Raw genomic sequence first — 57,671 nt, forward strand, 5'->3', positions numbered from 1 at the left:
AAATCAGTTGCTTCCGTATGTATTAAAGCGGGACTTGTTGCAGCAGCAGGACTCGGTCTTGTTTACGTTTCACTCGCATATTTAGGGGCAACAAGCACAGAATCTATCGGTCTGCTTGGTGCGGGAAGCAAAATTTTATCAGCATCATCGCAGCACCTGTTCGGGTCTTTGGGAAATATCATTTTAGGTGTCGCTATCCTATTCGCGTGCTTGACAACAAGCATCGGCCTTGTCTCTTCATGCGGAAATTATTTCTCAAAGCTGATTCCTTCTTTATCTTATAAAACCGTTGTAACGATTGTCACTGTGTTCAGCTTTATTATTTCTAACTTTGGGCTGTCAAATATCATTTTATTCTCAGTTCCTATTTTATCAGCTATTTATCCATTAGCAATTGTTATCATTTTGCTTTCGTTTCTTGAAAAATTATTTAAAGGCAGACGTGAAGTATATATTCTTTGTTTAATCGCCACTGGTATTTTCAGTATTATCGACGGCCTGAATGCCGCAAGCATTCCGCTCGGTTCTTTAAATAAAGTTCTCAGCAATACGCTGCCGCTTTACAGCTTAGGATTCGGCTGGGTCATCCCTGCTATCATTGGAGGCATTGCCGGTTATCTGATTTCTCTTATCAGTTCGAATAAAAAACCAGCTGATATCAACTAGTAAAAACGAAAAGCCTTTTTGGATCTAAATCCAAAAAGGCTTTTTTATATTCTGAATACATATAAAAGGCCAAGCACTTATGCTTCGGCCTTTTGTATACACTTTATTGATATTGATGCTCTTTAGTCTTTTGTGATTCTATTTTTTGAACAGCACCCGGAGCCGCTTTTTCAACTGCGGATGCTGCAATTTCATACGCTTCACTGTAATCAAATTCATAAAAACGTCTTTCCGCTTCTTTCAGCTGTTCAGATAAAATATGATTCTGGCTCCTGAACCGGTTTCCAAACTGAATGATTTTTTCAATGAGGATGACCTGCTCGACAAGTTCCTCTGATTCCCGGCTTGCCCTGTTGACGATCTCTTCTGCTTGCTTCAAATGGGCTCCGGCTTCTTCCATATTTAATGGAAGATCGTTTAGTTGGTTGACTGTTTCTTGAATGTGATGATGCGCGTTTTCCAGCATTTCTTGAATATGACTCGGAATGCCTGGAATATTGCTTGTCTTCAGCAGTCTTGCTGTCTCAGAAATTGTTTTTTTCAAATTGCTGAGCGTCTCTCTCGCTTGAAGCTCTTCTTTTCTCAGCGCTTGCAGCTTTTCACGGTATTCAGCATGCTCTTTTTTCACTTCTTCAATCTGCTTCTCTATTGAAACAACTTCTTCTACTAAGAGTGAGTAGGCGACATGCTCTGCATCGAGCTTATCTTTAACCGAGGAGAGCAGCTTGCCAATTTCATCAAGGCGCTTTTCAAAAGCCTGCTGTTTGCCAAGCTCGCCGGCTGTCAGTCTGTAGCTTTCCTTCACCAGCTCAGTTTCCGCCTTTGTATGCTCTTCATCCTCTTTCAGCTTGTCATAAGCAATGATCAATTCAGGCATTTTGCTTAGCACAGATTGGCCGGCTTCGACTTCACCTTCCAGCTGCTGGTACACAGATTGAATATTTTCGTCTATGAGCTGCAGGATCGCGGACGCTTCATCGATATCCAGCTCAGTCATCAAGACATGCTCCGCCCGTTTCAACTGATTTGACAGATTTTCTAATTCCTTATCAAGCTGGATATGCTCAAGCTTATATCCTTTCTCTTTCATTTCGCGATAGCCGTCCTTGAGCTTTGCAATCTGGCCGGGCACCGTCTGCTTGCAGTCAGCCAGCAGCTTCGGCACATCATCTATATATGACTGAAGCCGTTCAAGATTGCGGTCCTGCTCAAGCAGCACTTTTCGTGCGGTAATATAGTTTCCGCCTTCTGTTTCTTCTTCATATTGTTTGATTCCGCTCCAAATTTCGTCAAGATCCTTTTCAAGACTGTCATAAAGCTCCCCGTAAAGGTGGCTGTAAGCCAGCAGGTTTTTTCGCGATTTTGAATAGCGCTCTCTCACCTGTTCAATCTCTTCGCGGCTCTTTTCCTCACTTGTGACAAGGTCGCTGATTTCCCGCAGAATCTTTTCAATGTTTGATTCCGCCGCGGTCAGCAGGTCGTCGATATGAACGAGCACTTGATTGGCCTTTTTAAATCGGTATTTGTCTGCATTTTCCTCAGCATCATAAAGGAGCTCTTCAACTTTCGGCATGTGAGCTGTGACAATCTCATCCCATTCTTCACGCCACTTTTCAAAGAACTCTTCTGTCTGACCCGTCATTTTTAAATGTTTAATTTTGGACATTTCTTCCACAATCGACCGGTTCAGAATTTCAATCTTCCACGATTCCAGCCGGTCAATATCAGCGTAGATTTTTTTCCTGAAAAAGTAGCCTGCCGCAAACAGGGCAAGCAGTACAATTAATAATCCAATGACAAACTCCATAATGAGCCCCCTTGCTGTTAACCTTAATCTGTCAGGGTGTTTTATTTATTCAGAAAGATTTCAGGATATGTATTGAGAAAAACTGTCGTTTTCATTGTTATTATGATACCATGTAACCAACATTTTTTGACCAGAATTCAAAAACTTTTTGTGCAAAATCGGCAGGATTTGACTATTTTTTTCACGGGGTGACGCCAATGCAAAAGCGAGACGGGCATATTCACACACCATTTTGCCCTCACGGCTCAAATGACACACTCAGACAATATGCAGAAGAAGCCTTAAAAAAAGGCTTTGAATCGATTACTTTTACCGAACACGCCCCATTGCCGCCCTCTTTTACTGATCCGACGCCGCAGAAAGACAGCGCGATGGCGCAAGCCTCTTTGGAACGCTACATCGATGACATTTCCGGATTAAAAAAAGAATATCGCGGGCAGCTTGCCATACATACAGGGCTTGAGGTCGATTATATTGCTGAATTTGAAGATGAAATTAAATTATTACTGGACACATACGGGTCATATTTAGATGATAGCATCATATCCGTTCATTTTTTGCGCGCAGATTCTTCCTATCTGTGCCTTGATTATGATGAGCATACCTTTAAAAAGCTGATTTCAGCCTGCGGAAGCATCGAAGCTGTATACGAGCGGTATTACCGCAGCATCTATTCTTCCATTGTATCATCTCTTGGCAGCTATAAGCCAAAAAGAGTCGGTCACATCACACTCGTCCAAAAATTCATCAAACTGTTTCCGTACAGCATGTCTGAACATATTCGCGGAATCGTTTTTCAGTGTCTGGATGCCATTGCAGAAAACGGAATGGAGCTCGACTTCAATACTTCCGGCTTAAGAAAAACGTACGCAGGAGGCATTTATCTCGAGGATTGGATGATGAATGAAGCGAAGCAAAAGAAGATCCCGCTTGTGTTCGGGTCTGATGCCCATCAAGCGGGAGATGTCGGATACGCATATGAAGCGTTTGCGGAGCAGGCTAATTGATAAGCGCCACGTCCCCTGTCCGGAAGACGCTTCTGATCCAAATCTTGATTTCTTCAAAATACATTTTATAAAAGTACGGCTCGTGCGGCTGCATGTAGAGCACTTCTGAAATATATTGAGGCTGGAGATAGGGCATCATCAAGAGAGATTTTAATTGGAGAATAAAATGGGGCAGCGGCAGCGTCAAATGTTCACGCTGTTTTTCTCCTTCCTCAATGATCAGCTGGAAGATATACTTTTCCTTCATTAGATATGTCGACATTATTTCTCTGATTAACGTGGAGTCAATCGTGACTTCCCGGTAGACAAAACGAGTTAATTGACGATGATTATGCTGATAGGATAAAATATCGAAAACCAATTGAAGAAGCTGTTCTTGCGTGCTTTGAGAAGAGATATTGCCTGCCGCTGTTTCAAGCGTTTTACTGTAGCCTTCGTAAAACTCTGAAACTAAGTGTTCCATCAAACCTCCCTTGCCTTTAAAATAGTAGGAGATGTGCGCAACATTTACATCAGCTGACTTTGCGATTTCACGGACAGACGTGCCAGAAAATCCTTTTTGGTTAAAGAGCATGACAGCAGATTCAATAATTTTGTCTTTGGTGCTTACTTTCATTCGGCTCACTCCTTCCTCTTGATACAATTCAAGCAGAAGGCCGCTGTTCCTGTAAGAACTTATCGACAAATGCCGGCAGAAAAGCCGGAACTTTGTTTTATATTATAGAAAAAGTGAGGGTTTTCCATGTTCCATGTCGAAAAACAATCTGGAGATAAAGAAAAAGACTATCAGCTTCTGCTAAAACAGCTCGAAGCCATGACCGAAGACGAAACAGATCAAATCGCAAACTATGCGAATGCCTCAGCGCTTCTGTATCATTCGCTGCCTGAAGTCAACTGGGCGGGTTTCTATTTTGCCAAAGAAGAAGATGGACAGCTTGTGTTAGGACCGTTCCAAGGTCTGCCGGCATGTGTTCGGATTCCTTTCGGCAGAGGCGTTTGCGGCACAGCCTATGCAAACGGAAAAGTGGAGCGTATAGAGGATGTAAACGCGTTTCCGGGACATATCGCCTGCGATGCAGCGTCTCAATCAGAAATTGTGCTTCCGATTCATGTAAGCGGAAAAGTTGTCGGCGTCTTGGACATCGACAGCCCAGTGAAAAACCGTTTCGACGAAATCGACGAAAAGTATTTATCACAGTTTGCCGAAAAGCTTGAAAAAGCGTTAGCACAGTAATATAAAGGCCCAAAACGAATAGTGTTTTGGGCTTTTGTTATTTTATTGATTCATGTATCATCAAACGGTTTTTTCCGTTTCGTTTCGCGCTGTAGAGCGCTTCATCAGCCTCATGCACAAGCTCTTTCAGTGACTTTCTTGTTTTTGCCGTCCAGCAGGAGATACCGCATGAAATGGTCACCTCGGGTTTCGTGTTTTTTCTGACCGCATAAACCAGTCTCTCAGTAATCCGTTTTCCCGCCGCTACCGTCACATTCGGCAAATAAATCGCCAGCTCCTCGCCTCCCCAGCGGGCGCCGACATCATGCTTTCGGATGTTGTTTTTAATAACCGAAGCGACTTGAATTAAAATCTCGTCCCCAGTCTGATGACCGTACGTATCATTTACATTCTTGAAATTATCAATATCAACAAGTATAAAAACACCCTTTTGGTGGATCTTCATACTGTATTGAATTTTTTCATCTAAATACACCCTCGAATACAGCTCAGTCAGCTGATCTGTTTTGACGAGATGCTCAAGGCGGTCGCGGAGCATTGAGTTGGTTACAGCCAGAGTTGCGTGACGAATCAGCGCCTGAAACAGCTTGTACATTTCAAATGTAAAAGCGTACAGTTCCTCTTTCAATAAAACCGCGAAACCTAAAAGCCTGTCATTCTCAATCATCGGAACAGCCATCAGCGAGCCATAGCCGGCCTTTCCGAAAACAGACTGGCCATTTCCGATGAAAACTCCTATTTCCCCTTCATACAGCTTTTCTTTCATTTCATTAAAAAATTCAGACGGCTTCGCTTCCTTAAAAAACGCTGTGCTGCCAGGGAGCAATGTCAGGTTTTCAAAATGGTCTATATGAAAGAAACCCACTTCTTCCGCCTGAAACGATTCTGCCATTCTCACAGCCAGGTCATTCATCGTATCGGCCAGTGTCAGCCGCTGATTCAGGCGGCGTGACGTTTCATTAATCAATTCCAAATTTGCGATGCTTGCTTTGGATTGCTCATAGAGCTGAGCGTTTTCAAACGCTTTTCCCGCCGCGTTTGCTATCAGCGACATTTCATCAAGATAGGCGTCATTAAGAAAACTGCCGCCCGTTCCTTCAGCCTTCAACACCCCGTACGTTCCCTGCTGTCCTTTGATCGGAATATAAGCGGCAGATTCATTTTTCCGCAAAATATCCCCGGATAAATACACTTTGAGAGCAAAGGAATCGGATTTTTCCCCTTCCATATACAGCTCTTTTGCAGGAACACCTAAACATTGATCTTGATCGTGCGATATATATAGAGAAAACTCAAACATAGAAAACGTGCCGGTTAAGCTTTCTAAAAGCTGCTTCAGCACTTCTGTCTGATCAAGCAGTGAATGGAACAGCTCTGTCATTTTGTATATCTTTTTTTGATAGATCGTTTTGATATAGAGTTTTTCCTGTTTCATTGACTGGTTTAAAAATGTTGAAACCAAGTCGGGAAGCCCTTCAGGTATCTCTACATCCTGCCTGCATGTCAGATGATAGCGCCTGCCGCCGGTGTCCTCAATCAGGTAAGATGAGGCGTTTATTTTCGAAGCGGAAAATCGAACTTCATCATCCGCCTGTTTTGAAGCAGAACCGACGGATGGTGTCGGTGTAAGCGAAACACATAGGGATGAAAAATAAGTTTGAATAGCCGAAGTCAGCCATATGAAAGAGTCGGTGAACGTGACTTTTTCAGATTTGGTTAATAAAAAATCGAGCATATGATAATGAAAGGCGGATAATTGTTCTTTTGTTTGTTCTACCATGTTTTTATCACCTGAAAGTTTACCACTAATTTTTGTTTATTATATCATAAACGGCGAAGCAATAATGAAGGAATGGTTGACTTCAAATCAAATAAATTATATAATGACCTTTGTGTGAAATATTGCAGCCTTTTTGTTCAGCTTCTATGTTTTCATTTTGTTCCTTATTCATAAGGTGTATCGTGTAACTCTCTGCTGCTGGAGCGAGGATACATGAAAACAAAATGTACATGGTTGAATAGAGCAGACGGTTTTTATTTTCCACAAAAATAAAACCAAAGGAGGAGTCACATTATGGCTCGCTATACAGGTCCATCTTGGAAACTGTCCCGCCGTCTAGGAATCTCTCTTAGCGGTACAGGAAAAGAATTAGAAAAACGCCCTTACGCTCCAGGTCCACACGGTCCAGGACAACGTAAAAAATTATCAGAATACGGTTTGCAATTGCAAGAAAAGCAAAAGCTTCGTCACATGTACGGTGTAAACGAACGCCAATTCCGCACTTTATTTGACAAAGCTGCTAAACTAACTGGTAAACACGGCGAAAACTTCATGATTCTTTTAGATTCTCGTCTTGATAACGTTGTGTACAAGCTAGGTTTAGCACGTACTCGCCGTCAAGCTCGCCAATTGGTTAACCATGGTCATATTCTTGTTGACGGAAGCCGCGTTGATATCCCGTCTTACCAAGTAAAACCTGGTCAAACAATCGGTGTTCGCGAAAAATCAAGTAACCTTTCTATCATCAAAGAATCTGTAGAAGTGAACAACTTCGTTCCTGAATACCTTACTTTCGACGCTGAAAAGCTTGAAGGTACATTCACTCGTCTTCCTGAGCGTTCTGAACTTGCTCCGGAAATTAACGAAGCGCTTATCGTTGAGTTCTACTCTCGTTAATCGTTTTAAAAACCCCTGCCGCTATGCGGTCGGGGTTTTTTTATCGTCTGTTTCGTCTGGTGCCTCTTGCTGGCCAACACTATCTCGCGTCTGATGCTCCCAATAATCCCGCTGGAGCCTTTCTTTTGCAATCGTACACATGAGATTCATGGTCAGCGCTCCTTTCTTAAAAGGTGGTGCTTGGGAGGTGATTGGTCGTGTTTGCCCTATCTAATATACTCTTTTCCTTTCATTCCTATGCGATAAACCAAAAAAAGATCCTTTGCCCATATCGGCAAAGGATCTTTTTTTATTTATACGTCACAAGAAAGTATTTTTTCTTCCCACGGCGCAGGACAGTAAATTGACCTTCGATACGGTCTTCAGCAGATAAGAGATAATTGATTTCCGTCTGGCGTTCGCCGTTAATGTAAACAGCTCCGTTTTGAATGTCTTCACGGGCTTGGCGTTTTGAAGGAGATAATGTAGATTGCACCAATACATCTACAAGTGAAAGCTCTTGGCTGCTGTCAGCTTCCATGGACGGGACATCCTTAAAGCCCACTTTTACGTCCTGAGCAGAAAGCTCTTTAATATTGCCGCTGAACAACGCTTGGGATATGTTGATGGCTTGCTCCAACGCCTCACGTCCATGAACGAGCGCTGTCACTTCTTCTGCGAGGCGTTTTTGCGCTTCACGCTTTTCTGGCGCTGTTTCTGTTTTCTCAGCGTATGCTTCAATTTCTTCTTTTGATAGAAATGTAAAGTATTTTAAGTATTTGACAACGTCACGGTCATCTGTGTTGATCCAGAATTGATAAAATTCATACGGCGATGTCTTTTCCTTATCAAGCCAGATCGCGCCGCCTTCCGTTTTTCCGAACTTCGTGCCGTCTGCTTTTGTGACAAGCGGAATGGTAAGGCCGAACGCTTTTGCCCCTTCTTCTTCTGATTTTCTGATCAGTTCAAGGCCCGCTGTAATGTTGCCCCACTGATCGCTTCCGCCAATTTGCAGCTTACAGTTTTTCTCTCTGTACAGATTTAAGAAATCATAAGATTGAAGAATCATGTAGCTGAATTCCGTGTATGAGATGCCGGATTCAATTCTAGAGCTGACCGTGTCTTTTGCCAGCATGTAATTGATACCGAAGTTTTTACCGACATCACGAAGGAAGTCGATCACATTCATTTTGCCGATCCAGTCAAAGTTGTTCGCGATGACAGCAGGGTTTTCTGCTGCATCAAAATCCAGAAATCTGGACAGCTGGTTTTTGATTCTTTGGGACCATTCAGATACGATGTCAGCAGTGTTTAATGTACGCTCCGCTTTTTTTCCGCTCGGATCGCCGATGAGGCCCGTCGCCCCACCCACAAGCGCAATCGGATGATGGCCCTCAAGCTGAAAACGGCGAAGTGTTAAAATAGGCAGCAAGTGTCCGATATGCAAGCTGTCCGCTGTCGGATCAAAGCCTGAGTACAGGCGGATTTTTTCTTCATTCAGCTGTTTATTTAATCCTTCTTCATCCGTCATTTGCTGAATCAATCCGCGGAAGGATAAGTCTTCAAGTAAGTTTGTCATAAGATAAAGCTCCTTTTTGATTAAAATAAAAAACGCCCCTTCGTTTACACGAAGGGACGATTGATTATCGCGGTACCACCCTACTAATAAGAGAACGCAAAACATTCATCTTATCACTTTGCCTGATAACGGATCAGGTCCGTTCTTTCACTACTGAAAGCCTGGCCGGCTTTGTTTGCAAAAGCGGTTCATGAGTGTATTCGATATATCCGTCTGTGCTGATTTTCACCGGCCATCAGCTCTCTGGAACGTAAGGATAGTCTACTTGTCTCAATCTTTACCTTTTCATATGAAGCTATATCATTTGTAACATAAATAAAATCCCGTGTCAACGTCGCCTTTTAATCCTCCATCGTTGACAGATCTCCTGCCGGCAGGTTAAGCTCCCATGCCTTCAGCACCCGTCTCATGATTTTTCCGCTTCGGGTTTTCGGAAGCTTATCTTTAAATTCAATTTCACGCGGAGCCGCATGGGCTGCAAGACCCTGCTTTACAAATAGGCGAATCTCTTCTTTCAGTTTATCGGACGGCTCATATCCTTCTCTGAGTGCGATAAAGGCTTTAATGATTTCTCCCCGCACCGGATCAGGCTTACCGATCACGCCTGCTTCTGCAATGGCCTGATGTTCGACAAGCTTGCTTTCCACTTCAAATGGGCCTACGCGCTCACCAGAGGTCATAATGACGTCATCGACTCTTCCTTGGAACCAGAAATATCCCTCATCATCCATGTAAGCAGAATCCCCGGACACATACCAGCCGCCCGGCATGAAATACGATTCGTACTTTTCAGGGTTATTCCAAATGGTATGCATCATGGAAGGCCAGCCCTTTTTAATGGCGAGATTGCCCATTCGGTACGGCGGAAGCTCATTGCCCTGATTGTCAACGATCGCCGCCTCCACACCGGGAATCGGCTTACCCATTGAACCCGGTTTGATATCCATGCAAGGATAGTTGCAGATGAGCTGGCTGCCCGTTTCTGTCATCCACCATGTATCATGGATTCGTTTGTTAAAAACCTTATGCCCCCATCTGATGACTTCCGGGTTTAACGGCTCACCGACACTGAGCACGTGCCGGAGTGAGGTTAGATCATATTTCGCAGCCATCTCATCTCCAGCTCCCATCAGCATTCGAAAAGCGGTCGGCGCGCTGTACCAGACGTTGACGCCAAGCTGTTCAATTGTTCCATACCAGCTTTCAGGGCTGAAACGCCCGCCGACGATGACATTTGTCGCTCCGTTCAGCCATGGTGCAAAAATGCCGTATACCGTACCTGTCACCCAGCCCGGATCTGCTGTGCACCAGTAAATGTCTTCCTCCTTTAAATCAAGGACCCACTTTCCTGTCTGATATTGCTGAATCATCGCTTCATGGACATGCAGCACACCCTTTGGCGTTCCAGTAGAACCCGATGTATAGTGAAGCAGATAGCCGTCTTTTTTGTCCATCCATTCGATATCCAGTCTTGTGCCCTCCTGTTTTGCTGCTTCATCGTAATTGATGATGTTTGCGCCGCTTTCAGCCTTTCCGCCGACTACGAATATATGCTGCAAGTGAGGCAGTGTATCAGCCGGTATTCTCTCCAGCAGCTCAGGCGTCGTGACAACTACCTTCGCCTCGCTGTTTTCAAGCCGGTCTTTCACCGCTCCCTCCATAAATGCTTCGAACAGCGGCCCGGCGATGGCGCCAATTTTGATAGCGCCAAGCATTATAAAATATAGCTCGGGTGATCTCGGCATAAAAATAAAAACGCGGTCCCCTTTTTCCACATTTCCATACCGTTTCAGCACATTCCCTGCCCTGTTTGTTTCTTCCTTCATTTCTTTAAATGTGTATTTTTCATCCCGGTTTGCGTCTTTATAATAAAGCGCTACTTTGTTTTTTCGAAACGATTCGGCATGGCGGTCAATCGCTTCATACGCCGCATTCAGTTTCCCTGTCTCATGCCAGGAGAAATGTTTCTCTGCCTCGGCCCAATCAAAATGCCGGTACGTTTCTTCATAATTTTTTAAATGATAATCCCCTTCCACTGCTGGTAACGCTTTCAAATTCATGCCCAAACATCCCCCTTTGCTGAAGTTGTCACAATTATTATATTATATATTCATATTCTTCTCAATTTTTAAAATATAAACCATATTGAAAACGCTTTAAAATTTGTTATTCTTAAAGAAGCATGTATTTTTATAAGAATTGATGGGACGGTGGATCAGTGGAACATCATAAAACATACCATTCAGCAAACATCAAAACAGCAACCGGCTCCTTACTGATAGAAGGGCCTGTCTCTCCAGAGGATCTGGCAGGTTACGAGTTTCATACAGATTTAACCGCATTTCGCCCGCCCCGCGAGCAGCATGAAGCGCTAGTCGACATTGCCGGCCTTCCCGAAGGGCGTATTATCATTGCCAGAGACGGCAGAACCATTATCGGCTATGTGACGTATTTATATCCTGACCCGCTCGAAAGATGGTCTGAAGGAAATATGGTGGATTTGCTTGAGCTCGGGGCCATCGAGGTGGCGCCGGCCTATCGGGGATGTTCTGTCGGAAAGACGCTTTTGACCGTCAGCATGATGGATGAACAAATGGAAAACTACATCGTGATGACGACGGAATATTACTGGCATTGGGATTTAAAAGGGATGAAAAAAGATGTGTGGGAATACAGAAAGCTCATGGAGAAGATGATGAATGCAGGCGGATTGGCCTGGTTTGCGACGGATGAGCCAGAGATCAGCTCCCACCCTGCAAATTGTCTGATGGCACGCATCGGAAAAAACGTCAGCCAAGAATCAATTGAACAATTTGACAGACTCCGTTTTTATCATCGCTTTATGTATTAACTGACACTGACAAAGGGGAAAAAATAATGATTGTTGAGCAGATCATGAAAAGGGATGTCATTACATTAACGAAGACGGATACGCTTGAAACAGCAATATGCAAACTGAAGGAATTCCATATCAGGCATCTGCCTGTTGTAAATGAAGACCGCCATGTGATCGGCATGATTACAGACAGAGACATGAAACAGGCCAGCCCGAGTATTTTTGAAGAAAGCAAACGAAGCCGATTTCTCACACGGAGCGTAGATTCAATTATGAAAAAAGATGTCGTGTGCGCCCACCCGCTTGATTTTGTTGAAGAAATTTCTGCGGTGTTCTACGAGCATGGCATCGGCTGTCTGCCCGTGGTGCAGCACCAAAAATTAATAGGCATTTTGACAAAAACCGATTTGTTGCGGACATTTGTCAAATTGACAGGCGCTGACCAGCCGGGGTCACAAATTGAAATAAAAGTAAACGACATCACCAAAAGTCTTGCGGAAATCAGCAGCCTTTGCCAAGACCTCCAAGTGAAAATATTGAGTGTGCTCGTCTATCCGCATGAAGATTCCGGTGTGAAAGTGCTTGTCTTCCGTGTAAAAATGATGAATCCGCTGCCGTTTTTGCAGGCATTACAAAGAAATGGGCACCACGTCGTTTGGCCGTCAGAGCAAAGGGATTTACTATGAGAGACAGTGTATTTATCTATTCTCCATCCTATCAAACCTATATGTTTCATCAGGAACATCCATTTAATCAGCAGCGGGTTCTGTTAACATATGATTTACTCAAGACGATCAATGCCTTTGATGATGGAGACATTATCAGCCCGAGACTCGCAACAGAAGAGGAGCTTGCCCTTGTCCACACGGACGATTACATTCAGGCGGTAAAGCTTGCGGGTGCCGGTAAACTTCCCGCTGAAGAAGGAGAAAGCTATGGGCTCGGCACTGAAGATACACCTGTCTTTGCCGGCATGCACGAAGCGGCATCACTCTTAGTCGGCGGCACCTTAACGGCCGCAGACTGTGTGATGTCAGGACAAGCCCTGCATGCCGCCAACCTTGGAGGAGGCCTTCATCACGGATTTCGGGGAAGAGCTTCAGGATTTTGCATTTACAACGACAGTGCTGTGGCGATTCAATATATCCAGAAAAAATACAGAGCCAGAGTGCTTTATATTGATACGGACGCCCACCACGGGGACGGTGTGCAATTTACGTTTTACGATACCCCCGGCGTATGCACACTGTCTATCCATGAAACAGGAAGGTATTTATTCCCCGGAACCGGCCAGATTCAGGAAAAAGGAAGCGGAAAGGGATATGGCTATTCCTTTAATATCCCGCTTGACGCTTTCACAGAGGATGATTCTTTTCTCGAAGCTTATCGGACAGCAGCTTCCGAAGTCGCCGCTTATTTTCAGCCGGATGTGATTATCAGCCAAAACGGTGCCGATGCCCATTACTATGACCCGCTAACGCATTTATCTGCAACGATCAACATCTACGAAGAAATTCCGCGGCTTGCACACACGTTAGCGCATCAATATTGCGCAGGGAAATGGATTGCCGTCGGAGGCGGAGGATATGATATATGGCGTGTAGTGCCCCGCGCCTGGGCCAGAATATGGCTCGAAATGAAGGGCATTGATCCGGGACACGATATTCCACCTGAATGGATCGCTAAATGGCAAAAATACTGCCCTGTCACCCTTCCGTCCAGTTGGAGCGATCCGGCCGATTTATATCCTCCGATTCCCCGCAAGCCTGAAATCACAGAAAAAAATGCCCAAACCGTCAGCAAAGCATTATATGCAATACGATCCGAGCAACAGCAAAGAACGAAGTAAAAAAACGACCTTCACGAAGAGGTCGTTTTTGATTTTTTGATAACAATTTCCACACGCCGGTTTTCCTTCATGTGTTCGTTTGTCTTGTTATCCTTTACAGGTTTTGTATCCGCATAACCAACAGCGATAAAGCGCGTGGAGGAAAGTTTCTCTTTTGATGTGAAGTATTGAATGACTCCGCTTGCGCGTGCTGCTGACAGCTCCCAGTTAGACGGATATCGGTATGTCGCAATATTTCGGCTGTCTGTATGGCCCTCCACCTGAATGTCATTTGGAATGGTTTTCAGAAGAACGGCAATTTGGTGAAGAAGTGTTTCAGCATTTTTCAGCACCTTGGCCTCCCCTGAATCAAACAGCACAGACTCCTGCAGAACGAGCACGACACCGCGTTCATCCCGTTTGGCTGTCATTTGGGCCTTCAGGTGATGGTCTTTTATATATGTATTTACTTTCTTGAGAAGCTGATCCTGCTGATCCTTTTGCTTCTTTGCATTGGCTGGCGATGTGTTCTTTTTTTCTATGGACGTTTGGTCAGGCTGGATCCCGCCGCCTTCCTTTTGGATCGATTCGACTGCCGCTTTAAATTTTTGCAGATCGATTTGGGACATCGAAAAAAGTAAAATAAAGAACACAAGGACCAAAGTGATCAGATCTGAAAAGGTGACCAACCAGCTGGATGAAGATTGTCTTTTTTTCCCGCTTCCTTTCCTTCTTTCAAACCGTTCTCTTCTAAGCTTCATGTATAGATCCCTTTTTTGTTTTTACTTGATTTGGCTGCTTCCGCCATTCTTCCCGGGAGCTGAAAACGACGAGCTGGCTTTCGAGATTACGGGGGTTTTTACCGGATTGGATTCCGATAATGCCTTCCACCATTACTTGCTTGATGAAGATTTCACTTTCTGTTTTTTCTTCGAGTTTGGCGGCAATCGGGTTGAACACCATGTTTGCCAGCAATGAACCGTATAAGGTTGTTAAAAGCGCAACGGCCATATTCGGTCCAAGCATGTGCGGATCATTTAAGTTTTTAAGCATCAGCACGAGCCCGACGAGTGTTCCGATCATTCCCCATGCCGGAGCGAATTCCCCCGCTTTTTCAAAAACACGCCGTCCTTTGCGGTGCCGTTCCTCCATTGCCGCGATCTCTGAATCCATGACGAGCCGAATCGTTTCTTCATCCCAGCCATCAATTGCTAAAAGCAGCCCTTTTTTCAAGAATGGATCTTTGATTTCCCGGGCCTGATCATCCAATGATAAAAGCCCGTGTTTTCGCGCGTGATCCGAAAGAGAGACAAAGGTTTTCACGAGATCTTTCACATTGTCTTCCTGGCGGATAAATGCCTGCTTTAGCACAGAGGGCGCTTTTCGCAGCTCTCTCGGCGGAAAACTGATAAAAACAGCGGCGCATAGCCCTCCTGTAACGATGAAGAAAGAGGTCAGATCTAGAAAAGAGCGGAAACCGCTTATTCCTGATCCCGAAATTATTCCGATCACAATCATAATCGTTCCTAACACAAAACCAACAGGTGTAAGATAATCAAAACGTTTCATCATTTCTCCCCATGAAAAAAGCAAGAATTCACCTTAGAGGTGAAGCTTGCTTTCTAGTTTTTCTTATGACTTGGTTGACTGCCTTAGCTCTATACGGTGCGGCAGTTCGACAATATGCTCTTCAACCGGCTCTTTATTCATGAGCTTCGTCAGCAGTCTCATCGCAACGGCGCCAATATCGTATGTCGGCTGAACCACTGTTGAAAGCTGCGGACGAACCATAAGGCTTAATCTCGTATTATCAAAGCCGATAATGTCGATATCCTCAGGAATGGATAAGCCTTGATCCTGAGCCGCATGGATAATGCCGAGTGCCATTTCATCAGTTGCAGAAAGAATGGCTGTCGGTTTTTTGTCCAGGCTCATCAAATGCTGCAGCGCTTCAAGTCCGGAATCGTATGTGTAATCCCCTTCAGCAACAAATTGTTCATTAAACGGAAGGTTCGCTTCTTGAAGCGCGCGTTTATAGCCTTGAAGTTTTTTCGAGCGGTTGATCGGTTCTGTCATTGGTCCGGAAACGAATGCGATGTCTGTATGTCCTTTATCAACCAAAAGCTTCACTGCATCATAAATCGCCTCTTCGTAATCGATCGCGACTGACGGTGTTTCCTCCTGCTCTTCTACAGAAGCGGCAAGTACGATCGGCACTGGAGAACGCTTAAATTCCGCAACGTGCTCGTCCGTAATGTTTCCGCCCATAAACACGATGCCGTCCACTTGTTTGCCGAGCATTGTGTTTAACAGGTGCAGCTCTTTCTCCATGTTTTGGTCCGAGTTGCTCAAAATGATGTTGTACTTATACATTGTCGCGATATCTTCAATCCCGCGCGCAAGCTCTGAATAGAAAATGCTTGAGATATCGGGAATGATGACTCCTACTGTTGTTGTTTTTTTGCTTGCCAGTCCTCTTGCCACCGCGTTTGGACGGTAACCGAGACGGTCAATGGCTTCCAAAACTTTTTTCCGCGTTGTCGGTTTTACATTCGGGTTGCCGTTCACGACACGGGAAACAGTTGCCATGCTTACATTAGCTTCTCTCGCTACGTCGTAGATCGTAATATTGCTCATCCTAAAACCACTCCTTTTACTGGATACACTTATCCTTATCTATAGCATAAACACTTTATGTAGAGAAATGTCATAATGTCCAAATTTATGTCGTTTATGATTTGTAAGCGTAAGTCAGTAGTTTACATTATTTTTCATTATTCATCAAATTTAAATACTTCTCATGAAATTATACACGTTTTTATAGATGATGAAAACGTATACTTGGATTTTATAACTAAATAAACGAGAAAACACAAAAAAAGGCCGCAGACGCGGCCTTTTTATTGTTTACTAAGCGTTGACTTTCACCATTGGTTTCAGTTCATTCAGCCATTTTTCGAATTCAGGAATCGCCATTTGCTGAGCAGAGTCAGAAAGTGCGACTGACGGATCAGGGTGAACCTCAGCCATTACGCCGTCTGCGCCGATCGCTAAAGCAGCTTTAGCTGTCGGAAGCAAGAGGTCACGGCGGCCAGTTGAATGCGTCACATCAACAAAGACAGGCAAATGCGTTTCTTGTTTCAAAATCGGTACAGCAGAAATATCCAGCGTGTTTCTCGTTGCTGTTTCATATGTTCTGATACCGCGTTCACAAAGAATGATTTGATCGTTTCCTTGTGACATGATGTATTCAGCGGCATTGATGAATTCAGAGATCGTTGCAGCAAGTCCGCGCTTCAGAAGCACTGGCTTTTTCACTGCTCCGGCCGCTTTCAGCAATTCAAAGTTTTGCATGTTGCGCGCTCCGATTTGAATCACATCAATGTAGTCCAGCGCTTCTTCGATATGAGCCGGAGTTACGATTTCACTGATCACTGCCAGATCAAATTCGTCCGCTACACGTTTTAAAATTTGAAGGCCTTCAACACCAAGGCCTTGGAAATCGTATGGGCTCGTACGAGGCTTAAAGGCTCCTCCGCGCAAAATTTTAATTCCTTGTTTTTTCGCAGCTGCAGCCACTTCAGCCACCTGCTCGTAGCTCTCTACCGCACATGGCCCGACAATAAATCTTTGCTGGCCGTCTCCGATTTTTTCACCTTTGATATTTACAATTGTATCTTCAGGTTTTTTCTTGCGCGAGACAAGCAGCGCTTTGCTGTGATCTTCTTCCTGGAGCTCTAAACCGGCTTTGAATATCTCTTTAAAAATGTGCTGGATGGTGGAGTTTTCGAAAGGACCATCATTGTTTTCAATGATATTGTTTAACATTGTGCGTTCTCTGACAGGGTCAAATCGATTGACACCCTGTGCTTCCTTCGCTTTACCGATCTCTTTTACAACATTTCCGCGTTCGTTGATTAATTTTAAAATTTGTAGATTTAATTCGTCTGCTTTCTGCCTTAAAAGCTCTAACTCTGTGTTGCTCATTTTTTTCATCCTTTCCCTGCACATTCATTTTTTATTTTGTAGTTATCATGCATCTTACTATAAGTAATTCCAAATGGAAATACTGAAATAAAAAAAATTTTATAAAAATTCCTCTTTATTACCCAAACGCTTTTAAGTGATAAAGTGATCTATGAAGCTATCCTACATCATGTGAGAACAATGTTCAAGGGTTTTTTCAAAAAAAAAAGCGCCAGATTGAATCTGGACGCTTTTTTCTATGACAAATGCTGCTTGATGCCCGCTTCTGTAATTTGTGAATGTGAGGTATGCCATTTCACTTCACCGTTTTGGATGACGAAAACCTGAGGGCTTTCATGCTTTACGCCGTATGTTTCTGCGATGAAATTTGACAGCGGCCGGGCTTCTTGTACTTGCAGATAGTAAGCCGGCACATCCTCATGCTGATTTGCAAAGGCAACAAACTCATGAAATGCTGCCTGGCTGATCGGGCATGTGGTACTGTGTTTAAAGAAGACGAAAGTGCCTTCCTGTTCTGCAATCCGTTTAAATTCTTCCTCAGATTGAATAAGCTGTTTTGCCATGGCTCAAGATCTTCCTTCCCGGCTCAGCGATTGATATGCTCAGCCTGTTTTTGCGCATCTTTCAGTTCGTCTTTTACATCTTCTTTCGTTTGAAGGACCTGATCTTTTGTTTCGCCGGCCGCCTGCATCGCTTCTTCTCTCATCTCTTGCAGATCAGTTGATGAATCCGTGTTTGCAGTTTTAGACCGGTCTCTTAAATCCTTCACCTTGTTCATGATCTGCCCTGACTGATCCGCTACAAGCTGTGTGATGTTCGAAGTTTTGTCTTTTGCGATGCTGACATATTGCGTGCCTTTTTCCTTCGCATCTGCCGTCATTTTGTCAGTTTTGTCCCGCAAAGCAACAGCTTGGCTGCCAAGATCGTCACGAAGTTCTTTGCCTGATTTCGGCGCTAGAAAAAGAGCGGTAGTGGCACCGATGATTCCCCCGATTAAAGTCCCGATTAAAAAATCTTTACTATTAATTCCATCTTTGCTCATCATTATTCCTCCTCATAGTGTTTTTTCTCTTACAGAGCTGACTTTTTCTTTTGCTTCCATTTCTCCCAAATTTCCATCGCTGCTTGGCTCCATGTGACAACTTGATTGATCTTGTCTTGATTTTCTCTTACTGATGCCGATACAGACCCCGCCGCCTGTTTCATGGATGTATTGAACTGCTGTACAGAAGTTCCCACCCCTTGAACAGCATGGACGACCGTGTTCAACTTTTCTGATTTTTCCTGAATATCTTCAGCCAGGCGGTTGGTCTTATGTAAAAGCTCGGCTGTTTCAGTTGTGATGCCCTTCATTTGTCCCTCCAGCCCTTCGAGAGTGGATGCGACATGTTTTAGGGTCAGCTGCAGTGACTTCAATGTCTTAGACAAGTAGATCACTAATACGAGAAATGCGACTGCGATGAGTGCAACGCTTAAATAAAGAATAATAATCATCTTAAACCTCCTTGCTGCAGGATATACTGCTGTTTACCCGTTTTCATAAATCATAAACATGTATACTGGGCTGTATACATAGTATTCTCCGTTATGTAAGAAAATCCTTTAACAAGCTTTCCATCAGATAAATAAAAAGCAGTGAGAACACTGCTTTTTTATTATGCCATGACGTTTTCGTAGGCTCTCATATATTTTTGGATATCTCCTGCTCCCATAAAGATGAGAACGGCTTTTTCATGAGCTTTTAAAACAGATGTATCATGTTCTTCAATGAGCTTTGCATTATGAATTTTTCCCTGCAGGTCGCCGATCGTCAGTTTTCCTGCATTCTCCCGGGCTGAGCCAAAAATATCGCATAAATACACACAATCAGCCCCGCTCAGGCTTTCTGCGAATTGGTCAAGGAATTGGTGCGTCCGCGTAAATGTGTGAGGCTGGAATACCGCGACGATTTCACGATCAGGATATTTCTGTCTTGCCGCCTCAATTGTCACTTTTATTTCTGTCGGGTGATGAGCGTAATCATCAATCAGCACTTGATCCCCGAGCTGCTTCTCATTGAATCTGCGTTTGACGCCGCCGAATGATTTGAGGGCATGCTTAATGATGTTGGAATCAATTTCTTCATAATGGCATAACGCAATGACCGCCAATGAGTTTAATACATTGTGGTGGCCGTACGCAGGAATATAAAACGTATCATAGAATGTATTGCGGACAAATACATCGAAAGTTGTCCCTTCCGTGCTTTTTACGATGTTTCTGGCTTGAAAATCATTTTCTTCCCCAGTGCCGTAATACACAACCGGGACGTTCGCATGAATTTTCGGCAGATGCTCATCATCTCCGCAGGCAATAATGCCTTTGTTGACTTGAAGAGCCATCTCTTGGAAAGCGTCAAACACATCGTCAATGTTTGAGAAGTAATCAGGGTGATCAAAATCAATATTCGTCATGATCGCGTAGTCAGGCTGATAGCTTAAGAAATGGCGGCGGTATTCGCACGCTTCAAATACAAAGTATTCGCTGTTTTCATTTCCCTGGCCCGTTCCGTCCCCGATTAAGAAAGAGGTCGGTTTTGCGTTTTGGATCACGTGAGCCAGCAGGCCCGTAGTCGACGTTTTTCCGTGTGCGCCCGTAACGGCAACACTGGTGAATTTTTTCATATAGTCGCCTAAAAACTTATGATAACGTATCACCGGAATTCCTTCAGACATGGCTTTTTCAATCTCTGGATGCGTGTCTGGGAATGCGTTTCCGGCAATGACTGTCATGTCGGGTTTGATATTATCCGCGCTAAAAGGAAGAACCGTAATATTTCTTTTTTCAAGCGCTGTTTGCGTAAAAATAAATTTTTCGATATCCGATCCTTGGACAGTATATCCATTATCATGAAGTATTTGGGCAAGCGGACTCATACCCGTCCCTTTTATTCCAACAAAATGATAAACAGTCATAATTGTACCTCCAACAAACGTCTATCTGTTCCCCAGTATATGACGCTCATTTCAATTTGCGACCGCGGCGGCTGAAAAGCCGCCATTAGCGGCGTATTTTTATATGTTTTGTTATGTTCAGTATCCGGTTATTTCTTTCCGATTAAACCTAGATATCAAGATTTGTCTATGCGCATCTGCTGTAAAGCGGCATAGCTGTTAAATGCTCTAAACACTATCATACCATGTTTGGTGTGAAAATGAACCCATATTATTCGTTTATTAAATCACTTGCTGTGATCAGCACCTCACGAGGTTTGCTTCCTTTTGCCTCAGAGATCATGCCTTCCGCTTCCATCATATCAATCAGCCTTGCCGCGCGATTGTATCCGATTCTGAATCTTCTTTGCAGGCTTGAAGTGCTCGCGCTGTTTTGCTCAACCACATACTCACACGCTTCGTCAAACAGCTCATCCTCTTCTTTCAGGGCTGAGCCTTGTCTTACCAGCTCTTCTTGTTCAAATAAATAGGTTGGCGGCATTTGAGTTCTGACGTGGGAAACGACGCGGTCGATTTCGCGGTCCGATACAAAGTTACCTTGCAGGCGGACCGGTTTTCCCGAGCCGTTTTCCAAAAAGAGCATATCGCCTTTTCCGAGAAGCTTTTCCGCACCGGCTATGTCAATAATTGTTCGGGAATCAACCTGGCTTGAGACAGAAAATGCGATTCTCGTCGGGATATTCGCCTTAATCAGACCGGTAATGACATCGACTGACGGCCGCTGAGTTGCGACGAGCAGATGGATTCCGCACGCTCTGGCTTTTTGGGCAATCCGCGCAATGCTCTCTTCGACATCATTTGGAGCCACCATCATCAAATCAGCAAGCTCATCAATAACCACAACTAAATAAGGCAGCTTTTCACCCGTGTGGTGATCTGCAGTTAATTGATTAAACCGATCAATGTCGCGGACACCCGAATGGGCAAACAGCTCATAGCGCCGCTCCATTTCCTCAACGACCCATTTTAAAGCAGCCGTAGCCGCTTTGGCGTCAGTGATGACCGGGCTGACGAGATGAGGAATTTTATTGTAGGGAGCCAGCTCTACCATTTTCGGATCAATCAGCAGCACCTTTACTTCACTCGGATCAGCTTTATACAGCAGGCTGACTAATATTGTATTGATGCATACGCTTTTCCCCGAGCCCGTAGCACCGGCAATCAAGCCATGCGGCATTTTCTTCAAGTCGATGACGACAGGGTTTCCTGAGATATCCAATCCCAGTGCTGCTGTAAGCGGTGACTTGCTTGTCCTGAAAGCTGAGCTGCGAATCATCTGGCGTAAATCAACCACCTTGCTCGTGCGGTTCGGCACTTCAATTCCGATCGTGTTTTTCCCCGGAATCGGCGCTTCAATCCGAATATCTTTTGCGGACAGGCTGAGTTTAATATCATCAGACAAGTTGGTGATTTTATTCACTTTTACGCCTGGCTCAGGATGCACTTCGAATCTTGTGACAGACGGCCCCTGGGTCACATGGACGACATTGGCGCGGACATTGAAATTTTTCAAGGTCAAATCAAGAAGCTGACGCTGTTCTTCGATCCACGCAGTATCATCTTGAACTTGCGCTGGCGGGACATCAAGCAGTGCAACATTCGGAAACACATAGCTTCCGCGGCGCTCCTCTGCTTTTTGCTGTTTGTGCGTATCTCTTTTTAGCATCATGACATTAAAAGGAACGGACGGCCCTTTTTGAGGAGATGCGCTTTGTTCAGTATGTTTCTCCTGCATGACAGGCCTTTTTTGCGATTCATCTGCAGCTGCATGTGTCTCTTCTTCACGGATCTCCCGCCGGTTTTCATGGGCTTCAGAAAACGGTCTGGAACCCAGTTCCATGTTGTCATCGTGCTCCGATTCTATATGATTGTCTGGCTGAACATCTATCTTCGTGTCCTCAGTTTCTATTATGCTGCCTGATGGCTCTTCTGATTCTCTGGCCTCTGTTTCTGCTTGAGTCAGAGCCTCAGATGCTGAACGCCCATAGCCAGCTTGCAAGAAAGGCTCTTCCTGTTGAATTTCTATTTGCTCTTCTCGAACAGCAGGGGTCTCAGCAGTTTCTGGCGCGCTTGCGCGTTCATTATTTACTGCGCTGTCTGACGATTCTTCCGATAATTCATCCTCAGATACTGCCTCTGTCAGAGACTCAGGTGCTTTTTGTTCCTCATCATATTCAGCTTGGAAGACAAGTTCTTCTAATTTCTCAGGCTGTTTTACTGCTAGTTCTTCTTGATTCTCAGCCGTTTCAGTGTCTTCAAGGTTTACACTGCTGTCTGACGATTCTTCTTGTCTCTCGGTCACGGTATTTGTCAGTGTCTCAGGCTTTTCATCAGGTTCAGCCTCTTTTTCTGGCTGCTGAATGCCGGATGCAGCTGGCCCTTTGTTATCTGACGGCTCGGCTGAGTTCTTCGCCAGCGCTTCATCACGCTCTGCAGACTTTCCGTTTAAGACACCAGAAGGCTGTTCTTCAAATTGGGTATCCCGGAGGAAAGACCCTTCTTTTACGTGCTGTTCCGCTCTGTCAGCAGCTGGATCTGAATAGAAGCGTTCACGTTCAATTTCTTCTGACAGCAGTGTTACCTTCTCTTTTTCAACAGATTTGTCCGGTGCCTTCAATGCGTCAGAAGGCTGTTTTGGCACATCCTTATTGACGGATGGTTTTTGATTGAATCCATATATAGGCGAAGGGATATTTGTCGGTTTAAACGGTTTCTTCGCCGGCTCTGATGTTTGATATGTATGCTGCTCTTTTTCATTTTTCGGGCGTTCCTTGTGCGGCGCGGCGCTTGGTCGGGGCGCGGATTGCGGCTTGTCCGATGGTGCGCGGCGCCTTCTCAGCTCATGATTGTTGTATCCATCAGGCACGACTGGAAAACGGAACTTGCCGTTTGGATATTCATAATATATTTTAGGATCTTCCAATCTTTTTAATTGTCCTTCGGAATGATGTACTTCTTGTTGCTGCGGAATTTGAGCGGGTTTTGTTTCCCGTTCAGCATCCTCTTTGCTCTCGCCTAAAAACAAATCAAAAAATTTATGAAGCCAACTCATAATTTATCTCTAACTCCCTTATCGTTTTATGGGACGTTTTTTAGTATACCATTGCTGGTCTGCCCAGAAAAGATTAAGCTTTCAGCAAAACAAAGCCGCTAAACAAGGGCTTAGCGGCTTTTCACATGATTCGTTTTTTTGGGCGGATTTATGGGAGTCTAAAACTGAAATGCGTCTCCCGCCTCATGGTCTCCTTCTAACACAAGGATTCCTTTTTCAGCCGGAGCATCCGGCAAAGCGAGCTCTTTTGCTGAACAGATCATTCCGCTTGACGGAACGCCGCGAAGCTCAGCATCCTTAATGACAAGTCCGCTCGGCATCACAGCTCCGACTTTGGCAACGACCACTTTTTGTCCTTGGTCAACATTAGGCGCGCCGCAGACGATCTGAAGCGTTTCTTCTCCTACATTGACTTTACATACGCTTAATTTATCCGCGTTAGGATGTTTTTCTTTTGATTCCACATACCCAACAACAAACTTCGGAGATAAATCAACGACTACTGTTTCTTCAACGCCGTTTCGGTTTAGAATCTCATTCACATCTTGCACGAACGTTTCTGAGAGCGCAACAGGGCCGTTTTCATCAATGGTCAAGTAAGAAGACGCGTTGAAAATGTTGAAGCCCGTTGTTTCCTTTGTTTCGTTATTAAAAATTTTAACGACATCGCCGTGTTTTTCATAGCCTATTTGTTCGCGTGTCACATCTTGAAGAGAGATCAGAAGCGTGTCTCCCACACCTTCATTATTATAAAATGCGTTCATAAGTAAAAATCCTTTCTAATCCTTTTTCGGACGGCTTTTCGCCAGGATAAACACCGGTTCCAGCTTTCCTTCATTGTACAAAAATGAAAGGGCTGTAATCGGAACGGTGCCGCCTGCAAAGAAGCTCATCGACATTTGCCCTAGAATATCATACCCCGATTCATTCCGGATGTCAGCAAGAATCAGAACGTCCTGATGCGGAACAGAGATCGCCAGCTCACCTTCTGCACGTTCCTTGTACTCATTTAAAATCGCTTCGTTCAGAATCCGGCTGGCGTCGTAACCGTCGTTTGCTCTAAAGAAATAAAAGTGATTGTCCGCAACTGTATCCTCTTTGACAACCGCCGGCAGGGAACGGAGATTAAATGCAGCCGTCTCTCTGATCCGCTCTTTTGTCCAGTTTTCTTTCTCAAGCATGCGCTGATCGATTAAACGGTAGGTTTTCCCGAGGTCAAGCGCGTAATAAATTCTTGTCTCCGCGGTATGATCATCATAAATGAGCGGAATATCTTCGCTGGACTTGTCCGGGAAAGAAGTCGAGCGGATCACCGGGTAAATACGGCTTTCTTTTCCGGACATTTCCTGAGCCTTCCCTTCCATTGCCGTCATTGCTTCTGAGACGTAATACACAATTTCATCAATGGCTTCGTCTTTTTTCAGCTCCCATTTTGCAATAATCGGCGGCAGGTCGAGCGTAATTCCTTTTTTGGTCGTTTGATCCTCAACACGGAGGGTGTCTTTTTCTCTGTCAAACAGAAAGGAGCGATTCACGTGCTGAAGGCGCTGTTTCAGGATATCTGACAGCTTCCTTGAGGTCATTTTCAAACCGATGTCCTCCTTTACGCTTTAGCGAGAGAGTCTGTTAAAAATTGTTCAATTTCTTCTTTTGTTTTGCGGTCTTTGCTCACAAAACGATTCACTTCTTTTCCTTCATTAAATACAACAAAGCTTGGGATTCCGTAAATTTCCCACTCTGCACATGTATCAATGAATTTGTCGCGGTCTACGTAGTAGTAAGTGAATTCAGGGAAGTTCGCTTCCAGTTCAGGCAGAAAAGGCTCTACAAAACGGCAATCAGGGCACCAATCAGCTGAAAACATAAATACCGCCCAATCATCCTTTACCGCTTTTTCCAGCTCTTGAGTTGATTCAATTTTTTTCATTTCTTATCCCTCCAGTTGTTATTCTTACATGTTGGTTTATCGATACTCGTCCATTTGGATCATACCAAACTGCTTGCGGCAAAACCACCTATATGCAACAAATGAATATGTAAGATTGGCTTTCTCATTATCATTATCATATTTTATTTGCATTATCAAGCTCGTTTCGTTTAACATCGTGTTCATGAGGGTCAAATTTACAGATGGACATACATAAGGAGGGATTCAGTATGAAGTTTATCGTCTATTTAGCTGGAGAAATCCACAGCAATTGGCGGGAAGAAATCAAAGAGAAAACAAAATCACTGAAGCTGCCGATTACGTTTGTCGGCCCGATGGAGAATCATGACCGCTCAGACAACATCGGAGAAGAAATTGTGGGCGTTCAGCCAAATGCCATTTTGAAGGATGACAAAGCCTCTGACATGAACAACTTCAGAACCGCTGTCCTGATGAATAAAGCAGACTTTGTGATCGCTCTGTTTGGCGAAAAATACAAACAGTGGAACACGGCAATGGATGCCTCATATGCGATTGCAAAAGGAAAACCCCTGATTATCATCCGGCCGGAATCGCTCCATCACCCTTTAAAAGAGCTTTCCAACAAAGCAAATATAACGGTTGAAACCGTGAATCAAGCCATTAAAGCCCTCTCCTATCTATTTGAAACAGAATAAGAAAAAAGCTTGTCGAGCCGGGCTTACTGCCCCGTTCAACAAGCTTTCATAAAATCTTACATATTTTCTTTAATCGCATCCACCGTCTGCTTATCGCAGGCTGTCACAAGTTTGATGAGCATTTCTTTAGCAGCAGCATAATCATCAATATGAATGATCGAAGCGTTCGTATGGATGTAGCGTGAACAAATTCCGATAACCGCTGACGGAACGCCGCTGTTCGAAATATGAACTCTGCCCGCATCCGTTCCCCCGCCGGATACAAAATATTGATACGGAATGTCATGCGTTTCCGCCATATCAAGAACAAATTCTCTCATTCCGCGGTGCATGACTGTCGTTCTGTCAAGAATGCGGAGCAAAAAGCCTTTTCCAAGCTGGCCAAATTCATTTTTGTCTCCGCTCATATCGTTTGCCGGGCTGGCATCGAGGGCGAAAAACAAATCCGGTTTAATCATATGAGAAGCCGTCTGCGCGCCCCTGAGCCCTACTTCTTCCTGAACCGTTGCCCCCGCATAGAGCGTATTCGGAAGTTCTTTTCCGTGCAATTCCTTCAGAAGTTCAATGCTCAAGCCGCAGCCATACCGGTTATCCCATGCTTTTGATAAAATTTTCTTTTCATTCGCCATCGTCGTAAAAGGGCAGACAGGCACAATCTGCTGTCCCGGTTTTATGCCGATTTTAATAGCGTCTTCCTTATCATCCGCTCCAATATCGATCATCATGTTTTTGACATCCATCGGGCGGTTTCGCTGAGCATCTGTCAGCAGGTGAGGCGGTATGCTTGAAATCACACCCGGAACCGGCCCGTTATCTGTTTGAATTTCAACTCGCTGTGCCAGCAGCACCTGGCTCCACCAGCCCCCAAGCGTCTGAAATCTGAGCAGCCCGTTGTCTGTAATGGATGTTACCATGAAGCCGACTTCGTCCATATGCCCGGCTACCATGATTCTCGGTGCGCCCTCTTCACCCTTTCTGACTCCGAAAACACTTCCCAGTCTGTCCTGAACGATGTCATCGGCATATTTGGCTAGCTCCTGCTTCATAAAAGCACGAACCTGATGCTCATTGCCCGGCGCGCCGGGAAGCTGCGTCAGTGTTTGGAAAAGCGCTTTCGTTTCTTGATTCATGTTTTCCCCTCATTTCTATGTAGTCCTTTTATTTTATTCGAAAAAATCTAGTTTTCCAAGCACCCTGACCGAATCTGCTCCATCAGCCGCGTATTGCTTAACAGGATTTGGCGGTTTCTGTATAATGAAAAGTACGATCAACCAGGAGGTGCTTTATCTTGAAATTGCGTCATCTTCTTTTAGGAGCAGGACTTGGAATTTGTACAGCTGTCGTTGTAAAACAATATGTGATGAAGCCTTATATTTCTTCAGAAAAAGCGCTTCGAATTGTAAAATCCGCTTTTAAGCAGCGGGGGCCGATTGACGGATCATGGATTTACACCCAGCCGGAGCCTTACAATGTAAACGGAGAAACGGTACAGGTGTACAAAACCGGCATTACACGATCCGCTTTCGGAGAATTAGAGCAGTATGAAGTCATGGTGGATGCGAAAACAGGGGAAATTGTAGATGTCATTGATACAATTGCCTCCTAACGCCGGACAAGCATAAAATAGAAGCCGCTGCTCATGCAGCGGCCCTTTTTATGAAATCGCGCGTATCGGTTTGTATACCGGATACCACATGGCGTCCTGCACAGCCTGTATGATGTCTTCAGGCTCTTCCGTCGCAACGCCTTCCTTAATCGCGGTTTTAGCCACTTCCACCGCAACGGTTGCCGATACAGTCCGCAAATCCTCTATCTTCGGCAGCATCGGCGCGCCCGGCACTCCGACATTGACCATACTTGCGATCGCCCGGGCACATGCTTCAAACATGCCATCAGTCATTAATTTTGATTTGGTGACAATCGTTCCAAGCCCAAGGCCCGGGAAGACAAGCGCGTTGTTTGCCTGGCCGATATGGTACGTCACGCCGTTATATTCCACTGGCGGGAAAGGGCTTCCTGTCGTGACAAGCGCGCGGCCTTCTGTCCATTCGATCAAATCCTGAGGTTTCGCTTCAGAAAGAGTTGTCGGATTCGACATTGGCAAAATGGCCGGCCGTTTAACATGTGAAGCCATTTCTTTTACAATTTCTTCAGTAAACGCGCCTGAAACAGTTGATGTCCCGATCAGGATCGTCGGTTTCGCCTGCCGGACCACTTCAAGGAGATCAATACCTCCGCCTTCTCCCTTTCGCTGATAATCCTTGACCTCATCAGCCGAACGTGCGTATGGCTTTTGGAAATCAAAAAGCTGTTCCATATCATTTGTTAACAATCCGTTTCGGTCTATGCACCAGAAGCGTTTGAAAGATTCTTCCTCACTCAATCCTTCTCGCACCAAAGCCTCGCGCAGCTGTTCAGCAATCCCGATACCTGCCGTGCCCGCTCCGAATATGACGACTCTGTGATCTCTCAGCGGCACTTTAGACGCTTTTGCACAGGATAAAACGGCCGCCAGTGAAACAGCGCCTGTACCTTGGATATCATCATTAAACGTACAAACCTTATCTTTATACCGTTTCAAAATGCTGCGCGCGTTTTCCGCCCCGAAATCTTCCCAGTGCAGCAATGCATTCGGGAATGTTTCTCTCGCCAGCGCAACATAATCGTCAATAAATTGGTCATAGCGTTCCCCGCGCACTCTGGAATGCTGGTTGCCGACATAAAGCGGGTCGTTCAAGAGGCTCTCCTGGTTTGTCCCCGCATCTAAAACAACAGCCAGCACTCTGCTCGGATCTATGCCGGCAGCAGCCGTATAAACCGCTAGCTTGCCGATAGATATCGCAATCCCGCCGACACCCCAGTCTCCGATTCCTAAAATACCTTCCGCATCAGTTGCTACAATTAAATCGATCGTATCGCGTTGATCTTTATACTGTTTAAATGCTTCTCTCATACCGTCTGGGTCATCGATTGACAAATAAAGCCCTCTTGGCTTTCTGTATTCATGGCTGTATCTCTGGATCGCCGTTCCCACTGTCGGAGTATAGACAATGGGGAGCATTTCCCCTAAATGGTCATTTAAGAGTCGGTAAAACAGCGTTTCGTTCCGATCGTGCAGCGCCGTTAAATAGACATTTTTGCTCAAATCATCAGGCTGTACGGAATATTGTTCGTACGCTCTTTTCGCTTGATCTTCAATCGTTAATACCTTTGGCGGCAGAAAGCCTTTTAAACCTAGTTCTTTTCTTTCTTCCTCATTAAAAGCAACACCTTTGTTCAAAAAAGGAACAGAGAGTACTTCAAGGCCTCTTAACGTTGTTTGAATGTCTCCTTCGTTTGTTACTTTGAATTGTTTCACCCTGCCTCTTCCTTTCTGAGCATAATTAGTACTAGGTTTGCATTATTAGCCGGAAAACATGCAGGGCAAACATTAAAATATGCTATGGCTTCTTGCGCTTGACTGCATCTTTGATGCTTCCATCCTCATCCCATTTCAGAGCGTGATACTGGGCGTCATGGTAAAAAATAAACCAAGCGTCTTTTTCCGCCGCAAATGCCTGCCATTTCTGCTTTTGCGGTATAGAGGTCATTGGATAATCATCATAAGCCAGCACCCATAGCGGATTGCGGTGGGCGTGTGTCGGCATTAAATCTGCCATATGTACGGCGGTTTCACCCGCATCCTCGCATATTAGCACACTGTGTCCGTCACTATGGCCACCGGTATGATGCATCGTAATCCCCTCTGTGATCGTTAAGGTGTCTTCAAAGGTTTTCACTTGGCTGGCAATAGCCTCCCAGTTTTCTTTCCAATACGTATTTTTCGATCTGATATTCGGATGGCGCATTTCATTCCATTCAACAGCCGATGCATAAATCACTGCATTCGGAAAGACAGAGATGAGCTGTTCTCCTTCATATTCTGTTAAACCGCATGCGTGGTCGAAATGAAGATGTGTCATAGCGACTACGTCTATATCAGCAACAGTTAATCCAAGTGCCGTTAATGATGCTTTCACGCTCGACTCTTGTGTCACGCCATAGTTTCGTTTTTGTTTTTCAGACATCTTTCCGGACCCGATTCCTGCGTCGACGATGATATTGAGCCCGTCCTTTTGAATGAAAATAGGGTCTGTCCTTAGTTCAATCTGGTTATTTTCATTGACTGGATATTTTTTAGACCATAACGGCTTTGGAACGACGCCGAACATGGCGCCTCCGTCCATATGCGTCACGCCTCCGTCAAGCCAGGTCAACGTGATATTTCCGATTTTCATTGTTTTCATTTTCATCCCCCCTGTCATCATGGTAGCAAACGGCCCATAAAAAAAACAGACTCCTGTATCAGAGTCTGTTCATCGTGTTGGCAAACCCTTGCATTCGTTGTCAGGACTGCGCTCCGATGCTCACGAATTTCAACATTCGCTGCGCTCCGGTGCTCGTCCTTCCTAGACTTCAAGGGTTTTCAATTACGCTGAAAAGATGACAAAATCCTAAAACAATAAACTGTTTTAGGATTTTGTCAATAAATTGAACAGACTCCTGTATCAGAGTCTGTTTTACGTTCTCCATTCAACCTCAGCCCGATAGATCGGCTGGCCAAGCGCTGAAAATTTTTCTTCATATTCTGTCATAATATTGCCTTCCAGATTGCTGTTATGCAAATCGAGACTGACATATGTCAGCAGCAGGCCGTATTCAGAGAAGCTCTTCAAAGAGTACTCAAACAAGCCGCGGTTGTCCGTTTTAAAATGAATCGCTCCGCCTTTTCCCATCACTTCTTCATATTTTTTGAGGAAGTGGGAATACGTCAGACGGCGTTTTTCATGACGGTTTTTCGGCCAAGGATCAGAAAAGTTCAAGTAAACCCGATTGACTTCACCCGGCTCAAATACATCCGTCAGCGTGTCCGCATCTATATTCAGAAGCTTTACATTCGTTGCTTCGCTATCTTTTACTTTTTGGACGGCTGTCACGATGACGCTTTTAAATAACTCAATCCCAATATAATTGATGTCTGGATTTTGTTTGCCCATTCCAGAAATAAATTGCCCTTTTCCTGTCCCAACCTCGATATGAATCGGATTGTCGTTGCCAAACACTGTGTTCCATTTCCCTTTATAATCAGCAGGGTTGCTGATGGCAATATGTGCGTTTTCAGCCAAAAAGTCATCAGCCCAAGGCTTGTGGCGCATTCTCATATGATTGACACCTCTATCTATTATTTCGACTAACAACATACCATGAATTAAAAAGACCCGCAAGCTCGTTTTTTAAAGCGTGCCCGCTAAAGCTGAGTATATAAAAAAAAGAGGTTTCCGTCTGCCGGAACACTCCTTTCACATGTATAAAAACGCTCTGTTTTGAACAATTTAACCCGTATGATACTGAAGGGATGTGTACCGCTATGGGTTTACATTATGAGCATCAAGTTCATTTATTAAAGGATATATTGACTGACCATCAATTGGACTGCTGCGGAACCGTCGCAGAGTACGAACAGCTTGAGCGTGTGATTAAATCGCTGATGGCAAACACCGAGCTTGATTCAAACTTCAAAAACGTGCTGGAAGATGTTTACCGCTATAGCCAATCAGGAATATCGTCGAAATCCATCGACTCACACATACAAGAGCATCAGAACAGCCTGTCTCAATGGGTAGAGCAAATGAATTCGTATTCCTGATTATTCAACGATGCGTTTCATGAGAATATGCAGTTCTTCCATTGCATCATGAAATTCTTTGTCATTGCCTTTTGCTTTATGCCAGGCAATGAAAGTGATTGTTTCAGATAACACATACCAAGCCATTCGTAAGCGCAGGCTCTCTGTTAACTCAATGCCGTACATGCTCAGCCAGCTCTCCCAAGCTGGCTTTTCGACGTAGTGGTACAGCAAAGGTCCTAGATCCATCGCCGGATCAGCGATCATGGCGCCGTCCCAGTCAATTAAATACAGCTGGTTGTCTTCAGACAATAGCCAGTTATTATGATTGACATCACAATGGCAAACGACTTTCTCACCGAAATGCACTTCATGCAGATGTTCTTCTAAATACTTGATCCCTTCTTGAATCAGCGGTGAAGATTGCTGCACAGCAAATACAGCCTGCTTGAGCTGAGACAGAAGAGCCCCCGGGTTCAGCGGTTCTTTTCCAAGTCTCTTCAGCATGTCCAGCAAGGCTTTTGATGTGTGTATTTTACGAAGCAATTCAGCAACGGGCCGTCCGCTCATATCTTTAGGCTTCAGCTCTCTGCCGGTCATCCAGTGCTGGGCCGTAATCACGTCCCCATTTTCCATCCGTTTTGTCCAAACCAGCTTCGGAACAATGCCTTCGGCGGATAAAACAGCTAAAAAAGGTGAGCTATTACGTTTTAAAAAAAGCTGCTGCCCGTTATGTTTCGCATAATATGCATCTCCTGTAGCTCCTCCGGCGGGGAAGATCTCCCAATCGCTACCTAGTAATTGTCCCAACCAGTTCATATCAATGTTCAACCCATCATTTCTTAAAATATTTTAGAATAAAGGCTAATCGTCTAGTCTATCCCAGCGAGTGCCTTTTTCGTACGAATCGTATGAAAATAAAAAAGACAGCTATTGAGAGTCTCATATGCTAATCAATAGCCGTCCTTTAAATTTTAGCGCTATAGCACAAACTTCGTCAAGCAAAACTCTTAAGATCTGATGCTAAATATAAGATAACCGTTCCGATGCCGTTTACCGCAACCGCTTTCTTGATTTCTTTCGGATCATGCCGAAAACCTGATGTATCACTTAAAAGCAGGTACGTTTTGTCGTTTGGCAGCTTCCATTCAACAGTTTCCGGACTCGCGTGGTGGATAACGATGATGTCTTCCCATTCATCAACCTCGCCGAGATCAGAAAGCCTGAATGCAATGAGGTGTTCTTTTAGCGTCAAACATTCAAGATGGCGCTGGATATCTGCAGCCGACCTGAGACGGAACGCCGGATGCGTTTTTCTCAGCGATATCAGCCTGCTGATATAGTCAACATCTTTTTTGAATGTATCACGGCGATCCCAATCCAGCTGGTTAATGCTGTCACTGGATTGATAACTGTTTTCCACTCCCTGCTTCGTTCGAAAAAATTCCTGCCCGCTGTGGATGAACGGCACTCCTTGGGCAAGCAAGATAACCCCGGCTGCCAGCCTTTGCCTGCTTCTCTTTCGGCTGTCAGTTTCCTGAGGATGCGCAAGGGCCATTTTATCCCAAAAAGTGTGATTGTCGTGTGACTCAACATAATTGATGGACTGGCTGGGTTCAGGAACAATTGGTGCAAATGCCTTCCATCCCGAAGACCCGGCAATTCCGTGCATAACGGTTTCCGCTGCTTCACCGCCGCCGAGCGCAAAGCCCGCTGCCGTAAGGTGAAAGGTGTTCCCTTTCACAGCATCACGAAACGTATCATTGAAAAAGCCGATGCCCGGCATTTTTGAAGCGTTCGCCAAGGTCGCTTTCTGTTCATGCGGCAGCGGTGTCGCCAAATCCCATCCTTCCCCAAAAAGCAGGATTCCGGGCTTTACCGCAGTTGCTTGTTCTTTGATGTAAAGCACGGTGTCAATATCTAAAATACCGAGCAGATCAAAGCGGAAGCCGTCGGCATCGTATTCCTCAATCCAGTAGATGACGCAATCCGCGATGAATTTTCTAGCCATCTGCCTTTCTGAGGCGATGTCATTTCCAACACCGGTGCCGTTTGACGGCATCCCAAATTCGTCATGCCGAAAAAAATAACCGGGCACTGTCTTTTCAAACGATGACTTCTCCCGTTCATACACGTGGTTAAAGACGACATCCAGAATGACTCGCAGGCCGTGCTGGTGAAGGGTGTTGACCATATGTTTTAGTTCTGTTTTTCTTGTTTGAGGATCATGAGGGTTTGAGGCATAGCTTCCCTCCGGGGCAAAGAAATGGAGCGGGTTATACCCCCAATTGTAAGCATCAAGCGGCTTCTCTTCATCAACTCCGGCAAAATCATTCACCGGCAGAAGCTCTACATGTGTAACGCCGAGCTCTTTTACATACGCCAGTCCGGAAGAACAGCCATTTGCGGTTTGCGTATCTGTTTCTGTCAGCGCTAAGTATCTCCCTTTGTTTTTCATGCCGCTGTTTACATGGATGGAAAAGTCGCGGATGTGCATCTCATAGATCACGGCATCCACAGGGTTTGAGAATGGTGCGGCCGAATCAACCCATTTTATCTCATCCGGGCGCAGGACGACGCCCTTCTCTCCATTTACCGTCACGGCCTTTGCATACGGGTCAACGGTTTCCGTCCATTCTGAATTGTTGCAGATGCAGAACACATACTCATATCCGTGGAGATCGCCGGTGACCGTAACGGTATAAACGCCTTTTTCCATCCGAATCATTTGAAAGGTGCGCCCGTTTTTTTCAGGATGAGAAAGCTTGACAGCAGCTGAGGCTGCGGCAGGCGCCCATACTTTAAATTCAGTATAATCCGCAGTATAAACAGCCCCCAGCTCTCCGTCATAATAAAATGCATCATCAAACGCGTCCGTCCGGATGACCGCGCCTATTTGGAGATCCGTTTTGTCGCCGCTGGACGCTCTCACAGCATGTGTTGTTCCGAGAGTCACTGGACGGTCGGATACGCAGACGTACTTGTATTTTCCTTCAAGCGGATATTCCTCTCTGACAGCCAGAGGAATATCTGTTGTTTCTGTCTCAAGCCGAAAAGGCGGTTTCATGATGCCTTTTTGTTCAGCAGGAATTAGAACGGTAATGATATTCATGTCATCGACATACGCTTCGAAGCTGCGGCGGATGCTGACCATCGGAAGCTCTCTCCTCCAAACACGTTTTAAGTTTTAATCCTTAGCGGTGAAGGACTCGATGCCAAACGAAACGGGGTGGTGCCCATGATTTCTCCGTCAGCATGAAACGGAATTTTGTCCTTCGTGTAAAACGTAATGTCCTTTGCTTTAAACATCGTAACGCCGTCCATTTTGATATGCTTACCAAATGCCATCAGACATAATAGCCAATATTTTTTCAAAAACGGCTGATTTTCAACGATCACGATATCAAACGCCTTTTCGCGCGGATTTGCAAGAGGTGCCGCCTTCATGCCGCCCCTGTAGAATGGGTGGTTGGATACGACCGCAAACCAGACATCATGAAATTCTTGTGTTTCTCCTTCAACTGTACAGGCTAACGAAAACGGCTTAAAGGTGGCGGAGGCGCGCAAATGAGAAAGCGGATAAACAAGAAATCGAAGGCGCAAAAAAAGAAAAACCCGTCTTAACGGAAATTCCAGCGCCTTTTTATTGACATATGCGTCAAACCCGATCCCGATATGATTCATAAAATAAAGAACCTGCGATTTATCCTGAAAGAAATTGACGCTCCCTAAATGAAAGGATCGGGTTAACGGACGCTTCTGCTTCCTGATTTCGTGCATCAGATCCATTTTTTTGATAGAGAATCCCCGCGAAAAATCATTATACGCGCCCGCCGGCACAAAGCTCAGTTCAATATCGTCAACATCTTTCAGCCCGTTGACAACTTCATGCATAGTTCCGTCTCCGCCAATGACAATCAGCCGCTTCAGTTTATATTCCTGTATCGTTGAAATCTGCCTGGCGAGCACCTCGGCGTGCCCCGGATGTTCAGTTAAAAATGAACGATGCTCAACCTTGCGTTTGATCAGTTCCTTTTGAATGGACTTCCAAACACGCAGGCCGTTTCGGCGGCCTGCTGTCGGATTAATAATAAAAAACCAATGGCTCATCTTTCTCACCTGCTTATGTTATGAGAAAACCGCTCATATCGTTCTCTTTCACTCCAGCCACTCTTGTCTGCGATAGGAGTCAGACATGCAGTAAGACAGCAGAGCCTTTGCAGCCTTTACCTGATGATGTTTAATCGGGGCAGTGTTTTTCTTCTGCCGCTCAATCCATTCTTCCGCTCCCCGCTTATCCGCTATTTCTAAGCCGTATGGCGGCTCCGGATAATCGATGTACGACGTTCTGCTCAGAAGCAATTTTCGAACCGGAATATCAGCCTGTTTTTCCTTTATGATCTTTGAGACAACGGATTCCGTACGAAACAGGCTCAGCCCCGGATTTAACACTGATGCAGTCTGAGAAGCTGTTTTCTTCTCCCAAAAACGATTTTTAGACCCTATGTACACACTGTCTTCCTCCGCCTCTAAGAAAGAAACGCAATAAATCTCAAGGGGAGAAATAATCACAATGCTTAATTCAACCGCCGCCTGCTGAATTTTCAGCACAGGCTTATACATAACGAAATAAGAATCAGGCAGCTGCTGGGTCAGATAACGCAAAATGCGGTCCTGCTTCACCTGGTTTGAGAGATGGGATATTTCTGCAAGAGTAGAGCTAGCCCATTTGAGCTGAAATTCATATAAATGTCTTTTATAAAAGGAAGCAAGCGCCATCCTGCTCTTCGGCAGCCTTACATGTAAATTGTCTTCTTCCTCAAACCATTGGTGTCTCTCTTCTTGTATATCGGCTTTTATCTCTTCTTTTCTTCTTTTCAAAGAAAATTTTTTTCGTTTCTGCACCGGTTCCGGCTCTTCGGCACTGGCTTGTTTTTCTTCATGCTGGCGCTCCGCTGCCTCTAATAGTGAAAGCCAGCGCTCTTTTTTCAGCCGTACAAACTGGTTTATATAATGGTACGGATCAAGCTCATATCTTGATATATAATCATGAATTTTGATGATTTGTGCCATGTTTGTTTCTCCACTCCGCAATGAATTAAGTTAAATGAAATTTGAATAGTTCCTCATACTTTGGTGATTGATTCAAATGTATTTGAAAGAGCGAGAATCGTTCAGCCATCATCGAAACCTCGCCGCTTTCAAACGGGACATGTGCCGGAAATCCTTCTTCGCCTGTCCATTTTCTGGCCAGCGTCATATGAGGGTGGTACGGTCTCTTTTCCACTTGAAAGCCGGCTTGAAGAACAGCCTGTTTTGTATGTTCCCGCAGCATTTCAAGTGTTTTGTTTTTCTTTGGCTCGAGGTGTAAAACACGCGGCCTTCTGCGGTCGCCGAATACATCAATTTTGCCAAACTCAATCGGAAACGGATCGGTTTCTGAAGCAATCGCAGCTAGCGAGCCTTCAAGCTGCTGGATTTGTGTCTCATCCGCCGCTCCGAGAAAAATCAACGTGATATGATAGTCAAGCGGGTGCACCCATTTTTGAAACGTTAAAACCGGCTCGTTTTTCGCAGCCTGGTCAATCGGATTCGCAATTCCTTCAGGAATGGGAACGCCGATGAAATAATGAGGCCTTATATCTGGCATCCGTCTGACACTCCCTTCTGTAACAGCTATTATTTTATCAATAAAGAGGCTGTGCGGATAGAGGAACAGTGTATGAAAACACTCTCGCACAAACGTTTATTATGTTAGGATATTATACGACACTTGTTTTATTCAGAAAGGAATGACAATGTTGAAAATCGTTGAAAATACAGCTGATCTGATTGGAAATACACCGCTTGTGAGATTGAATCGGCTTCAGCCGGAAAACGCGGCACAAGTCTATTTAAAGCTTGAATTTTTCAATCCGAGCGGCAGTGTGAAAGACAGAGCTGCTTATCATATGATTATAGAAGCAGAACAAAACGGTTTGCTCAAACCGGGATCAGTGATTATCGAGCCGACAAGCGGAAATACCGGAATCGGACTCGCCATGAATGCGGCCGCGCGCGGCTATAAAGCGATCTTAGTTATGCCTGATACGATGACGAAGGAACGGATCAACCTTCTTAAAGCTTACGGTGCAGAGGTTGTATTAACACCCGGAGCGGAAAGAATGCCGGGCAGCATCAAAAAAGCGAAGGAGCTTGCTGAACAAATTCCGAACAGCTATATCCCAATGCAGTTCGATAACACCGCAAATCCTGACGCGCACCGAAAAACGACGGCGCCTGAAATTGCCCGGGCAATAGAGGAAATCGGAAAGCCGCTCGGCGCTTTTGTCGCCTCTTCCGGAACGGGCGGAACCATTACCGGAACAGGTGAAGCGCTCAAAGAGCTTTTCCCGGATATCACAGTTCATGTTGTCGAGCCCGCGGGTTCGCCTGTATTATCCGGAGGAAAACCCGGCGCACATAAGCTTGTAGGGACGAGCCCAGGCTTTATTCCTCCGATTTTAAATCAAGACGTCTATGACGAAATTATTAAAATCTCTGATGAAGACGCCTATACGACGACAAGACGCCTTGCTGCAGAAGAAGGAATTCTTGTCGGGCCCTCATCAGGTGCTGCCTGTTTCGCGGCAATTGAAACAGCGAAACACCTCTCTCCTGCCCAAGTCGTGGTTTGTATGACAGCCGATACGGGAGAACGGTATTTATCAACTGATTTATGGTCATTTGTTTAAAAAAGACGGGCTTCAGAAGAAGCCTGTCCTTTTATTTTGCAAGCTCGTAGATTGCCTGCGCATATAAAGCTGTCGATCTCAGCAAATCATCAATTTCGATATATTCATCCTTTTGGTGTGCGCTGTCAGGACGTCCGGGGAAGAGCGGGCCGAACGCGACACCTGCTTTTAAAGATCTGGCATAAGTCCCCCCGCCGATTGAGATTAAATCAGCTTTTTTGCCCAGCTGGCCTTCATAAACCTTTTGCAGGGTTTTGACTAACGGATGGTCTGCTGACACATGATGCGGCTTGCTGTCTTTGAATTCTCCCAGCTTAAATTCAGATGCGCTTTCGAATGCATCACGGATCACTTTGCTTTCCGCGGTCACAGGATAGCGGATATTGATCCCGAGCTCGCCTCCTTGCCCTTCCGTATAGCGAAGTGTTCCGACATTTAATGTCAGCTCGCCGCTAATGTCATCTTCACAATCAATATTCAGTTTCTTTCCTCTCGTATCGCCTGAAAACTTGTCTGTGACGACTTGCACAAATCGCTGTCCTGCTTCGTCAAGCTCAGCCTGCTGCAGAAATTCACACAACAAAATGCCGGCATTGATTCCATTGTTCGGTTCCATCGCATGGCAGGAAAGCCCGTACATACGCAAAATGAGCTGACCGTTCTCTATGCCAGCTTCTCCTTTTTGATCCGTCGTGCGAAGCATATCTTTAAATGAAGCAAGAATCTCTTCTTTTTTCAGCCCTTCAATGACAGCTTCAGCGGCATCAGGCACCATGTTCAAGCGAAGACCCGACTGAAATGAGACAAGCATTGCCTCAGAATCGGCTAGGTTTGAGCGGGGCGGGATAAGTAAAGACGCATCAATGATCCCTTTTTCCGCGTTAATAATCGGAAAATCGGCGTCAGGCGCAAATCCCAGTGTCGGCATTTCTTCATGCTTGAAATAATGCTCTACACATCTCCAATCGCTTTCTTCATCTGTTCCGATAATGATTCTGACGCGCTTGGACAGCGGCAAATTCATGTCTTTCACGATTTTCAGCGCGTAGAATGCGGCCATTGTCGGACCTTTGTCATCAATGGCCCCCCTTGCATAAATCCGTCCGTTACGGATATCAGCTGAAAACGGATCACTCGTCCATCCGTCTCCGGGCGGCACGACGTCAACATGGCATAGTACGCCGACAATGTCATCGCCCTCGCCCCATTCAATATGACCTGCGAAGCCGTCAAGATTTTTTGTTGTAAAGCCTTCTTTTTCTCCAAGCTCCAGCAAGGAAGTCAGGCTGGCGTTTACTCCTTCTCCAAACGGTTTGCCGATCCCTGCGGTTGTTTCATCCATTACACTGTTGATTCTCAAAAATTCCTGTGTATCACGAATTAAATCCTCTTTTCTTCTGATCACTTCAACTTCCCAGTTCATAACGTTCCCCTTTCCGCAAGAAATCACTTGCAAAAACCAAATAAAACGAATAATATTAATGGTGTTTTGTTAAAACGTTCGTAATTGGAGGATACTATGTTTCATCTAAAAGAGCAGAAAACATCCATAAAGCAAGAAATCATAGCAGGGCTGACGACCTTTTTCACAATGGTCTATATCGTCGTGGTCAATCCGGTCATTCTGGCTAACGCAGGGGTTCCTTTCGACCAGGTTTTCACCGCAACGATTATTGCCTCCATTGTCGGAACGCTGTGGATGGCCCTGGCAGCAAATTATCCGATTGCTATTGCGCCCGGCATGGGCTTGAACGCTTATTTAGCCTTTCATGTCGTAAGCGCCAGCGATGGCGGCATCACATACGCAACAGCTTTCAGCGCCGTATTTACAGCAGGGGTTCTCTTCATTATTCTATCGTTAACGCCTTTAAGAAAACAACTTATTGAGGCGATTCCAAACAATTTAAAATACGGAATCACAACAGGCATCGGGCTGTTTATCGCTTTTATCGGTTTGCGGCAGGCGGGAATTGTGGCAGCTGATGAGTCAAACTTGGTTACTCTCGGCGATTTGCATTCACCTGGTGTTATTTTAACACTGATCGGGCTTTTGATCAGTGTGGTCTTGATGGTCCTGAACGTAAGCGGTGCCTTATTTATCGGAATGGCAGCGACCGCTTTGATCGCCTTTTTTACCGGCCAGCTGCATTTACCGAAGGGGTTAATGTCGCTTCCTCATTTGCCAGATGGCCTGATCATTTCAAATCCGTTTTCCGCTTTTGGCGATGTTGTACATCACGGCCTGTACGCTGTTGTCTTTTCTTTTCTTCTGGTCACGATATTTGATACAACAGGCACGATGATCGGTGTTGCTGAGCAAGCCGGGCTGATGAAAAATAACAAGCTGCCGAACGTGCGAAAAGCGCTGCTGGCTGATTCAACGGCGACAACAGTAGGAGCGGTTTTCGGCACAAGTCCAACGACGGCATTTATCGAGTCATCCGCTGGTGTCGCAGCCGGGGGAAGAACGGGGCTTACAGCTTTGACTGTTGCGGTGCTGTTTGCGGTTTCAATGTTTTTCAGTCCGCTTGTCAGTGCCTTATCCGGCATAGCCGCCATCACCTCTCCTGCTTTAATTATCGTCGGCAGCCTGATGATGCGCTCGGTATCCAATATGAACTGGAAAGAGATGGACGAGGCATTCCCTGCGTTTCTCGTCATTCTGTCGATGCCTTTGACATCCAGCATTTCTACAGGAATCGCGCTTGGCTTTATTTCGTATCCGATTGTAAAAGCAGCGCGGGGAAAATGGAGAGAGATTCATCCGCTCGTGATCGTTTTCGCTATTCTATTTTTCATCCAGCTGTTTATTTTATAGCACATACAGAAAACCCAAACGTCAGCCGTTTGGGTTTTTTATGTAAACAATAAAGAGACAGCAGCCGCTAAAAAACAGCATACGGCAAATGCATAGTGCAGGGTGTTGATACAGCTTTTTCTGGCCCGGTAATAATCATCACTTTCCTTATCGGCGCCAATTAAAATAGGCGCATCCATCACTTTGTCAAAGATAAGCGTAAGGATATAACGGCAAACACCTATATATACCAAGAGCGCAATCAGCTTCAGCCAGATCGGGGAGACAAAGATTAGAACAGCGAAAGCTGACAACAGCATACACATCCGTCTTATATACTCGCCATTCCTCAGCAAAACTTTGAAAAACAATTCCTTATAGCCTGTGTATATTGTTCTTTTTTTAAATATCCTTCTTGAATTTCGGAATAATAATGGTTTTCTTCTCATCCTGTCTTTCACTTTCGGCATTCCCGCCTCCTGGCTCATCATCATCACAAGCCCGGCAAGCGCCAGCCTTCTTTTTTTCTCTTCAGTCACCTCTGCTCCAAAAGCCGAGAACGAAGCTGTCTTTTTCAAACTGTGGACGAATGCGAAAATGAAAAACAAAATGCCAATGAGCGCAAGCAACCCCCACTCAGTGAAAATGATTAGGCCAGCAGAACCAGCAAAAAAAACAGCTCTGACAAGAATTTCGGCAATCCGACTCGACATGGAGCGCGGCTTTCTGATCCTGTCTTGCTTTAAGGATAAGAAGAACATATGAAGGCCAAACAGGTAACATAATAAAGCCGCGCTTTCTGCCAATGTGATGTGAACAGAATGACTGATAAAGGGAAGAACAATAAAAAAGAGAAGCAGCCATTTGCCGAGCGTGACCAAAAAAGAATACACCAGCGCGTACCGTTTTAGCTGGTAGATCAGCTCTTTCTTTTGCAGCAAAAACACGTTGTCCGCTTCCATTAAAAACGTATGGATCGAGCCTGTGCACACGATCAGCACACACACAGCGTACAGCCATCTCCATCCCATCACCTCAGACCACTCATAAAAAAGGCCTCTTCCGTTCATCAAATCGATATACTGATAGATGACAAAGGCAAGCGCCGGCAACACAATGTATAGAGCGACTGTCCAGTCAATGACCGCATGGAATACTTTAAACTGATACCTGTAATAGTCGAACAACCTTCGAAAAAAGAGCGATCGCCCGTTCATGGCCGGTCACCTTGGACCGCCTTATAAAAACAGTCAAGCAATGACTGCCCCTCTAATCCGGTCTGGTCCTGAATATCTTTTAACGTGCCCTGGAGAAACAAAGAACCTTTCTCAATCATGTAAAACCGGTCGCAGATTTTTTCTGCGGTATCGAGTACATGTGTGCACATGAGAATGCCGGCTTCCCTTTGTTTTTCATCCTTAAGCATGTCCACAAAACGTTTCGTTGATATCGGATCAAGGCCGATAAATGGTTCATCAATTACATACATATCCGGCTTAGAGAGAAAAGCTTGAATAAGCATCAGTTTTTGCTGCATGCCTTTCGAAAAGGTGATTGGCAGCTCATGCATAACATGATCAAGTGAAAATGTCTGCAGCAGGCTTTCTGCCCGAGGCGCAAATTCACGCTCATCAATACCGTGCAGCGTGCTGACCAGATCCAAATGCTCCCACAGCGTCAGTTCTTCGTAAAAGGACGGGTGCTCCGGAATGTAGGCAAATGAAGAGTCATTCCAAGCAATATGGCCTTTAAAGTCTTCTGAGAGGCCGAGTATCGTCTTGATTGCGGTGCTTTTCCCGGCACCGTTTGCTCCGATCAGCCCGACTATCTCCCCTTTTCCGACTTCCAGAAAAACATCGGTGAGCACTTTTTTTCGGCTCGTATACCCCGCCTGTTCTATTGAAGCCTCAAGCATTTTTGCCAAATCTCACTCCTCCTCCAAAATTTACTACGAAACAGAATAAAAAAAGTTTCTTTAACCATAATAATATTGTGCCGAAATACATAGTAATCCAACAAGGATGGCTGCACAGCTTAAATTGGAAAAAATTAATAGGAGTTATCCCTAGATTCATCACTGCGATATCGTGTATAATGAGGGCGAATTATCTAAGAACTATAATATAAAATGTCTGCCTTTGTTGCTATTTCGTACGCAGTTGATAGTCGTGAGTTGTGGTTAGTCAAGTCCATCCGATCTTATGATAGGGAGTGGTTTTTTGAAACCTTCAACAAACCGTATGCTAACTCGAATTAAATCAGTTTACATGTTTATCCAAGAAAAAGGCCTTGTGACAACACAGGAACTGGTTGACGAATTCGGCATTACACCTAGAACAATTCAAAGAGACTTAAATGTGTTGGCATATAATGATCTTGTTCATAGTCCAAGCCGTGGCAAGTGGGAGACAACGAGAAAGAAAGTAAAGATTACATCATAAACATTGAAAATTACATAGGGCCGCCTGAGAGCGGCCTGATAGATACAGGGCGAAGAACCTTCTGAGCCTTGTTTTTGTGTGCTTACTTATATATAAAAATCCCGCATTAAAATGCGGGATTTCAGATTGTTGACAAAATGCTAAAACGGTTTGTAGTTTTAGCATTTTGTCATCTTTTCAGCGTGATTGAAAACCCTTGAAGTCTAGGAAAGGCGAGCATTGGAGCAGAGCGAATGTTTTAATTCGTGAGCACCAACGCGCAGACTTGACAACGAATGCGAGGGTTTGTCGACACGCTGAAATCCCGCATTAAAATGCGGGATTTCTTCATGCCTGCGGTTCATTCAGCCAATGAAGTTCTTCTGCTGTAAGCTCACGGTATTCTCCCGGTGACAAGGCCGGATCCAAGGAAACACGCCCCATTGATAACCGCTTCAGATAAATCACTTCATTGCCGACCGCCTTTGCCATCTGCTTGACCTGATGGTATTTTCCTTCCGTAATCGTCAGGTATATCACGGTATTGCCGTTGTCGTTTGTCTTGATTTCCGCTTTTGCCGGCTTTGTTTGATAGCCGCCTTCTATGTAGACACCCGCTTCTAAATCCGAGATGTCTTCCGGTGAAATCTGTGATTGTAAATGGACTTCATACGTTTTTGGAACATGCTTTTTAGGCGATAGGAGCCGATGTGCCAGCTGGCCGTCATTGGTGAGCAGTAAAAAGCCTTCTGTATCCTTATCAAGCCTGCCGGCGGGAAAGGGTTCAAATCTCATCTCTTCCGGCGTCAGCAGATCGACCACTGTTTGCTGACGGCTGTCCTCAGTCGCCGACAGCACTCCCTGCGGCTTATTCATCATGAGATAAATGAACTCGCGGTAATCAACCGGCTCTCCGTATACGGTAACCTCTTGCGTATCAGGATCAACGTGCGCCTTTACATCTTTTGCCGGTTTGCCGTCGACCATGACGGCCCCCGCCTTCACAACGGCTTTGACTTCTTTTCTGGAACCATATCCGCTGTTGGCAAGCAGCTTATCAAGTCTCATTCCCGATCTCTCCTTTATAAAAGAAAGCCCGCAGCATGCGAGCCCTCTGTTTTTTGATTATCTAGTCCATCAGCCGGCATGTCTGCCTTTCTTTAAGAACCCGGGCAAACGGCGGCCTAATATTTTCTGCAAAAATCCTATTCGGTAACCGCAATACAGGTAGACAGCTCCGCCAACAGCGGCCGCAATGACTACAACGATCGCAGCTTGCACTTGACCATCCTGGTAGGAAATAAAGAAGCTTAATAGCCACTGTACGATTTTCACGGCTATCCCCATAATGGCTGACAAGACCAGCATCAAAACAGTCCGTTTGACTAATATCTTATACGAATAGCCCGCGTGGCGTTTGATCATGATAAATCCGTATAAAAGCGACGCGCTATATCCAAGCGCCGTCGCTAAAATCGCACCGTCAGCCTGCATCAGCTTGATCAGCGGAACATTCAGCACAAGTTTGATCACGACGCCGATCACAAGGCTGACAACCGCAAATTTTTGTTTATTGATGCCCTGCAGAATCGCTGCGTTGACCGTAAATAAAGAGAACAAAATCGCGACTGGCGAATACCAAAACAGAATGTTTGCCCCCAGTTCAGGAAGAAGGCTCTCTGATCCGTAAAAGAACGTATACGTCGGTCCTGCTAATACTGAAATCCCAACAACTGCCGGAATAATTAAAAACAGGATCGTCTGCATCGTTTGATTAATCTGCTGATTCAACAGCTTATAGTTTCCGCTAGTAAACGATTCAGTAATCGTTGGAATTAATGTCAATCCAAAAGCTGTTGCAAGGGAGACCGGAATCATTACGAGCTTCTGCACATACAAGGTAAGAATCGCCATCATGTCCTGGCTGATGGCTTGATGGCCGGCTTCGATCATCGCTTTGTTAAACGTATTTGTATCAATATAGTTATACAAAGGGATGGCTAGTCCGACAAAAACGTACGGAGCGGCATAGCTGAACAGCTCGAGAAACATTTTCTTGTAGCTTAAGTTTGCTGTCGGCCCCGTATTCGGCATCATCGCCAGCAGGCTGCCCTTCCGTTTATTCCAATAAATATACAGTACGATCAGTCCTCCGAAGGCGCCGATCAGCGCTGCGAAGGTCGCATAACCTACAGCGATCACAAGGCCGCCGTTCAAAACCTTCAAGATCAAGAATGTCGCACTCAATAAAAAGATGATGCGGACAATCTGTTCAACAACTTGGGAAACAGCCGTCGGCCCCATCATTTGGTGCCCTTGAAAGAATCCGCGGACAAGGCTCATAATCGGCACGACCAAAAGCGCTAAGCTGACCATGCGGATGACATAAACGACATGATCAATTGTCAGGCCGTTATTATCCTTGCCTCCCAGCGATATTTCCGCAAAAAACGGAGCTGATAAATACAGAATGAAAAAGGCAATCATACCGGTGACAAGCATAATCGACATACCCGCCTTAAGCATTTTTCTGCTTGTTTCATAGTCACCTTTGGAATTATATTTGGAAACAAATTTAGAAACGGCGGCCGGAAAGCCCATCGTGGCAATATTCAAAAATAATGTGTATTGGTTGTATCCATATTGAAATAATGCACCGCCTGTCGCCCCGACCATAATGCTAAAAGGAATTAAATAGACCATTCCGAGAATCCGCGATATATATGTACCGAGCGTTAACACAAACGTGCCTCTTAACAGTTTGCTTGACATGTTTCTTCATCACCATTTTCTACGAAGATTCAACTTTTCTATTTTACCACAACTGGGCATTTAGACGGTAATAAATACAAAAGCAATCTTGTGAACGATTCAGGTTCGCAGCAAAAGACGTTTAAGGAGAGGCTTTCTTTCGCTATAATAGTACTGCGGGCGGGGTGTCCGCAGACGAAACAGAAAAAGAAAGTTGATGATAAAGATGAAACAGTATGACGTTATCGTAATCGGCGGAGGCCCTTCAGGTTTGATGGCCGCAATTGCAGCAGGAGAACAGGGCGCTGATGTTTTACTGATAGATAAAGGAAATAAGCTAGGCCGGAAACTCGCGATTTCCGGGGGCGGCCGCTGCAATGTGACGAACCGCCTTCCTGTGGAAGAAATTATTAAGCACATTCCAGGCAACGGCCGTTTTTTATACAGCGCGTTTTCTGAATTTAATAATGAAGACATTATCAAGTTTTTTGAAAATCTCGGCATTCAATTGAAGGAAGAGGATCACGGCCGGATGTTTCCTGTGACAGACAAAGCGCAAAGTGTCGTCGACGCGCTGTTAAACAGGCTGAAACAGCTGCACGTAACCATTCGAACGAACGAGAAAATTAAATCTGTCATCTATGAAGATGAACAGACAGCAGGGATTGTGACGAATAACGGCGAAATGATCCATAGCCAGGCAGTCATTATCGCTGTCGGCGGTAAAAGTGTGCCTCATACCGGAAGCACGGGAGACGGCTATGAATGGGCTGAAGCTGCAGGCCATACGATTACAGAGCTGTTCCCGACAGAGGTTCCCGTCACATCTTCCGAACCGTTCATTAAGCACAAAACACTTCAGGGCTTATCACTTAGAGATGTTGCCGTCAGTGTGTTAAATAAAAAAGGCAAACCGGTCATCACACATAAAATGGACATGCTGTTTACCCATTTCGGCCTCTCAGGACCGGCCATTCTCAGATGCAGCCAATTTGTCGTGAAAGAGCTGAAAAAACAACCGCAAGTGCCGATCAAAATTGATCTGTATCCTGATATCAATGAAGAAACGTTATTCCAAAAGATGTATAAAGAACTGAAGGAAGCACCGAAAAAAACCGTTAAAAACGTGCTGAAGCCTTGGATGCAGGAGCGCTATCTTCTATTCTTGCTCGAAAAAAACGGCATCTCTCCGAACGTATCGTTTTCCGAGCTGCCAAAGGAGCCTTTCAGACAATTTGTAAAGGACTGCAAGCAGTTTACCGTACTCGCAAACGGCACACTGTCTCTTGATAAGGCATTCGTCACAGGCGGCGGGGTATCTGTAAAAGAAATTGACCCGAAAAAGATGGCTTCTAAAAAAATGGAGGGGCTGTATTTGTGCGGTGAAATTCTGGATATCCACGGCTACACAGGGGGATACAATATTACCTCCGCCCTTATCACAGGAAGGCTTGCGGGGCTCAATGCCGGTCGCTTTGCCCGCTCTTGACCAGACCTTTCAATTTTTTACAAAACGCTGAACATTTGAAAATTCTCCGCATTCATGGTACGGTGAGACTTGTTTTGTTTCACCTGATTGCGGGGTAATTTTAAGAGAGGAATGATCTGCCATCGTACGACCATACTAAGCCTGCGAGCAAGATATAGGCGTACACAAAAAATTTAGAGGGTGAGAATATTTGAAAAATATATCTAGTGTATTTTGGATTGTGATTGTGATCACAGCTGCTGCTGTATTGTGGGGCGTTGTGTCTCCTGACAGCCTGCAAAACGTAACCCAATCCGCGCAAGCTTTTATCACCAATTCGTTTGGCTGGTATTATCTTTTAGTTGTCTCATTATTTGTCGGGTTCTGTCTCTTTTTGATTTTCAGCCCGATCGGAAAAATTAAACTCGGTAAGCCCGATGAAAAACCGGAATTCGGGTTATTATCATGGTTTGCCATGCTGTTCAGCGCAGGCATGGGGATCGGCTTAGTATTCTACGGTGCGGCTGAACCGATCAGCCATTACGCAATTAGCTCTCCATCAGGTGAAACAGAAACCCCCCAAGCCTTCAGAGATGCGCTCCGTTATACGTTTTTCCACTGGGGTCTGCACGCTTGGGCCATCTATGCCGTTGTGGCATTATGCATTGCATATTTCCAATTCCGAAAAGGCGCTCCTGGATTAATCAGCAGCACGCTGTCACCGATTCTCGGTGATAAAGTAAACGGCCCGATCGGAAAACTGATTGACTGTATCGCTGTTTTTGCCACAGTCGCCGGGGTAGCGACAAGCCTTGGTATCGGGGCAACTCAAATCAACGGCGGATTGAATTACTTATTTGGTATACCAAATAACTTTCTCGTTCAATTTATTTTGATCGCTGTTGTTACTATCCTTTTCTTGGTTTCTTCGTGGTCCGGACTCGGAAAAGGCATTAAGTATTTGAGCAACACCAACATGGTATTAGCTGGACTGTTAATGCTGTTTGTGCTGTTTGCCGGGCCTACCGTATTGATTATGAACTCTTTTACAGATTCTATCGGACAGTATATACAAAACATCGTGCAAATGAGCTTTAGACTGGCGCCGTACGATCCTGAGAAACGTGAATGGATTAACGGCTGGACGATTTTCTATTGGGCATGGTGGATTTCCTGGTCTCCATTTGTGGGCATTTTCATCGCCCGGGTATCCAGAGGACGGACGATCCGTGAATTTTTAATTGGTGTCTTGGTAACACCATGTATTCTCGCGTTCCTATGGTTCTCTATCTTTGGCGTATCGGCTATGGATATTCAGCAAAAAGGCATCTTCAATGTAGCGAAACTGTCAAGTGAAACGATGCTGTTTGGAACACTCGACCACTATCCGCTGACGATGCTGACATCTATTATGTCATTGATCCTGATCGCTGTGTTCTTTATCACGTCTGCCGACTCCGCAACATTTGTGCTCGGTATGCAGACGACATACGGTTCATTGAACCCGGCCAATTCAGTAAAATTCAGCTGGGGCATCATTCAATCTGCTATGGCTGCTGTCCTCCTTTATTCCGGCGGACTTTCCGCTTTGCAAAACACAGCTATACTCGCGGCGCTGCCGTTTTCTATCGTCATTCTGCTGATGATTGTCGCTCTTTATAAATCATTGGCAAAAGAAAGAAAAGAGATTAGAAAAGCAGAGAAGCTTCAGAAACCGAGAAGCCCGAGAGTGAAAAAGGCTTAATCACAAAAAAGATCTTTCCGCTTGTGCGGGAAGATCTTTTTTATTTGCGATATAGAATAAGGGCGGAAAAACAGTAAAGCTGCTCGCCGTCTGGGTCGCACGCCGCCGAAACCGTATATTTGATATCAATCAGCTGTTCCTCCGCTATCCCTTTTAAAAACGAATTAATTTCCGTCTGTAAGTCTTTTTCATGCTCTTCATCAAATACCGCCACCTTCAGCATCTTATCCGCTCTCCTTTCTCTATCAATCTATTCCGCTTGGAACAGCGTTATGATAGAGAAATCTTGATTACCTCGTCTCCGGATAAAAAGCCCGTTTATGGCGTTTCTTCTGCGGCTCATCTTCTTGCCGCTCCACTTTGAGGAGCACGGCATAAACAATTCGCATATGACAGTAGCTGATCAGGCTGACGCTGAAAAAAGGGACAATGCCGGGCAGGTACGCAAGCAAGAAAAAGAGAGCGACAGTCAGCGCCAGCATGACGAGCGTATATTGCAAATACGCCACACTGAGCAAGAGCGAAAACTTCACATACAGACGTTTTTTCCATTCAAAATGGACAAGCAGCGGAAATACATAAAATAGCATGGATACGAACAAAAAGCCAAATATCATAATGGCAAAGCGGAGGACATGCAGAAGGAAATGGCTCGGATAAATAAAAGCCAAATCGATATAAATAACCAAACCGATGATCACCAGTACAGCGCCGATCAGATTTGAACGGAGAAATTCAGCCTTGTATTCTCGCCAAAACGTTTTTAAAACAGGGATGTTATCCTGCCCCTGAACCCATTTCCGCATGACAGCGAATAAAGCCGCGGTCGCGGGCATGATGCCGAACAGCCCGAGACCGATCACCGTAAAAAACAGCCAAAGCAAGTTTGTATACGCAAATCTCATGATCCACTCACAAAAGCTCAGCACCCGCCCCATTGAACCATCATGCTCCACGGCGGTCCCTCCTTTTCGCATTACACATTTTGCATCTGAAACAGCCTCTTAATGTTGATCGGCTTCTTTTCGGCAACCGAGCGCCACATCCCCTCACCAACCGCGATGGAATAAGCTCCTGCTTCAGCTCCGGCTAAAATGTCATAACGGCGCAGCGGGTCTTTTCCTAAAAAAAGATCCTCAAGCAATAACGGATCACCCCCGCCGTGCCCGCCCTCGTTTTTGACCACTTGTATCGTCTGCTTTGATTCAAAAAGCGGATAGTATTCAATCGTCTGCTCAGGAAAAGCAAACGGAATTCTGGAAGGCTCGTGAAATTCATTTGATTCGATACGCCCTTTTGTGCCATTGATCGTCAGCCGGTAGCCTTCATACGGGGCGGAAAATATGATCGAGTAGCTTAAGAGCGCACCTCCGTCATATTTGACAGCCGCCACGTACGTATCCTCAATGTCAATCTCCTCGTCAAAAATACACGCGTCAGGCCTGTACGCTGTATACAAGCTGGACTGGTCTCCCGCTTGAAGATGATCATCCTTTACAGAGGCTATAGAAGAACGAGAATGCCATCTTGAATAGTAATGACATTTTTCTTTGACCCCGCACGTCCCACAAAAACGCCCGTCTTCTTCCGGCAGCGGGTTCCACTCACTGTCCGCCCCATAGTAATTCAAGGCGCCATAAGCAAATACCTCAACCGGTTTTTGCCCGAGCCACCAATTGACGAGATCGAAGTGATGTGTTGATTTATGGACAGAAAGACCGCCGGAAAATAGCCTCGACCGGTTCCAGCGTTTAAAATAACTGGCACCGTGATACGTATCAATATACCAATTCAAATCAACAGAGGTGACCCTGCCTATTTTTCCATCCAGAATCATTTCTTTCATTTTCCGATGAAACGGGCTGTAGCGATAGTTAAACGCGACGGTGACTTTCCCTTTGCTTTTCGCCTCCGCCTCAAGCACCCGATTCGCATCCCGCACCGTCGTCACCATTGGTTTTTCTGTCATCACATCCGTATCCCACTGAAGGCTTCTTAAGATATATGTGACATGTGTGTCATCCCTGCCTGCCACAATGACAATATCAGGCTTTGAAACACACATCATCTCATCAAAAGCATCTGCGTTGTACTCCGGTACGTGGGCAAGCTCGGGAAACCTCTTCTTGCAAACGGCAAAACGCTTTGGATCGGCATCCAGCAATCCCGTAATCTCATATTGTGTTGAAAACCGCTCCATCAGCGGTTTGATAAACATACTGAGCGCTCTGCTGCTCACTCCGCAAATGACGATGTTCTTCAATGTCCTCACCTCTATCGGGCTTCAGTTAGTTGGGAAATCAGCTGCAGCGCTTCCTCTGTTTTTTTAGCGTACACAGGGATAAACGCCGCCATATTGCGATTCAATCGAAAAGAATAGCCGTTCAGCTGTTTTTTCCCTTTTTTGATCTGAACGGCATAGACCGTTTTTTCTCCTGTTTTTTGATCAACAGTTGTATAGGGAGATGTTTTTTCAGGCGGCAATCCGTCTAACGGCTGAAAATTTTCCGGATCATCATACGCTTGAAACATGTCTTCAGGCACGATGAAAACATCTCCCTCACGAGCGGTGATTTCAGTCAGCAGTTTTTCCGGAAAGGCTGGAAAGATATCCACCTTCCCGGCCTTCTGCCCAGCGGCCTCTTTTATGTTTTCCTGTACGCCAGCCTGCATATCAGAAAAGAGGATGACATGCAATCCGTCCTTCCTGCTTGAGCATGATGCCAAAAAGAGAATTGAGATGATCACACACAAAGCCGTACGTGTACTTGGTATCATTTCCCCGCTGACCTAAAAAGAGGCTCCAGCTCTGTCATGGCCAAAATAAACGCACCGGCCCCATGCAGGTCATTTATGCTTCTTTCGCGGCTGACATAATAGTCATAGAAACCGGCCGACGTGCCGACACATATATCTTTGACAAGAAACGCACCGTCTTCTGCCATCTCGGTTTTCTGCTGAATCAAACCTTGATACGCTTTGAACAGTGTTGTTTCGTAAGCTCTGTCAAGATATCCTTTATTGATTCCTTTCGCGATTGCGTACATGTACAGACAGGATCCTGAGCTTTCCAGCCAGTTATCGGCTCTGTCGCCTTTGTCAACGATCTGGTACCATAATCCCGACTCCTTGTCTTGATAGCGGCAGATGCTTTCGATCATGTCCTGTAGCGTTTTTTTCCACACGTGACGGTTTGGATGCTTCTTCGGCAGCTCTTCAATCATGTCAGCAAGAGATATCACGTACCAGCCGATAGAACGCGCCCAGAATTCCGGAGAACAGCCTGTCTCTTCATTGGCCCAAGGCATTTTTTTCGCTTCATCCCAAGCGTGATAAAAGAGCCCGGTTTTTGAATCCTTTGTATGCTTTCTCATCAGCGACTCCTGAAGCACGACCTGATCAAACAACTCCGGCTCCTGCTTCAGATTGGCATATTTCAGCGCGAACGGCCCGCCCATGTATAAGCCGTCAAGCCACATTTGGTAAGGGTAGCCGTCCTTGTGCCAAAAACCATCCTCAGACGTCCGGTTCAGTGTCCCATACAAGCCGCGCAGCCTTTTTGCCGCTTTGACATACCGCTCATCCTTCGTCGTTTCGTATAATGGAAAAAGAAGAAGGCCCGCTTGAATGGCATCGAGCTCATCTCTTCTAAATAATAGATTTCCATAATCATCAATTAAGAGATCTGCATAGGCCTTCACATACTCAAAATACCCCTTTTGCCCGGTTGCTTCCCACAACCGCAATACCCCGCATAAGAAAACACCCTGATGGTAGTGCCAGCGGTTTGCAGGCGGCAGCTCCTTCACTGTGTACGTGTCCATAATGGTGTTTGCCAATGCCTCCGCGTACGTAAGAGGTGATTTTACGGCGATTGATTGATCCATTGATCCCATCCCTTTCTTAATAGATTCCTTCCTCGCCAAATTTCTTCGCCAAACGATTCGCAAGCATAACCAAAATCAGCCCGACCGCCGCTTTAAAGACGCCGACTGCTGTACTGTAGCTGAATTGGCCCTGTTTCAGCCCCGCAGTATAAACGTACGTATCAAAAATTTCCGCCACTTCCCTATTTGTCGCATTTAACAGTAAATACACATGCTCGAAGCCAAGCTCCAGCGTATCCCCGATTTTTAAAATCAGCAAAACGACGATGACACTTTTGATGGCGGGCAGCGTAATATGCCACATTTGCCGCAGCCGTCCCGCTCCGTCCATTTTCGCCGCTTCATACAGCTGAGGGTCAACCGCTGTAATGGCCGCAAGATAAATGATCGTCGACCAGCCCGCTTCCCTCCAGATGACCTGCAGAATATACAAGGGCCGGAACCATTCTTCATTCAGCAGAAAATTGATTTTTTCGCCGCCAAAAAACACAATCAGCTCATTAATCAAGCCTCCGTCTACCGTTAAAAGCACAAACGAAAGCGATACAACGATGACCCAAGACATAAAATGCGGAATATAAATCAGCGTCTGAACAAATTTTTTAAAGAGAGCCAGCCGCACTTCGTTTAATAGAAGCGCCAGCAGAATCGGCACCGGGAAAAATATAACCAGGTTTAAAGCAAATAACACGAGCGTGTTTTTTAACAGGAGAAAAAATGTAGGCTCTGTAAACAGCCTGATAAAATGCTTCAGCCCGACCCATTCGCTGCCCAAAATGCCGAGAAACGGCTGATAATCCTGAAACGCAATCACAATTCCCCACATCGGGACATACTTGAATAGCAAAAAATAAATACAACCCGGCAAAATCATCATATACAAATATTTCTGCTGGACCAGCTTGTTTAGTAAGCGCTTTCTTTTTTCTTTTTTTAAAATGACTGCATCAACAGCCGGCACTTGCGCTTCTGCTGTTTTCATCTTTCCCAAGCCTCCTCTCACGGGTTCTTGCATTCACTGTAGCGCAGCAGGCAAAAGTCCGTCTACAATCATATGATCACATCCTGTCTTATCCCTTTATGATCAAGGATTCAGCCATTCCATCTGAAAAAAAGACACCAATATTAGAAAATGATTATTGACAATATCTATCAATCTTTGGATTAATTGTATTAAGGTGAAAGCCGATGTTATGAAATGGGGGGTTTTATGAAAAGAAGCCAATACAAGTTTTATTACAAACTGATCACGTTTTTCTGTCTGCTCAGCACCATTCCGGTCATTCTGGTCGGATTGTTTTCGTACGAGCACTCGCAGAAAACGGCTATCTCCAACGTTTCGGAAGAAAAACTCGACACACTCCAGCAGACCCAGCAAAGCATCGAGCATATATTAAAAACCGTCGATCACTCTTTAACCCACTATGTGAGTTCGCCGCCTCTCCTTCGCACACTGTCCGAGCCTTTGCACTCTGATCAATTTCAAATCTATAACCAAGTGAACCAAGAGCTCAACTACCTGCAAAGCTTCGATACCGACCTGTCCAACATGACGCTAGTCAGCTATATGAAACAATGGTACATGAACAATTCCGGCTTGTACCGTTTGAATACAGACTCTCTTCATGAAGCAGCCGAAGCATACACGACACACAAAGCGAGCCGCTCGTATTGGACGCTTGAAGAAAACAATCATTTAATTTCGACAAAGGAAGGGACCTCAGAAAACTGCCGCTACAATATCAATTTAATTAAACAGCTTCCTCTGAACAGCACAAATACAAAGGGATTGGCCGCCGCAAGCATCCCGAGCTGTTCGCTTGTCAAAAACATGCCCGACTATTCAAATGCCAATAACCTGTTTATCATTAATGAAAAAGGCCGCATCATCCTGCATAACAACATGTCTGACATCGGTGAATCTCTTCAGAACGACGACTTTGTCCAAAAAATGCTGGCGCAGACCGCCAAAAGCGGGCAGTTTGAAACCGTTATTGACCGGATTCATTATAAAGTCACCTATCAAAGATCCGACTATAACACATGGACTTATTTCTCTCTCGTTTCCTTGCCTGAACTAAAAAAAGAAGCCAAGTCAATCGGCTGGATCACTTTTACGGTATGCTTTGTTTTGTTAGCGCTTTCATTATTGTTCTCTTGGCTTGGCTCCCGCCATTTTTACAAACCGATCCGTCTGCTTTACGAATCAATCGCAAGGCATGGTGCCATACCAGAAAAACAGCCGCCTCAAAATGAATTTGAGTTAATTGAACAGAGCTTTATGCAGCTGAAGGACAGAAATGACGACCTTGAAGAAACGATGAAACAGCAGGCGACTCATCTGCAGCAATATTTTATGGTCAGGCTCATGCTTGGAAAACTGACGGATGAGGAGGTCAATAACCGTTTTGAAAGCCTTGGTTTAAAGCAAAATTGGCGGCATCTCGCCCTGCTCGTGCTTCAAATTGATTCGCTGAATCATACGCCTTATGAGAAAAAAGATATGGATCTGCTTTTGTTTGCCGTCAACAGCATGATTGAGCGAAACATCCCGGCGGACAAACATCTCGCACCCGCTGTCGTTGACAAACAGCAGGCAACGATTTTGATCAATCAAAACGGGACAAAGGAAGCATTCATGGCTGAGCTGAATGAGACTGCAAGGATGATACAGGATAAGGCGGAAGCGGAGCTGCAGCTGTCTGTCAGCATCGGCATCAGCCAGCCGTTTGATGCGCTGGTAAACGCGAATACAGCCTATGCAGAAGGATCAGAAGCGTTGAAATACCGGCTCAAAGCGGAAAACAAATCGATTATCTTTTACGAAGATCTTGACCAGAAAAAAACCTTCAACACCCATTTTCCAAAACAGCTTCAGCATGAGCTGTTTGATGCCGTAAAAGAGGGGGACAAGGAGAAAGCGGACATATGCCTGCACGCAATTTTGCAATCGATCTTCACCCAAAACACCAATCCGTACCAATTCCAAATCGCAATCGCCCGCTTTTTGAACCATGTGATTGAACTGATGCATGTGCTCGGGATCGAATTGTTTGAGTTTGAAGAAAATAAAATGCTGTACGATCAAATTTTCGAGCTGAAAACGTTCGAGGATACCGAAAACTGGCTCAAGAATGAGTTCATTGATCCGATGACAGACAAAGTGAACGCCCGCGCGGATGCCCAGTACAAAAACATTTCCGACAATATCATTCATATCATCCACCATGAGTTTGAATCCGATTTGACATTGGATGAAATCGCCCGCAGGCTGCATTACAACCCAAACTATTTAAGCAGCATATTCAAAAAAGAAATGGGTATTTCATTCAGCGATTATGTCTCCGGCTACCGCCACCATATGGCGAAAAGCTGGCTTGCCGAAACCGACATGGCGGTAAAAGACATTGCCGAAAAACTAAAATACAAAAACTCGCAAAATTTTATCAGGTCATTTAAAAAGCTGGAGGGGATTACACCGGGAAACTACCGCCAGCAAAAAAGAAGCATGTAAAAAACCCAAAACTGCGTTTTGGGTTTTTTACATGTTATTTTGCCTGTTTAAACGCTTCTTCGTATTCCTGAATAATCTGCTTCCCGCCGCTTGATTCCCATTTTTCCACTTCTTTATCAAACTGGCTTTCTGTGATGTCTCCAATTATATATTTATAGGTCGCGTCATCAATGATTTTCTTCAGTTCATCTCCCCGTTCCGACTCCGCGGCGGAATACAAGCTTTCAGCAGGGTTTGAGACGATAATCTTTTCATTATCTTCCGTCAGCTCCTCGTACGCCGTCCGAAGCGGATCCCCAGTGTTTTTTAAGAAGGCTTTATCAATAGCGATTAAGGCGGACAACGGCTGAATATCAGTCTGCCAGTCTTTCACTTGGCTTTCCTTGCGTGTGAACGTTTTGCCCTCTCCTTTGTTGTAATGAACGCCGTCAATACCGTAAGT

Annotated in this window: 56 protein-coding genes and 1 other annotated feature (2 of these 57 cut by a window edge); of the genes, 16 read left to right on the forward strand and 40 right to left on the reverse strand. The window is 45.1% G+C overall.

Annotated features, from left to right (window positions below; genetic code table 11):
• Positions 1-666, forward strand: partial view of a branched-chain amino acid transport system II carrier protein gene (gene brnQ, locus V6D41_RS03785; protein WP_333517325.1) — the final stretch only. 669 nt of this gene lie to the left of the window's left edge; 666 of the gene's 1,335 nt are visible here — the last part of the coding sequence; its start codon lies beyond the left edge, outside the window; its stop codon occupies positions 664-666.
• Between the two features lie 103 nt (positions 667-769).
• On the opposite strand, the gene ezrA is transcribed toward brnQ, so the two are convergent.
• Positions 770-2,473 carry a septation ring formation regulator EzrA gene (ezrA, locus tag V6D41_RS03790; protein WP_333517326.1) on the reverse strand — a complete coding sequence of 568 codons (1,704 nt, stop codon included), beginning with the start codon at positions 2,471-2,473 and terminating at the stop codon, positions 770-772.
• Positions 2,474-2,670: 197 nt separating this feature from the next.
• Here ezrA and hisJ point away from each other — a divergent pair, with 197 nt between their 5' ends.
• Positions 2,671-3,480, forward strand: a complete 810-nt coding sequence (gene hisJ, locus V6D41_RS03795; RefSeq protein ID WP_333517327.1) for a histidinol-phosphatase HisJ — start codon at positions 2,671-2,673, stop codon at positions 3,478-3,480.
• Here hisJ and refZ read toward each other — a convergent pair.
• Positions 3,473-4,096, reverse strand: a complete 624-nt coding sequence (gene refZ / locus V6D41_RS03800; RefSeq protein ID WP_003223478.1) for a transcriptional regulator RefZ — start codon at positions 4,094-4,096, stop codon at positions 3,473-3,475. The two genes, hisJ and refZ, sit on opposite strands and share 8 nt — an antisense overlap.
• A 126-nt stretch (positions 4,097-4,222) precedes the next feature.
• On the opposite strand from refZ, the gene V6D41_RS03805 reads away from it, so the two are divergent.
• Entirely contained in the window at positions 4,223-4,714 is a 492-nt protein-coding gene (locus V6D41_RS03805) for a GAF domain-containing protein (RefSeq protein ID WP_333517328.1), read from the forward strand.
• A gap of 37 nt (positions 4,715-4,751) precedes the next feature.
• Here V6D41_RS03805 and V6D41_RS03810 read toward each other — a convergent pair whose 3' ends face one another.
• The gene (locus V6D41_RS03810; protein WP_333517329.1) at positions 4,752-6,494 is read right to left on the reverse strand and encodes a diguanylate cyclase domain-containing protein; all 1,743 of its coding nucleotides are present in this window, start codon (positions 6,492-6,494) and stop codon (positions 4,752-4,754) included.
• A 294-nt stretch (positions 6,495-6,788) separates the two neighbouring features.
• Here V6D41_RS03810 and rpsD point away from each other — a divergent pair, with 294 nt between their 5' ends.
• Entirely contained in the window at positions 6,789-7,391 is a 603-nt protein-coding gene (rpsD, locus tag V6D41_RS03815) for a 30S ribosomal protein S4 (protein ID WP_087992458.1), read from the forward strand.
• Between the two features lie 21 nt (positions 7,392-7,412).
• Here rpsD and sr7p read toward each other — a convergent pair whose 3' ends face one another.
• The 3 genes from sr7p to acsA all read right to left on the reverse strand — a co-directional run bounded on the left by sr7p (position 7,413) and on the right by acsA (position 11,009).
• Positions 7,413-7,541: a small protein SR7P gene (gene sr7p, locus V6D41_RS03820; RefSeq protein WP_277986961.1), complete on the reverse strand. Its 129-nt coding sequence runs from the start codon at positions 7,539-7,541 to the stop codon at positions 7,413-7,415.
• Positions 7,542-7,680: 139 nt separating this feature from the next.
• On the reverse strand, positions 7,681-8,949 hold the full coding sequence (tyrS, locus tag V6D41_RS03825; RefSeq protein WP_087992822.1) for a tyrosine--tRNA ligase: 1,269 nt from the start codon (positions 8,947-8,949) through the stop codon (positions 7,681-7,683).
• A gap of 49 nt (positions 8,950-8,998) precedes the next feature.
• Positions 8,999-9,236, reverse strand: a binding site (T-box leader).
• Between the two features lie 54 nt (positions 9,237-9,290).
• On the reverse strand, positions 9,291-11,009 hold the full coding sequence (gene acsA, locus V6D41_RS03830) for an acetate--CoA ligase (protein WP_333517330.1): 1,719 nt from the start codon (positions 11,007-11,009) through the stop codon (positions 9,291-9,293).
• 158 nt (positions 11,010-11,167) lie between these two features.
• Between acsA and acuA the strand changes: the two genes are divergently transcribed.
• The 3 genes from acuA to V6D41_RS03845 are packed head-to-tail and all read left to right on the forward strand — an operon-like array spanning position 11,168 to position 13,634.
• Positions 11,168-11,800 carry an acetoin utilization protein acetyltransferase AcuA gene (gene acuA, locus V6D41_RS03835; RefSeq protein WP_333517331.1) on the forward strand — a complete coding sequence of 211 codons (633 nt, stop codon included), beginning with the start codon at positions 11,168-11,170 and terminating at the stop codon, positions 11,798-11,800.
• Positions 11,801-11,826: 26 nt separating this feature from the next.
• Positions 11,827-12,471, forward strand: coding sequence for an acetoin utilization AcuB family protein (locus tag V6D41_RS03840; RefSeq protein ID WP_148962351.1), 645 nt, complete (start codon positions 11,827-11,829; stop codon positions 12,469-12,471).
• Positions 12,468-13,634 (forward strand): acetoin utilization protein AcuC, encoded by a 1,167-nt coding sequence (locus V6D41_RS03845; RefSeq protein WP_333517332.1) that lies wholly within the window; start codon positions 12,468-12,470, stop codon positions 13,632-13,634. Before V6D41_RS03840 ends, V6D41_RS03845 begins: the two co-directional genes overlap by 4 nt.
• Before the next feature lie 11 nt (positions 13,635-13,645).
• Here the strand turns inward: V6D41_RS03845 and motS are convergent, their stop codons facing one another.
• From motS to V6D41_RS03910, 13 genes are all read right to left on the reverse strand, one after another.
• The gene (gene motS / locus V6D41_RS03850) at positions 13,646-14,374 is read right to left on the reverse strand and encodes a flagellar motor protein MotS (protein WP_333517333.1); all 729 of its coding nucleotides are present in this window, start codon (positions 14,372-14,374) and stop codon (positions 13,646-13,648) included.
• On the reverse strand, positions 14,364-15,182 hold the full coding sequence (motP, locus tag V6D41_RS03855; protein ID WP_148962354.1) for a flagellar motor protein MotP: 819 nt from the start codon (positions 15,180-15,182) through the stop codon (positions 14,364-14,366). The genes motS and motP overlap by 11 nt, the downstream gene beginning before the upstream one ends.
• A 63-nt stretch (positions 15,183-15,245) precedes the next feature.
• Positions 15,246-16,250, reverse strand: coding sequence for a catabolite control protein A (ccpA, locus tag V6D41_RS03860; RefSeq protein WP_148962355.1), 1,005 nt, complete (start codon positions 16,248-16,250; stop codon positions 15,246-15,248).
• A 273-nt stretch (positions 16,251-16,523) separates the two neighbouring features.
• Positions 16,524-17,600: a bifunctional 3-deoxy-7-phosphoheptulonate synthase/chorismate mutase gene (locus V6D41_RS03865; RefSeq protein WP_069964250.1), complete on the reverse strand. Its 1,077-nt coding sequence runs from the start codon at positions 17,598-17,600 to the stop codon at positions 16,524-16,526.
• Between the two features lie 236 nt (positions 17,601-17,836).
• Positions 17,837-18,163 carry a bacillithiol system redox-active protein YtxJ gene (gene ytxJ / locus V6D41_RS03870; RefSeq protein WP_087992831.1) on the reverse strand — a complete coding sequence of 109 codons (327 nt, stop codon included), beginning with the start codon at positions 18,161-18,163 and terminating at the stop codon, positions 17,837-17,839.
• Positions 18,164-18,186: 23 nt separating this feature from the next.
• Positions 18,187-18,642: a YtxH domain-containing protein gene (locus V6D41_RS03875; protein ID WP_333517334.1), complete on the reverse strand. Its 456-nt coding sequence runs from the start codon at positions 18,640-18,642 to the stop codon at positions 18,187-18,189.
• A gap of 29 nt (positions 18,643-18,671) precedes the next feature.
• On the reverse strand, positions 18,672-19,094 hold the full coding sequence (locus V6D41_RS03880) for a DUF948 domain-containing protein (protein ID WP_148962358.1): 423 nt from the start codon (positions 19,092-19,094) through the stop codon (positions 18,672-18,674).
• Between the two features lie 161 nt (positions 19,095-19,255).
• Entirely contained in the window at positions 19,256-20,554 is a 1,299-nt protein-coding gene (murC, locus tag V6D41_RS03885; RefSeq protein WP_148962359.1) for a UDP-N-acetylmuramate--L-alanine ligase, read from the reverse strand.
• Positions 20,555-20,804: 250 nt separating this feature from the next.
• A complete protein-coding gene (locus V6D41_RS03890; protein WP_333517335.1) occupies positions 20,805-23,645 on the reverse strand; it encodes a DNA translocase FtsK in 2,841 nt (946 codons plus the stop codon).
• Between the two features lie 158 nt (positions 23,646-23,803).
• Positions 23,804-24,409 carry a YtpR family tRNA-binding protein gene (ytpR, locus tag V6D41_RS03895; protein ID WP_148962361.1) on the reverse strand — a complete coding sequence of 202 codons (606 nt, stop codon included), beginning with the start codon at positions 24,407-24,409 and terminating at the stop codon, positions 23,804-23,806.
• Positions 24,410-24,424: 15 nt separating this feature from the next.
• Positions 24,425-25,234, reverse strand: coding sequence for a DUF1444 domain-containing protein (locus V6D41_RS03900; RefSeq protein WP_333517336.1), 810 nt, complete (start codon positions 25,232-25,234; stop codon positions 24,425-24,427).
• A 14-nt stretch (positions 25,235-25,248) separates the two neighbouring features.
• Positions 25,249-25,572: a thioredoxin family protein gene (locus tag V6D41_RS03905; protein ID WP_003237915.1), complete on the reverse strand. Its 324-nt coding sequence runs from the start codon at positions 25,570-25,572 to the stop codon at positions 25,249-25,251.
• 36 nt (positions 25,573-25,608) lie between these two features.
• The gene (locus tag V6D41_RS03910) at positions 25,609-25,725 is read right to left on the reverse strand and encodes a hypothetical protein (RefSeq protein ID WP_141113422.1); all 117 of its coding nucleotides are present in this window, start codon (positions 25,723-25,725) and stop codon (positions 25,609-25,611) included.
• A gap of 77 nt (positions 25,726-25,802) precedes the next feature.
• Between V6D41_RS03910 and V6D41_RS03915 the strand changes: the two genes are divergently transcribed.
• Positions 25,803-26,249 carry a YtoQ family protein gene (locus V6D41_RS03915; protein ID WP_333517337.1) on the forward strand — a complete coding sequence of 149 codons (447 nt, stop codon included), beginning with the start codon at positions 25,803-25,805 and terminating at the stop codon, positions 26,247-26,249.
• A 56-nt stretch (positions 26,250-26,305) separates the two neighbouring features.
• Here the strand turns inward: V6D41_RS03915 and V6D41_RS03920 are convergent, their stop codons facing one another.
• The gene (locus V6D41_RS03920; protein ID WP_333517338.1) at positions 26,306-27,379 is read right to left on the reverse strand and encodes a M42 family metallopeptidase; all 1,074 of its coding nucleotides are present in this window, start codon (positions 27,377-27,379) and stop codon (positions 26,306-26,308) included.
• Between the two features lie 158 nt (positions 27,380-27,537).
• On the opposite strand from V6D41_RS03920, the gene V6D41_RS03925 reads away from it, so the two are divergent.
• Complete coding sequence (locus V6D41_RS03925) at positions 27,538-27,855, forward strand: PepSY domain-containing protein (protein ID WP_003223432.1); 318 nt, start codon at positions 27,538-27,540, stop codon at positions 27,853-27,855.
• Between the two features lie 48 nt (positions 27,856-27,903).
• Here V6D41_RS03925 and V6D41_RS03930 read toward each other — a convergent pair whose 3' ends face one another.
• From V6D41_RS03930 to trmB, 3 genes are all read right to left on the reverse strand, one after another.
• On the reverse strand, positions 27,904-29,607 hold the full coding sequence (locus V6D41_RS03930) for an NAD-dependent malic enzyme (protein WP_333517339.1): 1,704 nt from the start codon (positions 29,605-29,607) through the stop codon (positions 27,904-27,906).
• Positions 29,608-29,689: 82 nt separating this feature from the next.
• A complete protein-coding gene (locus V6D41_RS03935) occupies positions 29,690-30,535 on the reverse strand; it encodes a YtnP family quorum-quenching lactonase (protein ID WP_333517340.1) in 846 nt (281 codons plus the stop codon).
• Between the two features lie 273 nt (positions 30,536-30,808).
• Positions 30,809-31,450, reverse strand: coding sequence for a tRNA (guanosine(46)-N7)-methyltransferase TrmB (gene trmB, locus V6D41_RS03940; RefSeq protein ID WP_087992842.1), 642 nt, complete (start codon positions 31,448-31,450; stop codon positions 30,809-30,811).
• A gap of 206 nt (positions 31,451-31,656) precedes the next feature.
• Here trmB and V6D41_RS03945 point away from each other — a divergent pair, with 206 nt between their 5' ends.
• Positions 31,657-31,935 (forward strand): YtzH-like family protein, encoded by a 279-nt coding sequence (locus tag V6D41_RS03945; RefSeq protein WP_087992843.1) that lies wholly within the window; start codon positions 31,657-31,659, stop codon positions 31,933-31,935.
• Here the strand turns inward: V6D41_RS03945 and V6D41_RS03950 are convergent, their stop codons facing one another.
• The 5 genes from V6D41_RS03950 to thpR form a co-directional block, all read right to left on the reverse strand.
• On the reverse strand, positions 31,936-32,733 hold the full coding sequence (locus V6D41_RS03950) for a phosphotransferase family protein (protein ID WP_003223423.1): 798 nt from the start codon (positions 32,731-32,733) through the stop codon (positions 31,936-31,938).
• 178 nt (positions 32,734-32,911) lie between these two features.
• Positions 32,912-35,068 (reverse strand): type I pullulanase, encoded by a 2,157-nt coding sequence (gene pulA / locus V6D41_RS03955; RefSeq protein ID WP_333517341.1) that lies wholly within the window; start codon positions 35,066-35,068, stop codon positions 32,912-32,914.
• 26 nt (positions 35,069-35,094) lie between these two features.
• Positions 35,095-36,024: a YegS/Rv2252/BmrU family lipid kinase gene (locus V6D41_RS03960; RefSeq protein ID WP_148962367.1), complete on the reverse strand. Its 930-nt coding sequence runs from the start codon at positions 36,022-36,024 to the stop codon at positions 35,095-35,097.
• A 48-nt stretch (positions 36,025-36,072) separates the two neighbouring features.
• Positions 36,073-36,987, reverse strand: a complete 915-nt coding sequence (locus V6D41_RS03965) for a hypothetical protein (RefSeq protein WP_087992845.1) — start codon at positions 36,985-36,987, stop codon at positions 36,073-36,075.
• A 25-nt stretch (positions 36,988-37,012) separates the two neighbouring features.
• A complete protein-coding gene (gene thpR, locus V6D41_RS03970; RefSeq protein ID WP_087992846.1) occupies positions 37,013-37,564 on the reverse strand; it encodes an RNA 2',3'-cyclic phosphodiesterase in 552 nt (183 codons plus the stop codon).
• A 148-nt stretch (positions 37,565-37,712) separates the two neighbouring features.
• Here thpR and cysK point away from each other — a divergent pair, with 148 nt between their 5' ends.
• Positions 37,713-38,648 carry a cysteine synthase A gene (cysK, locus tag V6D41_RS03975; RefSeq protein ID WP_333517342.1) on the forward strand — a complete coding sequence of 312 codons (936 nt, stop codon included), beginning with the start codon at positions 37,713-37,715 and terminating at the stop codon, positions 38,646-38,648.
• A gap of 31 nt (positions 38,649-38,679) precedes the next feature.
• On the opposite strand, the gene pepV is transcribed toward cysK, so the two are convergent.
• Positions 38,680-40,071 (reverse strand): dipeptidase PepV, encoded by a 1,392-nt coding sequence (gene pepV, locus V6D41_RS03980; protein ID WP_333517343.1) that lies wholly within the window; start codon positions 40,069-40,071, stop codon positions 38,680-38,682.
• A gap of 96 nt (positions 40,072-40,167) precedes the next feature.
• Between pepV and pbuO the strand changes: the two genes are divergently transcribed.
• Complete coding sequence (pbuO, locus tag V6D41_RS03985) at positions 40,168-41,466, forward strand: hypoxanthine/guanine permease PbuO (protein WP_087992849.1); 1,299 nt, start codon at positions 40,168-40,170, stop codon at positions 41,464-41,466.
• A 38-nt stretch (positions 41,467-41,504) separates the two neighbouring features.
• Here pbuO and V6D41_RS03990 read toward each other — a convergent pair whose 3' ends face one another.
• Both V6D41_RS03990 and V6D41_RS03995 read right to left on the reverse strand, forming a co-directional pair.
• A complete protein-coding gene (locus V6D41_RS03990) occupies positions 41,505-42,662 on the reverse strand; it encodes an ABC transporter permease (RefSeq protein ID WP_333517344.1) in 1,158 nt (385 codons plus the stop codon).
• Positions 42,659-43,369 (reverse strand): ABC transporter ATP-binding protein, encoded by a 711-nt coding sequence (locus tag V6D41_RS03995; protein ID WP_333517345.1) that lies wholly within the window; start codon positions 43,367-43,369, stop codon positions 42,659-42,661. The genes V6D41_RS03990 and V6D41_RS03995 overlap by 4 nt, the downstream gene beginning before the upstream one ends.
• A gap of 295 nt (positions 43,370-43,664) precedes the next feature.
• Between V6D41_RS03995 and V6D41_RS04000 the strand changes: the two genes are divergently transcribed.
• Positions 43,665-43,886 (forward strand): DeoR family transcriptional regulator, encoded by a 222-nt coding sequence (locus V6D41_RS04000; RefSeq protein ID WP_003152337.1) that lies wholly within the window; start codon positions 43,665-43,667, stop codon positions 43,884-43,886.
• Between the two features lie 327 nt (positions 43,887-44,213).
• On the opposite strand, the gene V6D41_RS04005 is transcribed toward V6D41_RS04000, so the two are convergent.
• Positions 44,214-44,933 (reverse strand): pseudouridine synthase, encoded by a 720-nt coding sequence (locus V6D41_RS04005; RefSeq protein WP_333517346.1) that lies wholly within the window; start codon positions 44,931-44,933, stop codon positions 44,214-44,216.
• A gap of 69 nt (positions 44,934-45,002) precedes the next feature.
• Positions 45,003-46,637, reverse strand: a complete 1,635-nt coding sequence (gene murJ / locus V6D41_RS04010; protein WP_333517347.1) for a lipid II flippase MurJ — start codon at positions 46,635-46,637, stop codon at positions 45,003-45,005.
• A 205-nt stretch (positions 46,638-46,842) separates the two neighbouring features.
• Between murJ and V6D41_RS04015 the strand changes: the two genes are divergently transcribed.
• Both V6D41_RS04015 and opuD read left to right on the forward strand, forming a co-directional pair.
• Positions 46,843-48,105 carry an NAD(P)/FAD-dependent oxidoreductase gene (locus V6D41_RS04015; RefSeq protein ID WP_333517348.1) on the forward strand — a complete coding sequence of 421 codons (1,263 nt, stop codon included), beginning with the start codon at positions 46,843-46,845 and terminating at the stop codon, positions 48,103-48,105.
• Positions 48,106-48,295: 190 nt separating this feature from the next.
• A complete protein-coding gene (gene opuD, locus V6D41_RS04020) occupies positions 48,296-49,828 on the forward strand; it encodes a glycine betaine transporter OpuD (protein WP_148962375.1) in 1,533 nt (510 codons plus the stop codon).
• Positions 49,829-49,868: 40 nt separating this feature from the next.
• Here opuD and V6D41_RS04025 read toward each other — a convergent pair whose 3' ends face one another.
• From V6D41_RS04025 to rmgP, 6 genes are all read right to left on the reverse strand, one after another.
• A complete protein-coding gene (locus V6D41_RS04025) occupies positions 49,869-50,051 on the reverse strand; it encodes a sporulation protein Cse60 (RefSeq protein WP_087992855.1) in 183 nt (60 codons plus the stop codon).
• 67 nt (positions 50,052-50,118) lie between these two features.
• Complete coding sequence (locus V6D41_RS04030) at positions 50,119-50,784, reverse strand: YesL family protein (RefSeq protein ID WP_333517349.1); 666 nt, start codon at positions 50,782-50,784, stop codon at positions 50,119-50,121.
• 20 nt (positions 50,785-50,804) lie between these two features.
• On the reverse strand, positions 50,805-52,091 hold the full coding sequence (locus tag V6D41_RS04035; protein ID WP_333517350.1) for a Gfo/Idh/MocA family protein: 1,287 nt from the start codon (positions 52,089-52,091) through the stop codon (positions 50,805-50,807).
• Between the two features lie 11 nt (positions 52,092-52,102).
• Positions 52,103-52,606, reverse strand: coding sequence for a lipoprotein YteS (locus V6D41_RS04040; RefSeq protein WP_333517351.1), 504 nt, complete (start codon positions 52,604-52,606; stop codon positions 52,103-52,105).
• Complete coding sequence (rmgQ, locus tag V6D41_RS04045) at positions 52,603-53,724, reverse strand: unsaturated rhamnogalacturonyl hydrolase (protein WP_333517428.1); 1,122 nt, start codon at positions 53,722-53,724, stop codon at positions 52,603-52,605. The genes V6D41_RS04040 and rmgQ overlap by 4 nt, the downstream gene beginning before the upstream one ends.
• Positions 53,725-53,731: 7 nt before the next feature.
• Positions 53,732-54,697, reverse strand: coding sequence for a polygalacturonan/rhamnogalacturonan ABC transporter permease (gene rmgP / locus V6D41_RS04050; protein WP_333517352.1), 966 nt, complete (start codon positions 54,695-54,697; stop codon positions 53,732-53,734).
• 216 nt (positions 54,698-54,913) lie between these two features.
• Between rmgP and V6D41_RS04055 the strand changes: the two genes are divergently transcribed.
• Positions 54,914-57,229, forward strand: coding sequence for a helix-turn-helix domain-containing protein (locus V6D41_RS04055; RefSeq protein WP_333517353.1), 2,316 nt, complete (start codon positions 54,914-54,916; stop codon positions 57,227-57,229).
• Between the two features lie 34 nt (positions 57,230-57,263).
• Here V6D41_RS04055 and V6D41_RS04060 read toward each other — a convergent pair whose 3' ends face one another.
• On the reverse strand, positions 57,264-57,671 hold the 3' end of the coding sequence (locus V6D41_RS04060; protein ID WP_333517354.1) for an extracellular solute-binding protein. 1,089 nt of this gene lie beyond the right edge of the window; the window shows 408 of its 1,497 coding nt (coding positions 1,090-1,497); its start codon lies beyond the right edge, outside the window — the gene reads right to left on this strand; the stop codon is at positions 57,264-57,266.

Origin of the sequence: Bacillus sp. 0102A (assembly GCF_036765155.1) — a bacterium.
In the GTDB taxonomy this organism is placed as follows: Bacteria; Bacillota; Bacilli; order Bacillales; family Bacillaceae; genus Bacillus; species Bacillus subtilis_G.

What these genes read in the sequence shown, in the direction of transcription:
- pulA (WP_333517341.1), bottom strand. Translation starts at nt 35,068, where the DNA reads ATGGTCAGCATCCGCCGCAGCTTCGAAGCGTATGTCGATGACATGAAT.
- V6D41_RS03950 (WP_003223423.1), bottom strand. Translation starts at nt 32,733, where the DNA reads ATGAACTGGTTGGGACAATTACTAGGTAGCGATTGGGAGATCTTCCCC.
- V6D41_RS03840 (WP_148962351.1), top strand. Translation starts at nt 11,827, where the DNA reads ATGATTGTTGAGCAGATCATGAAAAGGGATGTCATTACATTAACGAAG.
- rmgP (WP_333517352.1), bottom strand. Translation starts at nt 54,697, where the DNA reads ATGAAAACAGCAGAAGCGCAAGTGCCGGCTGTTGATGCAGTCATTTTA.
- V6D41_RS03805 (WP_333517328.1), top strand. Translation starts at nt 4,223, where the DNA reads ATGTTCCATGTCGAAAAACAATCTGGAGATAAAGAAAAAGACTATCAG.
- ezrA (WP_333517326.1), bottom strand. Translation starts at nt 2,473, where the DNA reads ATGGAGTTTGTCATTGGATTATTAATTGTACTGCTTGCCCTGTTTGCG.
- V6D41_RS04015 (WP_333517348.1), top strand. Translation starts at nt 46,843, where the DNA reads ATGAAACAGTATGACGTTATCGTAATCGGCGGAGGCCCTTCAGGTTTG.
- refZ (WP_003223478.1), bottom strand. Translation starts at nt 4,096, where the DNA reads ATGAAAGTAAGCACCAAAGACAAAATTATTGAATCTGCTGTCATGCTC.
- V6D41_RS03905 (WP_003237915.1), bottom strand. Translation starts at nt 25,572, where the DNA reads ATGAAAAAAATTGAATCAACTCAAGAGCTGGAAAAAGCGGTAAAGGAT.
- V6D41_RS03960 (WP_148962367.1), bottom strand. Translation starts at nt 36,024, where the DNA reads ATGAGCCATTGGTTTTTTATTATTAATCCGACAGCAGGCCGCCGAAAC.
- cysK (WP_333517342.1), top strand. Translation starts at nt 37,713, where the DNA reads ATGTTGAAAATCGTTGAAAATACAGCTGATCTGATTGGAAATACACCG.
- V6D41_RS04040 (WP_333517351.1), bottom strand. Translation starts at nt 52,606, where the DNA reads ATGATACCAAGTACACGTACGGCTTTGTGTGTGATCATCTCAATTCTC.
- V6D41_RS03920 (WP_333517338.1), bottom strand. Translation starts at nt 27,379, where the DNA reads ATGAATCAAGAAACGAAAGCGCTTTTCCAAACACTGACGCAGCTTCCC.
- sr7p (WP_277986961.1), bottom strand. Translation starts at nt 7,541, where the DNA reads ATGAATCTCATGTGTACGATTGCAAAAGAAAGGCTCCAGCGGGATTAT.
- V6D41_RS04055 (WP_333517353.1), top strand. Translation starts at nt 54,914, where the DNA reads ATGGGGGGTTTTATGAAAAGAAGCCAATACAAGTTTTATTACAAACTG.
- V6D41_RS03865 (WP_069964250.1), bottom strand. Translation starts at nt 17,600, where the DNA reads ATGAGCAACACAGAGTTAGAGCTTTTAAGGCAGAAAGCAGACGAATTA.
- V6D41_RS03935 (WP_333517340.1), bottom strand. Translation starts at nt 30,535, where the DNA reads ATGAAAACAATGAAAATCGGAAATATCACGTTGACCTGGCTTGACGGA.
- ytxJ (WP_087992831.1), bottom strand. Translation starts at nt 18,163, where the DNA reads ATGGCAAAACAGCTTATTCAATCTGAGGAAGAATTTAAACGGATTGCA.
- hisJ (WP_333517327.1), top strand. Translation starts at nt 2,671, where the DNA reads ATGCAAAAGCGAGACGGGCATATTCACACACCATTTTGCCCTCACGGC.
- V6D41_RS03990 (WP_333517344.1), bottom strand. Translation starts at nt 42,662, where the DNA reads ATGAACGGGCGATCGCTCTTTTTTCGAAGGTTGTTCGACTATTACAGG.
- ytpR (WP_148962361.1), bottom strand. Translation starts at nt 24,409, where the DNA reads ATGAACGCATTTTATAATAATGAAGGTGTGGGAGACACGCTTCTGATC.
- V6D41_RS03880 (WP_148962358.1), bottom strand. Translation starts at nt 19,094, where the DNA reads ATGATTATTATTCTTTATTTAAGCGTTGCACTCATCGCAGTCGCATTT.
- V6D41_RS03965 (WP_087992845.1), bottom strand. Translation starts at nt 36,987, where the DNA reads ATGGCACAAATCATCAAAATTCATGATTATATATCAAGATATGAGCTT.
- pepV (WP_333517343.1), bottom strand. Translation starts at nt 40,071, where the DNA reads ATGAACTGGGAAGTTGAAGTGATCAGAAGAAAAGAGGATTTAATTCGT.
- V6D41_RS03875 (WP_333517334.1), bottom strand. Translation starts at nt 18,642, where the DNA reads ATGAGCAAAGATGGAATTAATAGTAAAGATTTTTTAATCGGGACTTTA.
- V6D41_RS03910 (WP_141113422.1), bottom strand. Translation starts at nt 25,725, where the DNA reads ATGCAAATAAAATATGATAATGATAATGAGAAAGCCAATCTTACATAT.
- murC (WP_148962359.1), bottom strand. Translation starts at nt 20,554, where the DNA reads ATGACTGTTTATCATTTTGTTGGAATAAAAGGGACGGGTATGAGTCCG.
- tyrS (WP_087992822.1), bottom strand. Translation starts at nt 8,949, where the DNA reads ATGACAAACTTACTTGAAGACTTATCCTTCCGCGGATTGATTCAGCAA.
- V6D41_RS03890 (WP_333517335.1), bottom strand. Translation starts at nt 23,645, where the DNA reads ATGAGTTGGCTTCATAAATTTTTTGATTTGTTTTTAGGCGAGAGCAAA.
- motP (WP_148962354.1), bottom strand. Translation starts at nt 15,182, where the DNA reads ATGAAACGTTTTGATTATCTTACACCTGTTGGTTTTGTGTTAGGAACG.
- thpR (WP_087992846.1), bottom strand. Translation starts at nt 37,564, where the DNA reads ATGCCAGATATAAGGCCTCATTATTTCATCGGCGTTCCCATTCCTGAA.
- rmgQ (WP_333517428.1), bottom strand. Translation starts at nt 53,724, where the DNA reads ATGGGATCAATGGATCAATCAATCGCCGTAAAATCACCTCTTACGTAC.
- V6D41_RS04005 (WP_333517346.1), bottom strand. Translation starts at nt 44,933, where the DNA reads ATGAGACTTGATAAGCTGCTTGCCAACAGCGGATATGGTTCCAGAAAA.
- V6D41_RS03810 (WP_333517329.1), bottom strand. Translation starts at nt 6,494, where the DNA reads ATGGTAGAACAAACAAAAGAACAATTATCCGCCTTTCATTATCATATG.
- pbuO (WP_087992849.1), top strand. Translation starts at nt 40,168, where the DNA reads ATGTTTCATCTAAAAGAGCAGAAAACATCCATAAAGCAAGAAATCATA.
- V6D41_RS03845 (WP_333517332.1), top strand. Translation starts at nt 12,468, where the DNA reads ATGAGAGACAGTGTATTTATCTATTCTCCATCCTATCAAACCTATATG.
- murJ (WP_333517347.1), bottom strand. Translation starts at nt 46,637, where the DNA reads ATGTCAAGCAAACTGTTAAGAGGCACGTTTGTGTTAACGCTCGGTACA.
- V6D41_RS03915 (WP_333517337.1), top strand. Translation starts at nt 25,803, where the DNA reads ATGAAGTTTATCGTCTATTTAGCTGGAGAAATCCACAGCAATTGGCGG.
- acsA (WP_333517330.1), bottom strand. Translation starts at nt 11,009, where the DNA reads ATGAATTTGAAAGCGTTACCAGCAGTGGAAGGGGATTATCATTTAAAA.
- ccpA (WP_148962355.1), bottom strand. Translation starts at nt 16,250, where the DNA reads ATGAGCAATATTACGATCTACGACGTAGCGAGAGAAGCTAATGTAAGC.
- motS (WP_333517333.1), bottom strand. Translation starts at nt 14,374, where the DNA reads ATGAAGCTTAGAAGAGAACGGTTTGAAAGAAGGAAAGGAAGCGGGAAA.
- rpsD (WP_087992458.1), top strand. Translation starts at nt 6,789, where the DNA reads ATGGCTCGCTATACAGGTCCATCTTGGAAACTGTCCCGCCGTCTAGGA.
- V6D41_RS04025 (WP_087992855.1), bottom strand. Translation starts at nt 50,051, where the DNA reads ATGCTGAAGGTGGCGGTATTTGATGAAGAGCATGAAAAAGACTTACAG.
- trmB (WP_087992842.1), bottom strand. Translation starts at nt 31,450, where the DNA reads ATGAGAATGCGCCACAAGCCTTGGGCTGATGACTTTTTGGCTGAAAAC.
- V6D41_RS03945 (WP_087992843.1), top strand. Translation starts at nt 31,657, where the DNA reads ATGGGTTTACATTATGAGCATCAAGTTCATTTATTAAAGGATATATTG.